Source organism: Streptomyces sp., from assembly GCF_036524955.1.
GTDB lineage: Bacteria > Actinomycetota > Actinomycetes > Streptomycetales > Streptomycetaceae > Actinacidiphila.
In genome coordinates this window covers 1-57,671 of the sequence record NZ_DATDBG010000091.1, presented here as the reverse complement: position 1 = coordinate 57,671, position 57,671 = coordinate 1, and the positions used below count along the sequence as shown (strand labels likewise).

The 57,671-nt window shown below is 70.6% G+C and carries 28 protein-coding genes (1 of these 28 running past the window's edge); 12 read left to right on the top strand and 16 right to left on the bottom strand.

Annotated elements, in window-relative coordinates; genetic code table 11:
- From VIW71_RS08530 to VIW71_RS08515, 4 genes are all read left to right on the top strand, one after another.
- Positions 1-465: the 3' portion of a carbohydrate ABC transporter permease gene (locus tag VIW71_RS08530; protein WP_331621439.1), read on the top strand. 300 nt of this gene lie to the left of the window's left edge; only the last 465 of its 765 coding nucleotides appear in the window; its start codon lies off the left edge, out of view; the stop codon is at positions 463-465.
- A gap of 62 nt (positions 466-527) precedes the next feature.
- The gene (locus tag VIW71_RS08525; RefSeq protein ID WP_331621431.1) at positions 528-2,219 is read left to right on the top strand and encodes a glycoside hydrolase family 13 protein; all 1,692 of its coding nucleotides are present in this window, start codon (positions 528-530) and stop codon (positions 2,217-2,219) included.
- 85 nt (positions 2,220-2,304) lie between these two features.
- Positions 2,305-5,454 carry a glycoside hydrolase family 32 protein gene (locus VIW71_RS08520; RefSeq protein ID WP_331621430.1) on the top strand — a complete coding sequence of 1,050 codons (3,150 nt, stop codon included), beginning with the start codon at positions 2,305-2,307 and terminating at the stop codon, positions 5,452-5,454.
- Positions 5,455-5,470: 16 nt separating this feature from the next.
- The gene (locus VIW71_RS08515; protein ID WP_331621429.1) at positions 5,471-6,388 is read left to right on the top strand and encodes a carbohydrate kinase family protein; all 918 of its coding nucleotides are present in this window, start codon (positions 5,471-5,473) and stop codon (positions 6,386-6,388) included.
- A 77-nt stretch (positions 6,389-6,465) separates the two neighbouring features.
- Here the strand turns inward: VIW71_RS08515 and VIW71_RS08510 are convergent, their stop codons facing one another.
- On the bottom strand, positions 6,466-7,494 hold the full coding sequence (locus VIW71_RS08510; protein ID WP_331621428.1) for a LacI family DNA-binding transcriptional regulator: 1,029 nt from the start codon (positions 7,492-7,494) through the stop codon (positions 6,466-6,468).
- A gap of 242 nt (positions 7,495-7,736) precedes the next feature.
- Here VIW71_RS08510 and VIW71_RS08505 point away from each other — a divergent pair, with 242 nt between their 5' ends.
- The 7 genes from VIW71_RS08505 (at position 7,737) to VIW71_RS08475 (ending at position 13,983) form a co-directional block, all read left to right on the top strand.
- Entirely contained in the window at positions 7,737-9,032 is a 1,296-nt protein-coding gene (locus VIW71_RS08505; protein ID WP_331621427.1) for an ABC transporter substrate-binding protein, read from the top strand.
- Between the two features lie 61 nt (positions 9,033-9,093).
- Positions 9,094-10,062: a carbohydrate ABC transporter permease gene (locus VIW71_RS08500; RefSeq protein WP_331621426.1), complete on the top strand. Its 969-nt coding sequence runs from the start codon at positions 9,094-9,096 to the stop codon at positions 10,060-10,062.
- A 5-nt stretch (positions 10,063-10,067) separates the two neighbouring features.
- Positions 10,068-10,979, top strand: a complete 912-nt coding sequence (locus VIW71_RS08495; RefSeq protein WP_331621425.1) for a carbohydrate ABC transporter permease — start codon at positions 10,068-10,070, stop codon at positions 10,977-10,979.
- 52 nt (positions 10,980-11,031) lie between these two features.
- On the top strand, positions 11,032-12,459 hold the full coding sequence (locus VIW71_RS08490) for a glycoside hydrolase family 32 protein (protein ID WP_331621424.1): 1,428 nt from the start codon (positions 11,032-11,034) through the stop codon (positions 12,457-12,459).
- Positions 12,456-12,851 carry a hypothetical protein gene (locus VIW71_RS08485; RefSeq protein ID WP_331621422.1) on the top strand — a complete coding sequence of 132 codons (396 nt, stop codon included), beginning with the start codon at positions 12,456-12,458 and terminating at the stop codon, positions 12,849-12,851. The genes VIW71_RS08490 and VIW71_RS08485 overlap by 4 nt, the downstream gene beginning before the upstream one ends.
- A 458-nt stretch (positions 12,852-13,309) precedes the next feature.
- Positions 13,310-13,573, top strand: coding sequence for a CopG family transcriptional regulator (locus VIW71_RS08480; RefSeq protein ID WP_331621421.1), 264 nt, complete (start codon positions 13,310-13,312; stop codon positions 13,571-13,573).
- The gene (locus VIW71_RS08475; RefSeq protein WP_331621420.1) at positions 13,570-13,983 is read left to right on the top strand and encodes a PIN domain-containing protein; all 414 of its coding nucleotides are present in this window, start codon (positions 13,570-13,572) and stop codon (positions 13,981-13,983) included. Before VIW71_RS08480 ends, VIW71_RS08475 begins: the two co-directional genes overlap by 4 nt.
- A gap of 664 nt (positions 13,984-14,647) precedes the next feature.
- Here the strand turns inward: VIW71_RS08475 and VIW71_RS08470 are convergent.
- The 11 genes from VIW71_RS08470 to eccD form a co-directional block, all read right to left on the bottom strand.
- Complete coding sequence (locus VIW71_RS08470) at positions 14,648-15,055, bottom strand: helix-turn-helix transcriptional regulator (protein WP_414720699.1); 408 nt, start codon at positions 15,053-15,055, stop codon at positions 14,648-14,650.
- A gap of 53 nt (positions 15,056-15,108) precedes the next feature.
- Positions 15,109-15,780 carry a type VII secretion system-associated protein gene (locus tag VIW71_RS08465; protein ID WP_331621419.1) on the bottom strand — a complete coding sequence of 224 codons (672 nt, stop codon included), beginning with the start codon at positions 15,778-15,780 and terminating at the stop codon, positions 15,109-15,111.
- 193 nt (positions 15,781-15,973) lie between these two features.
- Positions 15,974-38,143, bottom strand: coding sequence for a lonely Cys domain-containing protein (locus VIW71_RS08460; RefSeq protein ID WP_331621418.1), 22,170 nt, complete (start codon positions 38,141-38,143; stop codon positions 15,974-15,976).
- A 3-nt stretch (positions 38,144-38,146) separates the two neighbouring features.
- Positions 38,147-38,527 carry a hypothetical protein gene (locus VIW71_RS08455; RefSeq protein WP_331621417.1) on the bottom strand — a complete coding sequence of 127 codons (381 nt, stop codon included), beginning with the start codon at positions 38,525-38,527 and terminating at the stop codon, positions 38,147-38,149.
- Positions 38,520-38,969 (bottom strand): YbaB/EbfC family nucleoid-associated protein, encoded by a 450-nt coding sequence (locus VIW71_RS08450; protein ID WP_331621436.1) that lies wholly within the window; start codon positions 38,967-38,969, stop codon positions 38,520-38,522. The genes VIW71_RS08455 and VIW71_RS08450 overlap by 8 nt, the downstream gene beginning before the upstream one ends.
- Positions 38,970-39,141: 172 nt before the next feature.
- Positions 39,142-42,252: an AAWKG family protein gene (locus VIW71_RS08445; protein ID WP_331621416.1), complete on the bottom strand. Its 3,111-nt coding sequence runs from the start codon at positions 42,250-42,252 to the stop codon at positions 39,142-39,144.
- A gap of 71 nt (positions 42,253-42,323) precedes the next feature.
- Positions 42,324-42,764 carry a type VII secretion system-associated protein gene (locus VIW71_RS08440; RefSeq protein WP_331621415.1) on the bottom strand — a complete coding sequence of 147 codons (441 nt, stop codon included), beginning with the start codon at positions 42,762-42,764 and terminating at the stop codon, positions 42,324-42,326.
- Between the two features lie 114 nt (positions 42,765-42,878).
- On the bottom strand, positions 42,879-43,199 hold the full coding sequence (locus VIW71_RS08435) for a WXG100 family type VII secretion target (RefSeq protein ID WP_331621414.1): 321 nt from the start codon (positions 43,197-43,199) through the stop codon (positions 42,879-42,881).
- 37 nt (positions 43,200-43,236) lie between these two features.
- A complete protein-coding gene (locus VIW71_RS08430) occupies positions 43,237-43,563 on the bottom strand; it encodes a hypothetical protein (RefSeq protein ID WP_414720698.1) in 327 nt (108 codons plus the stop codon).
- Positions 43,564-43,690: 127 nt separating this feature from the next.
- Positions 43,691-45,172, bottom strand: coding sequence for a type VII secretion protein EccB (gene eccB, locus VIW71_RS08425; protein WP_331621412.1), 1,482 nt, complete (start codon positions 45,170-45,172; stop codon positions 43,691-43,693).
- A gap of 20 nt (positions 45,173-45,192) precedes the next feature.
- A complete protein-coding gene (eccD, locus tag VIW71_RS08420) occupies positions 45,193-46,593 on the bottom strand; it encodes a type VII secretion integral membrane protein EccD (RefSeq protein ID WP_331621411.1) in 1,401 nt (466 codons plus the stop codon).
- Between the two features lie 521 nt (positions 46,594-47,114).
- On the opposite strand from eccD, the gene eccCa reads away from it, so the two are divergent.
- A complete protein-coding gene (gene eccCa / locus VIW71_RS08415; RefSeq protein WP_331621410.1) occupies positions 47,115-51,092 on the top strand; it encodes a type VII secretion protein EccCa in 3,978 nt (1,325 codons plus the stop codon).
- 205 nt (positions 51,093-51,297) lie between these two features.
- Here the strand turns inward: eccCa and VIW71_RS08410 are convergent, their stop codons facing one another.
- From VIW71_RS08410 to VIW71_RS08395, 4 genes are read right to left on the bottom strand one after another with little or no spacing between them, the layout of a single operon-like run.
- Positions 51,298-52,185: a hypothetical protein gene (locus VIW71_RS08410; RefSeq protein ID WP_331621409.1), complete on the bottom strand. Its 888-nt coding sequence runs from the start codon at positions 52,183-52,185 to the stop codon at positions 51,298-51,300.
- A complete protein-coding gene (locus VIW71_RS08405; RefSeq protein WP_331621408.1) occupies positions 52,185-53,225 on the bottom strand; it encodes a thiopeptide-type bacteriocin biosynthesis protein in 1,041 nt (346 codons plus the stop codon). Before VIW71_RS08405 ends, VIW71_RS08410 begins: the two co-directional genes overlap by 1 nt.
- Before the next feature lie 19 nt (positions 53,226-53,244).
- Positions 53,245-54,444, bottom strand: coding sequence for a lanthionine synthetase C family protein (locus VIW71_RS08400; protein WP_331621407.1), 1,200 nt, complete (start codon positions 54,442-54,444; stop codon positions 53,245-53,247).
- 29 nt (positions 54,445-54,473) lie between these two features.
- The gene (locus VIW71_RS08395) at positions 54,474-57,524 is read right to left on the bottom strand and encodes a lantibiotic dehydratase (RefSeq protein WP_331621406.1); all 3,051 of its coding nucleotides are present in this window, start codon (positions 57,522-57,524) and stop codon (positions 54,474-54,476) included.
- Positions 57,525-57,671 lie beyond the last annotated feature (147 nt).

Here is a 57,671-nt window from a genome sequence, read left to right as displayed (position 1 = left end):
GTGTACCCGCTCTACTACCTGTCCAAGCAGGTCGGCCTGTACGACACCCGGCTGAGCGTGATCATCGTGTTCTCAGTGATCCAGAGCGCGTTCGGCACCTACCTGCTCACCTCGGTCCTCGGCTCCTTCCCGCGGGAGGTCCTGGAGGCAGCGAAGCTCGACGGCGCCGGCAAGTGGGACGTGCTGTGGCGGATCGTCCTGCCGGTCAGCCGGCCGACGCTCGGCGTGCTGCTGGTCTTCTTCTTCATCTGGACGTGGAACGAGTTCTTCCTGCCGATGGTGATGCTGCTGTCCAACGGCAACCAGACCGTCTCGGTGTCGCTCGGGGTCCTGCAGGGCCAGAACATGATGGACGCCACGATGACCAACGCCTCGGCTCTGCTGGGCATCCTGCCCGCGATCCTCTTCTTCCTGATCTTCCAGCGGACGCTGACCCGGGGCATCACCGTGGGCGCGGTCAAGTGACCGGCCCCCGTACCCCGGCCGTTCCGCCCGCCTGTTCCGCGACCGCGTCCCGAAAGGCCGCCATGCCCGGCACGTCCACGCCTCCCGCCGAGTGGTGGAAGAGCAGTGTCGTCTACCAGATCTACCCGCGCAGTTTCAGCGACAGCGACGGCGACGGAATCGGCGACCTGCCCGGCATCATCGGCAGGCTTGACTACCTCAAGCTGCTCGGCGTCGACGTCGTCTGGCTCTGCCCGGTCTACCCCTCACCGGGCGACGACAACGGCTACGACATCAGCGACTACTACGGCATCAACCCCGAGTTCGGCACCCTTCAGGACTGGGACCGGCTGCGCGACGGCCTGCACGAGCGCGGCATGCGGCTGGTGATGGACCTGGTCGTCAACCACACCTCGGACGAGCACCCGTGGTTCGCGGAGGCCGCCCGCGCCGCCGACTCCCCGCGCCGGGACTGGTACATCTGGCGCCCCGGCGCGCCGGACAGCCCGCCCAACAACTGGCGTTCGTCGTTCTCCGGCCCCGCCTGGGCGTACGACGAGCGGACCGGCGAGCACTACCTGCACTTGTTCAGCCGCCGCCAGCCCGACCTGAACTGGGAGAACCCCGAGGTACGGGCGGCCGTCCACGACGTCATGCGGTGGTGGCTGGACCGGGGCGCCGACGGCTTCCGGATGGACGTCATCAACTACATCTCCAAACAGCCCGATCTGCCGGACAATCCGGAGACCGGCTCCGACGGCCTGGGCGCCTTCGGCCCGTACGTCTACGACGGACCGCGCGTGCACGAGTACCTGCGGGACATGCACGAGAAGGTCCTGGCGGGGCGTGACGTGATGACCGTCGGTGAAATGCCCGGCGTCACCCTGGAGGAGGCCCGCAAGTACACCGCGCCCAGGCGCCGCGAACTGAACATGGTCTTCCAGTTCGAGCACGTCGACCTCGACGACGGCCCCGGCGGGAAATTCGATCCCGTGCCCGTACCGCTGCCCGTGCTCAAGCACTCGTTCAACCGGTGGCAGCAGGGACTCGGGGCGGACGGCTGGAACAGCCTGTACTGGAACAACCACGACCAGCCCCGGGTCGTCTCCCGCTTCGGCGACGACGGACCCCACCGGGTCGCATCGGCCAAGATGCTCGCCACCGTGCTGCACCTCATGCGCGGCACCCCGTACATCTACCAGGGCGAGGAACTGGGCATGACCAACGCCCGCTTCGCCTCCATCGACGACTGCCGCGACATCGAGTCGCTCAACTACTACCGGGCCGCCGTCGGAAGTGGCCTGGTGACCGCCGAACAGGCCCTGGCCGGAATCGCCCGGCGCGGCCGGGACAACGCCCGCACCCCGATGCAGTGGGACGCCTCCCCCCAGGCCGGCTTCACCACCGGCACCCCCTGGATCGCGGTCAACGGCAACTACAAGGAGATCAACGCCGAAGCCGCGGTGGCCGACCCCGCATCCGTCTTCCACCACTACCGGCGGCTGATCCAGCTCCGCAAGACCCACCCGGTCGTCGTGCACGGCACCTTCGCTCCGCTGCTGCCCGACCACGAGGCGCTGTACGCGTACACCCGCGTCCTCGGTGACCAGCGGCTGCTCGTCCTGGCCAACTGGACCGGCGAGCCGGTCACCGTCCCCCGCGACCAGGTGCCGTCCGTCTCCGGCGCCGAACTGCTCCTCTGCACCTACGACCCGGCGTCGCCCTTCGGTGAACTCCAGCCCTACGAGGCGCAGGTGTACCTCGGCACGATCTGACCGTCCTCGATCACCGGGCATCCCCCCACGCCCCGCCGCCCGGACAACCCCCCATCCATCACCACACGCTCACAAAGGAGTGACCGTGGTCCCGTACGACATGCCCCCCACCGTTCCCCCCACCCGAAGAAGCCTGATCAAGGCGGCCGTGGGCGTCAGCCTGGCAGCCGGCGCCTCCGCCCTCGGACTGCCCCGCCCGGCCGCCGCGCTTTCCGCGGCGGGCTCCAGCACACTGGCGCAGTCCTTCACCAACCCCTTCGTCCTGCCGCCCGACGACGGCTACTACGACGAGACCTACCGGCCGCAGTTCCACTTCAGCGCCGAGAAGAACAAGATCAACGACCCCAACGGGCTCGTCTACTACGGCGGCGAGTACCACCTCTCCTACCAGTACAACCTCTTCCAGGCCGTCCACTGGGGCCACGCGGTCAGCACCGACCTGGTGCACTGGACGCACCTGCCGCCCGCGCTCCTCCCCGACGCCATCGGCCAGATCTGGTCCGGCTCGTCGGCCGTCGACTGGAACAACACCAGCGGACTGCAGACCGGCAGCGAGAAAGTGCTGGTCTCCGTCTTCACCTACTCCGAGCACGTCGGACACGCACAGTCCCAGGGACTGGCGTACAGCAACGACCGCGGCCGGACCTGGACGATGTACGCCGGCAACCCCGTCCTCCCCAACCCCGGCAAGCCGGACTTCCGCGACCCCAAGCTGTTCTGGCACGCCCCCACCGGCCGCTGGATCATGGTGCTCACCGGCGGCGACCACCTGGACTTCTACACCTCCCCCAATCTCAAGCAGTGGACCTACGCCCGCAGCTGGGGCGCCGGGATCGGCGCGCACGGCGGCGCCTGGGAGTGCCCCGACCTGTTCGAGATAACCGTCGACGGCACCACCACCAAGAAGTGGGTGCTGTCGGTGAGCGTCACCAGCGGCGCCCCGGCGGGCGGCGGCGGCATGCAGTACTTCACCGGCCGCTTCGACGGCACCACCTTCGTGAACGACAACCCGCCCGGCACCGTGCTGTGGCAGGACTACGGCAAGGACTACTACGCGGGCGTCACCTGGAACGACATCCCGGCCACCGACGGACGGCGGCTGATGATCGCCTGGGCGGACAACTGGCAGTACCGCGACGACTCGCCGACCGCACCCTTCAACGGTCAGCTCTCCCTGATCCGGGAGCTGCGGCTGAAGAAGTACCCGGAGGGGCTGCGGCTGGTCCAGAACCCCGTCGCCCAGTACACCGCTCTGCGCGGCACCGCGCAGAGCTGGCAGAACCAGACGATCTCACCGACCACGGCCAACCTGCTGTCCGGCGTCCAGGGCGACCGCCTGGAGATCGTCGCCGAATTCGCCGTGAACACCGCCACCGCCACCGACTTCGGCATCAAGGTCCGCACCGGCGCGACCCAGTCCACCTCCGTCGGGTACGACCGGACAGCCGCCCGCATGTACGTCGACCGGACACAGTCCGGCCTCGTACCGAACCCGACCGGGAACCAGCCCAACGCCAACTGGCCGAACCGCGCCAGCGCCCCCCTCACAGCGGTGAACGGCACCGTGAAGCTGCGCATGTTCGTCGACCGGTCGCTGGTGGAGCTGTTCGGCAACGACCGCGAGCAGATCACCGAGCGCATACTGCCCGACCGCGGCAGCCTGGGCCTGCAGACCTACGCGGTCGGCGGCCAGGTCAAGCTCACCTCGCTGACGGCCTACCAGCTCGGCTCCACCTGGCCGGCCACGAGTCCCGTCACCTCCACGGGTGTGTCCGCCTGGACGACGGTACGCGGCGCATGGGCCGACACCATTGCCGGCATACAGGGATCGGCCGACGACGACGGCTTCCTGCTCTCCGACCGCACCGGCAGCGACCTCAGCCTCTCCGCCGACATCACCGTCATGGGCGTACTCCCCGGCAACCCCGTGCCCATCCAACAGGAAGCGGTCGGCGCTCTGATGATCCGCGCCGACGCGACGGCCACCCGGGGCTACGTCGCCAACATCGACGCGGCGAACGACTCGGTGCGCCTGTTCAGGTTCAACGGCGACGGCACGGCCACCACCCTTGGCCAGTACGCCACGCCCATCGCCACCAACACCGCGTACAACCTGCGGATCACGGCCAGCGGCAGCAGCATCCAGGTGTACCTCGGCGGTGTACGCGTCATCGATGCCGTCGACACCGTCTTCCGCGGTGGGTACTGCGGCCTGAACGTCTGGAACGCGGCCACTCTCTTCAAGAACATCGCCTGTGCCGTCACCGCCGACTTCGCCACCAACCTCAGCGGCTGGCAACCCACCGGCGGCACCTGGACCTACACCGCGCAGGGCATCTCCGGCAGCGCCCCCGGCGACGCCTTCCTGATGTCGGCGGAGACGGCACGGGACTTCGTCTACCAGGCCGACTTCACCATCTCCGCGGCCGGCGGCGCCCGGGCCGGCACCCTGGTGTTCCGCGCCAACGCCGACGCCTCGCAGGGCTACGGCGTCAACGTCGACGCCGGCGCCGACTGCGTCACCTTCTTCAAGTGGGGGAACGGCGGCGGCGTCATCTCCCGCTACACCGCCGTCATCGACACGGGAACGACCTACCGGCTGCGGGTGGAGGCCACCGGGCCGGACTTCCGCGTCCTGCTCAACGACAACGTGGTGATCACCGCGTCGGACCCCACCTATGGGCAGGGGCGGCTCGCCCTGAACGTCTACAACTCCACGACGGTGATCCAGAACGCCGCCCTGTGGCGTGCTCCCGTGGGCCAGCAGCCCCTGACCGGCGCGTGGACGGAACTCACGGACGGCTGGCAGGGCGAGGCGTCCGGCGACGGCTTCCTGATGTCCGCCGAATCCGCCGCGGACCTCACCTACGAGGCGGACGTACGGATCAACGGAACGGTCGGCGGCAAGGGCGCCGCCGCCCTGGTGTTCCGCGCCAACAGCAACGCGACGCAGGGCTACGTCGCCAACATGGACGCTCTCAACGACGTCGTCACCCTCTTCACCTTCAACGGCGACGGCTCCACGACCGTACTGAAACGCCACTTTTACTCGATCGACCTCGATCGCACCTACCGCCTGGGGATACGCGCCCGCGGCACCGGCATCCTCGTCCTGCTCGACGGCGAGGTGGTGATCGACGTGCGGGACACCCGGTACAGCACAGGTCTGCTCGGACTGAACGTCTGGAACAGCCGCGCCACGCTCCGGGACATCACCTTCGCACCGCTGACCTGAAAGGAAAGGCCCCCGCATGATCACCGTCATCGGCGAGGCACTCGTCGACCTCGTCCCCGCTCCCGGCGGAAACCTCACCCCCTGCCCCGGCGGCGGCCCCTACAACGCGGCGCGCACCATGGCCCGGCTCGGCCGGCCGGTCCGCTTCGCCGGACGGCTGTCCACCGACGGCTTCGGGGCACTGCTGCGGGCCCGGCTCGGCGAGGACGGGGTGGAGGTGCCGGCGGCGCTGGCCACGCCGGCACCCACCACACTGGCCCTGGCTGGCATCGCCGATGACGGATCGGCCTCGTACACCTTCTATACAGACGGCACGTCGGCGCCCGCGCTCGACGCCGCGCGACTGCGCCAGGCCCTCGGCGCGGTGGACGGAGCGCTCCACGTCGGCTCGCTCGGCCTGGTACTTGAGCCGATGGCGACCGCGGTGGAGGAGGCCGTACTGGGGGCGGCGGCCACGACTCTGGTGTTCCTGGACCCCAATTGCCGCCCGGCCCTGATCGACGACCCGGCCGCGTACCGGGACCGGATCACGCGGGTCCGCCGCCGCGCGGACGTCGTCAAGGCCAGCGACGAGGACCTGCGGTGGCTGCGCCCCGGCCGGGATCCGCTCGCCACGGCCCGGGACCTGCTGGCCGAGGGACCCGCCGCCGTGCTGCTCACCCGCGGTGCCGCGGGCGTGACGGTGGTCAGCGGCTCCGGCGTCCAGGAGGTCCCCGCCCCGAAGGCCGAGGTGGTCGACACGGTGGGGGCGGGCGACGCCTTCGGGGGCGCCTTCCTCGCCTGGTGGACCCACCACGGGCTGGGGCGCGCCGACCTGCACCGACCGGACCTGCTGCGGGCTGCGGCCACGTTCGCCTGCACGGTCGCGGCCCGCACCTGCGAAGTGGCGGGCGCGCAACCACCCCGGCTGGCCCAACTGGCGCAGGGCTTCTGAGGGGGCGGCGATGAGCGTCCCATGCCCGGGTGCGGGCGTCCGCTCGGGTGCCTCCACGGACCTGTGTACGTGCGGCGTCAGGCGGTGGCGATCCGCCGGTCCGGGGCGATCGCGGTGCTGCCGCGCACCACCAGCTCGGGTTCGAACAAGATCTCCTCGCCCCGGTCCTTGGCGCCGGTGAGCTGACTGCCCAGCAGCCCCACGGCAGCAGAGCCGAGGGACTCCACCGGCTGCCGGATCGTGGTGATCGGCGGGCTGACCGCGGACATGAAGGTCGAGTCGTCGTACCCGATGACGGACACGTCGCGGGGCACGTCCAGACCGAGCCGGTGGGCGGCGCGCACGACGCCGAGCGCCATGACGTCGCTGGCGCAGATGACGGCCGTGGCGCCCCGCTCCAGCAGCCGGCCACCGGCGGCGAAGCCCCCCTCGATGCTGTACATCGACCGCTCCACCAGAAGCGCGTTCCCGGTGACGCCGTGGCGCTCGCGCATCAGGCGTTCGAAGGCGGCGAACTTGCGGTGGCCCGGGACGTGCTCGTCGTCGGAGATGGCCAGCCCGATGCGCTGGTGCCCCAGTGTGCTGAGGTGGCCCACGGCCAGTTCGACAGCGGCCAGGTCGTCGGTGGAGACCGTGGTCAGTGACAGCTCGTCCACGGTCCCGTTCACCGCCACCATCGGCAGGCCGTGGTCCCGGATGCGCCGGTAGTGGTCGAGGTCCTGCTTTTCGACCGCGTGCAGACCGCTGACGAAGACGAAGCCCGACGCGTTGATCGCCAGCAGCATGTCGACGGTGGCCGCCTCGGACATCCCGCCGGACTGGGTGACGCAGATGACCGGCGTGAGCTCGCGCTGGGTCAGTGCCCCGCCGATGACCTCGGTGAAGGCCGGGAAGACCGGATTGCGCAGATCCGGGACGACCACGCCGACCAGGCGCAGGCGGTGCCCGCGCAGCATGGTGGGCCGCTCGTAGCCGAGCGCGTTCACCGCAGCCAGAACAGCGGCTCTCGTCGACTCCGCCACTCCCGGCTTGTCGTTGAGTACCCGGCTCACCGTCGCGCGGCTGACCCCGGCGTGTTCTGCGACCTGATCCAGACGACTACGCATGTCGCAACGATATCGCAACGCGCGTCAACCCACCGCAACGCTTGACCGCGCTCACTCGGCCGACGAGGCATCTGAAGTTCATTGCGAACCCCCTGAAACCGTTGCAGATAGCGGGGGATGCCACGTTGGTATCGACCAGCTGGGATGAGAATTTGCGTCACTGATCTGTTCTCTGTGTCGCAATCACATGTTACGTTCGTGCGAACCACGACGGTGACTCACGTCACGTTTGGAGATGCACCATGATCAAGAGACGTTGCGCGATCGGCGTCCTGGCCGGCACGTTGGCATCGCTGGCCTTGGCTCCGCTCGCCGCGTGCTCGGCCAAGCCGGCCGCGGGCCATGGCCCGGTTGAGATTCCGTTCTGGTCCAACCAGGCGGGCGCCGGTCCCGCCGAGACCAAGAACATGAAGACCATGATCGCGGACTTCAACGCGAGCCAGACCTCGTACAGGGTGACCTGGCGGACGTATCCGTTCGACTCGTACAACACCACCGTGCAGAGCGCAGCCGCCGCCAAGAAGCTGCCGTGCCTGCTGGCGGTGGATCAGCCGGTCGTGCCGAACTGGGCCTGGGCGGGCTACCTCGCGCCGCTCGACCTGCCCAAGGAGCTCACCGGCCAGCTCATCCCGGGTGCCCGCGGTGAGTACGACGGCAAGGTCTACTCGGTCGGTTACTGGGACGCCGTGCTGTCGGTGATGGCCCGCAGGTCGGTACTGAAGACGTACGGCATCCGCGTCCCCACCCTCGCCAAGCCCTGGACCGGGCAGGAGTTCGACGCGGCGCTGGCCAAGATCAAGACAGGCGGGACGTACAAGGCCCCGCTGATCCTCGGCGACCCCAGCGGCAACGGCGCCTCGTACCCGTTCCCGCCGATCCTTTCGAGCTTCGGCGGCGACCTGATCGACCGCGGTGACTACCAGAGCGCCAAAGGCGTGCTCGACGGCCCGGCGGCGCAGGAGTTCGGCACGTGGATACAGGGCCTGGCGAAGCGGGGGCTGATCAGCACCTCCACCGCCCAGGGCAGCCCGTTCCTGGACGGCACCGTCGCCATGGCCTGGAACGGCAACTGGGACGCGACCGCAGCACTGGCCAAGTACGGCGACGACATGCTCTTCCTGCCCCCGCCGGACTTCGGCCACGGCATCAGGACCGCCGCCGGAAGCATCGGCTTCGGCGTGACCACCGGCTGCACCGCCGAGCAGAAGCGCGGTGCGCAGCAGTACCTGAAGCTGACGCTCGACCCGAAGTACATCGCGAGGTTCAGCACCACGCAGGGCGTCGTCCCCTCGACGGCCGCAGCGGCGTCAATCGCCAAGGACTACGCCCCCGGCGGCCGGCTGTCGGTCCTGACCGAGCTGACGCAGAAGCACGCGCAGGTCCGGCCCGCCACCCCGGCATTCCCCGTGATCGACACCGTCTTCAACAAGGCGGTCGGCGACATCATCGCCGGTGCCGACGTGAAATCCACGCTGAGCCGAGCGGCCTCGGACATCGACCGGAACATCTCCTCCAACCACGGCTACCGGTCCCGATAGCCCCAGGCCGCGTGCTTCCGCCGGCGCTCACCGAGCGCCCGGCCGGCACCTCGGGAGAACCATGACCATGACGCGCACCCCACCCGTCCCGTCCCGTTCGGGTACCGCCCCGTCCCAGGCCGCGCCCTCTCCGGACCGCCGTCTGCGCAACCGCATGCGCCGCCGGGAGCAGCGGGCCGGCTGGCTGATGGCGGCACCCGCCCTCATCCTGCTCGGACTCTTCCTCCTCCTGCCCACCGTGCTCGGATTCCTGCTCAGCTTCACCGACGCCCGGCTGGTGTCCCCGAACGCACCCCGCTTCATCGGCCTGGACAACTTCAGCCGGGCCTTGTTCGACGACAGCGTCCTGCACCGCTCCACCGTGAACACCCTCTACTTCGCGGCCGTCGTGGTGCCGCTGCACTCCGCACTCGCCCTGGTACTGGCCTTGCTGGTCAACACGCGGATGCGCGGCACCACCCTGCTGCGGACCGTCTACTTCCTGCCGGTGGTCACCTCGATCGTGGCGATCTCGGTGGTGTGGCGCTTCATGTACGCCGAAGACGGCCTGGTCAACTCGATGCTGTCGACCTTCTCCGGCAGCATCCTGCAGGGCTCGGACTGGCTCGCCCACTCCGGTACCGCCATGCCGGCCGTCATGCTGATGTCGATCTGGCAGGCCGTCGGCTTCCACATGATCATCTGGCTGGCCGGACTCCAGGCCATCCCGGAGTATTTGTACGAGGCCGCCACCCTGGACGGAGCCGGCACCTGGCAGAAGTTCCGGCACGTCACCTGGCCCGGACTGCGCCCGACGCTGATCCTCGTGGTCGTCACCGAGACGATCGGCGCGCTCGGCGTCTTCATCCAGATCAACGTGATGACGCACGGCGGACCCGTGGACTCCACGTCCACGATCATCTTCCAGACCTTCCAGCAGGGCGTCAAACAGCAGGACATCGGCTACGCGTCGGCGATCTCCCTGCTCTTCTTCGTCCTCGTCCTGGCCATCTCGCTGGGCCAGGGCGCCTGGTCCAGGCGAAAGGCGTGAACACCGTGGCCACCGCACACACTCCTGACCGCAGGAACCGCCACAACCGCAGCCGGCTGCTGCTCTACGTCCCGATGGCGCTACTCGCCCTGTTCTTCGCGCTGCCCATCGAGTTCCTGGTGGTCTCCAGCTTCAAGTCCGACGGGCAGATCTTCCACGACCTCAAGGGCGGGCTGACCGCGTTCCTGCCCACCGGCCGCCTGTCGCTGGACAACTACCGGGGCGTCCTGGACCGCGTCCCCGTCGGCCGGTTCTTCCTCAACACCGCGTTCATCGCGCTCTGCACGGTCGTGATCGGCCTGGTCGTCAACAGCATGTGCGGCTTCGCGCTGGCCCGGATGCGCTGGCGCGGGCGCGGCGCGGTGCTCGCCCTGATCGTCGCCACGCTCATCGTGCCCTTCGACACCATCGCCGTGCCGCTGCTCTTCGAGGTGACCAAGCTGCCCGCGGTGCAGTTCAACGGCTGGCAGTACTACCCGACCCTCACCACCGGCTGGCTGGACACGTACTACGTGCAGATCCTTCCGTTCGTCGCCAACTCGTTCTCCGTCTTCCTGTTCCGCCAGTACTTCACCTCCATCCCGGAGGAGCTGGACGAGGCCGCACGCGTCGACGGCGCGGGCTGGTTCACCATCTACCGGCGGATCATCGTGCCGCTCTCGGGACCGGTCTTCGCCACCGCCGCGATCCTGACGTTCCTGCCGGCCTGGAACCAGTACCTCTGGCCGCTGATGGCCACCCAGGACGAGTCGCTGCGCCCGATGAACGTCGGCATGGACTACTTCTTCCAGCTCAAGGTCGCCTGGGGCCAGGTCATGGCCTACGCCTCGGTGATCATCCTGCCGGTCGTGGTCGTCTTCATCGCGTTCCAGCGGGCCTTCGTCAGCAGCATCGCCGCCACTGGCCTGAAGAGCTGACGTCTCCCGTCCCATGCGCCTCCGGCCCTTCCCGTCCCCGCAAGGAGATTCCATGCCCTCGCGCGCCCCCGAGCCCGCGCCGCCGCTGTTCCACATCGCCGCAACCCCGGCGGAGTGGCTCAACGACCCCAACGGCCCCGTTCACTTCGGCGGTTCGTACCACCTGTTCTGCCAGCCCGACTGGAAGCACGCCGTCAGTGACGACCTGGTGCGGTGGACCCGCCTGCCGGACGCCTTCGCCCCCACGCCCGGCGGCCCGGACCGCGGCGGCTGCTGGTCCGGCGGCTCGGTGGTCGACGGCGAGCGGGTGTACGCCCTGTATACCGGCGTCGACGAAGGGGCCGCCCACCAGGTGGTCTGCGCCGCATACAGCGACGGCGACCTCACGAAGTGGACGAAGGTCCCGCAGCCCCTGATCACCACAGCCCCCGACGGCCTCGACCTGGTCGGCTTCCGCGACCCCTGGGTAATGCGGCACGGCGACGAATGGCTGATGGTCATCGGCGCGGGCGAGAAGGAGACCGCCCACGCCCTGCTCTACCGCTCCGCCGACCTGCTCCAATGGGACTACGCCGGACCGCTGTTCAGCCGGGCTGCCGGGGATACCGACCCGGTATGGACCGGTGAGATGTGGGAGTGCCCGCAGTTCTTCCCGATCGGAGGCGTCTGGGCGCTGGGCGTGTCGGTCTGGTACGAGGACGTGCCGTACCACTCCGCGTACCTCCTGGGTGACTTCGACGGACGCCGGCTCACCATCACCTCGGCGGGCAGACTCGACCACGGCCCCGACTTCTACGCGCCCACCAGCATGACCGCACCCGACGGTCGGCAGATCATGTGGGGCTGGGCCTGGGAGAACTTCGAGGCGGGCGCGAGCCACTACAACATCGGCGGCTACCTCACGGTGGCACGCGAGGTCTACCTCTCCGACGGCGAGCTGCTGGCCCGGCCTGTCGCCGAACTCGCCTCGCTGCGGGGAGACGCCCTGGTGAGCGTGAAGGACGTGCCGCTGTCGGAAGTCCCGGCGTGTCTGGCCGCCAACGCCGGCCCTGCCTTCGACGCCGAGTTCGTCCTCGGCGTGCCCGATGGCGCCACGGCGTACCTCGACCTGCTCGCGGCTGCCGACGGCAGTGAGTTCACCCGCGTCCTGGTCGACCGCGCGCAGGGCACGGGCGGCCTCGACACCACGCGTACCACGCTTCACACCTCCCCGGCCCGGGGTCTGCACACCGCGCCGATCCCCTTCGGGGACCGCGTGCACGTACGTGTGCTCCTCGACGCCACGGTGCTCGAAGTCTTCATCGACGGCCGCCCGTTCACCGCTCGGGTCTATCCGTCCGATCCGGCGAGCCGGGCCATCCTGGCCGGCGCCGTCGGCGCGGGCGCCCGGATCGCCCAAGCCGAGGGCTGGCGCGTCACCACCTCGGCCGTCACGGACCTGCGGGGTGCGCCCGCCGTCCAAGGCGCCGAATCGCGTTGACCTACGTGGCTTCCGTCAGCGCAGTCCGCTGTCACATCGGCCTCGATGATCCGGAAGGTGCGGCCGCGCAGGCGGGTCAAATAGGACCCGTCCGGCAGCACAGTGATCACCGCCGGGCGTCGACGGTAGGTGAGACGGGCCAGGACTTCGGCCCCGGTGCCGGCCACGTCATTCAAGAACTCGTCGCCCGAGAAGTTCCGGTCGGCGAGAAGCAGCATGCTCTGGTCCAGCAGCGGCAGCAGCTGCCTTGCGTAGTCAGGCTCGCCGGTGCTCGTCGGTCCGAAGACCGCCCCGAGCAGACCGCGGGTGCCGGTTTCGCACAGAGCCATCAGCCGGACGTGCGGGAATCCCTCGATCCCTCGGTGGCGGCGGGTCTTTCCCAGGTGGCATGAAGGCGCCCGAGGCCACCGTGATGGTGCGCGTCAGGGTTGCGGTGGCAGACTGTCCGGGCAACGGGATCTCCGCTCAGCTTGAAGACCTTGGTCGGCTTCACTGCTGTAGCAGAGGTCCCGTGCGTCACGCAGCCCGATAGCTGATCAACTTGACTCGACCGAGGGATCGTTAACTACGCGGCATTGCTTGAACAGGCCGATCGTTGACTCCGCCAGCCGCCCTCGCAGTTCTCCCGCCACGCCTCGGCTGCCGACGCCACCTGTCTGGGATACCGAACGGCTCATCACGTCCACCACCTCTCTGACCAGGTGAACGCATCCAGACCAGGTCACAATGGCGCCCTCGGAGGTCCCGTTGTGCACGTCAGGCAACGCATAAACGCGCAAGAAACCGAGTCATACGGCGAATCTCTCCGCTGAGCCACCCGACCTGGAAGACAAGAGGTAGGATAAGTAGCATGACTGAGCCTACCGGCAAGTATTCGATCACTATGCCGCGCGACATCGCGGAAGCGGCCAAGGCCCGCAGCGGCCCCTCCGGGCTGTCCGCCTATGTAGCCGCCGCCGTGGCCCGCCAGATCGAACGCGACAACCTCAACGAAATCATCCAGGTTGCCGAGGCCGAGCACGGCTCCGTCACCGACGAGGAGATCCAGGCTCTACGCGATCAGCTCCACCAGGCCCGCCAGCAGCAGACGCAAGGCGGGGCAAACGCCGCATGACCCGCTCCCCCGCCATCCCCGGCGGCACCGTGATCCTCGACAGCGAGGGCCTGGCCAAGGCCGTGCTGCGCGACCGCACCGTCACCGGCTGGCTCGCCCTCGCCCGCGCCGACGACCTGCGGGTGATCACCTCTGCGGCAACTCTTGTCGAGGTGGTCCACCCTCGGATCAACCGACCGGCTCTGGAGTGGACACTGTCCCGCCTTGTCGTCGAACCGGTCACCGAGCCCATCGCCCGCCACGCTGCCGCTCTCCTCGCCGACGCCGGCCTGCACGGCCACAAGTACGCCATCGACGCCATGCTCAGCGCAACCGCCCTCGCCGCCCACGCCCCCGTCACCGTGCTCACATCCGACCCGGAGGATCTCACCACACTGTGCGGTGGACGTGTGACCGTCATCAAGGTTTGACCCCAACGCTTTCGCGGTGCGAGTCAGGGCCGGCGGTTGGCGCCCATCCGGGTCGCACCGCCGGGGTCTGTGCGCCCCATAAGCTGAACCTGCGAGTCGAATCGCACCACGACGTATCCCTGCCTACCTTTGGGACACCTCCGCCAACCGCCGTCCGCTCCGGACATCGCGCGGGACCTCCGTCATGCAGCCAGGGGCTCCGGAGCCGTGTGCGCAGGTTCGAATCCTGCCGGGGGCATTCCGGAAAAGCCCGCTGACCTGCGGAAACGCAAGTCTGACGGGCTTTCATTTTTACATGGACGCACGGCCACTCAGGCCGTTGCACTTTTCGCACGCATTGAGCAGCCCAGGGCTCTGACCAGGGGATTCTCGGATGAGAACGGTTCGCCGGCAGCTCCTGCGAAGCGGTTTTCCGGGAGCCTGTGGCGTATTCGTGACGCGGACGGACAGCCGCCCCGTCGCGGCGAAGCGATCGCCCGGGTGTTCGTCAACGGCGGGCTACCGGCACGGCCTGGTAGTTCGCGCAGGAAGGCACGCCCACTTGACCAAGGCAGTGGAGCCTTGGTCGTTACGGAGCGTGCCATCACCGAATCTTGGCACGGCGAGGACACTGGCATCCCGCCGAGTCTTACGGTAGCCGCCGTATCCAAGGACCCGTCCGCGTTCAGCGGAAAGCTCGATCGGGCCAGCGGCCTGGGCGTGTGCGCAACGGCTCAGGCGCGTCCTGGCGATGGGCGGTGAAGGTGACGCGGGTGTCGCCGCCGTCCAGGGCGATGTTGAGGGTGGCGTCGAGGGCTTTGGCGAGTTTGGCCAGCAGCGGAAGGGTGGGGACGGTGCCCGAGCCCTCGATGCGGGAGACCTTGGCCTGGGTCAGGCCGGCCCGCTCGGCGAGTTCGGCCTGCGTGAGGCCGAGCTCCGTACGACGGTAGACGGCCTTGGCCAGGGCCATGGACATGCAGATCTCGCGACGCGCCTCGGCGACCTCGGCGAGCTCGGTGAAACCCTCGGCGAGCCTGCGCTCGCGCAGGGCCTTGGATGCGCCTTCCCCGACATCACCGCGGCCGCCTCCGATCTCCCCCGGGACGTTCTCGCGGACAGCGAGCTGGTGGTGGAGGGCTTCCTCGCTCACCGGCTCCGCGCGGGTACCACCGCGTCCTCGTCGCCGAGCGCTTCACGCAGGTCCGAGACGGCTACGGCCATGGAGACCGGCGCGGTGGGGCTGAGATAGAGCAACTGGTCCGTGTCCTCCGGCAGCCGGGACAGGAGGTCGGCAGCGGACATCGTCTCGTGGTCCGGCGGTTCTACGTCGTCCAGGTCCGGCGACCCGGTGAAGACCGCGACCGCCGGGGTGTCGTCGGGTGCGGTGGTGACCGCCGGTTCGCCATCGGGCCCGAGGAGCACCACGAGCTCGGCGAGGGCCAGCAGACGGGGAACCTCCTCAACCGGTCCGTAGCCGGTGGCGGCACGCTGGACGGCGGTGTCCACGGCGTCGGCGGGTTCGGGCCAGCCGAGCGCCTCCGGCGAGGGCCGGTACGCCTCGTTCTCCTCCCACTCCACGATCTCGCCGGCGTCGTCCGAGCGCCACCGGCCGAGCAAGGCCCAGGACGGCGGCGGGTTCGCGCCCCGCCAGCTCGGATCGGCCAGGTAGAACCAGTGGTCCGGGGCGGTGCGGGCGGCGGTGAGGATCGGCTCGGGCGGTACGGGAATCTCGTCGCTGCGGCGGAACCCGGTGAGTTCCCCGGCCTCAAGGCCGTCCACGCTCTGCGTGGTTCCGGGCAGCTCGCTCGGTACGGTCATTGCGAAGTCCTCATCTGTCGCGATCTGTCGGGCGCGCTGCGTCGGAGGCCGGATGTCAGGGAGAGCCGCGGCTCGCCCTGTGCTCTCTCTACGGATGGCACGCCGATCCGGTTCACTTTCCGCGTCGGGCGCGGACCGCGGGCCGGGGCAGCCTGTGCGCGCACGTCACCGGCCACGATCTCGTCGGCGCGGCTCACCGGTCCGCTGCCGGTGCACCCCGCCCAGCGGGGTTCCGGAACGTCCACTTCCTGGAGAACACTCCCGTCGACTGCAGGTAGAACGCCTCCAGCGCGGTCAGACTCCCGGCACGGCCGGCCGTCATCGCGTCGACCACCAGATTCAGCAGAGCCCGGTACTGCTCGGCGCCGAGGTCGTCGTCCTGGCCCGGATGCCGCACCCGTACCACCAGAGCGTCCAGTTCCTGGCGCGACAACGGCCCCGGCCCGGTACGGCCGGCCGCCGGATACACCCCCTCCAGCGCTTCGACCGCCCGCACATACCGAGCGACGTTCGGGTCGTCCGTCACCCCGGGCCCGAGCAGCTCCTCAAGAAGCGCCAACCTGGGCTGGTCGCCCGAGGCGGTCCCGGGGGTGAGCGCGGCGAAGACCAGCCCGCCGACGGATGGCCCGTCCGCGCGCGGCGCTTCCTCGCGCGGCACGGTGGCAGGCGGCACGGTCGAGGCGGCAGGCCGCCGCACCGGCGCGTGTCGCACGGGCACCCGCCCCGACTCACGTGCCAGGTCACGGTCGGGCGCGCGGTCCGTCGTACCGGTTTCCGGAGCCGGAGCCGGAGCGGGGCCCGCGTCCGGCGGGCCGGTCGGGGTCGCTTCGGCGGAGGCACCCATCAGTGCCTCCGCCACCCAGTCAGGGACCGAGGCGGAGGACGGGCCGGGAGCGGAGGCGCTGTCCGCGGGCTCGACCCGGGCGGCGCCGCGGTCACCGCCCGGGACGGGACCGAACAGCTCGGGCAGGGTGTGCTCCAGGTCGTCGGCGAGGTGGTACGACCCGGTCGCGGGGTCCTGCTGGAGGGGGAGCATGCCGTAGAGGCCGTTGGCGGCGTGGAGGCGTACGGTGCCGCGTCTGCCGGTGAGGACCAGGTCGACGTCGAACTCGTAGTGGCGGTAGCGGCGGGTGGCCTCCTTGTTGCGTTCGTCGGTCTCGCCCATCTCGGCGTTGAGCTCCTCGACGTCCTCCACCCCGTACTCGCCGGGCAGAAGCGCGAGATACGACTGGTCCGCCCCGTGTTCGCTCTCGCCGCCCCCTTCCGGGCCGAACGCGAGGGAGTAGCCGCGGGACGACGTGGTCTTGTTCTCGCTCTCCTCGTCCTGCTGGGTGTAGTGCCGTCCCCGGAACGGCGCGCCGTCCAGCGGCCCGATCGGGCGGGCAGCGGTGATCTCGACTTTCACCGTGGTCCTCGCGCGGCCGACCGGAACCTGGTAGGTGCCCTTCAGGAGTTTCGCGATGTTGGGACGGAGCATGCCCCGCCCGCTGTAGTGCGCGTACCGCAGACCGGGCACGGTGGTGAAGTCCAGGCCGGGCACCCGCCAGGCCTCGGGACCGCCCAGATCGGCCGGCGGGGTGAAGGGCGCCGCGGCCGGCGCCGCCCAGCGGTTGACTGCGCCGGAGGCCGGGACGGCCCACGGATGGAGGTTCTCCGCGAGTGCGGCGAGGCCCCTGGCCTGCTCCGCGGTCGGTGGCGGCGGCAGCTCCCGCTGCCAGACCGCGTCAGTGCCGAGGACAGGCGCAGGGTCGGCGACCGGAATCGTCTCCGTGGCCAGGTGGCTGGGCACCAGCAGCCGCACCTGGCCTCCGACCGGCGCCGTGTCGTCGTTCCCCTCGCCCTCGGTGTGCTGCCAGATCATGGGCCGGTGCGCGTACCACCAGTCGGCCGCGTCGCGGCCGTGCCCGGTGAGTTCTCCCAGCCCCAGGACGAGCTGACGCACACCGCGGACCGGGACGTACAGCATTTCGGGCAGCTGGGTGCTCAGACCGATGTCGATCCGGAAGGCCAGCGGGTACAGGAACTCCTCCGAACCCTCGCGGGGATTGGCCCGGTAGATCTCCAGGAGCTTGTCGCTCGTCTCCCGGCCTTCGCCGCTGCTGCCGCCGTAGCCCGCGCCGGCCTCCAGCCCGCCATGTCCGAGGCCGGCTCCCACGCGGCCACGCACGATGAACCCGCCCTCGTACTCGACGGAACTCTCCTCGCCGTGCGACTCCTCCCGCACCCCCTGCCCGCGAAGGGTCAGCTTCACGTCGGGTCGCGGCAGGTGCGTGTCCGCGGCGCCGATTCGGGCGGTCACCCGTACCCACAGGTACCGCGTCCCGCCGAACGCCTGCGGCACGGGCAGCCACCGCATGACCCCGCTCCCGGTGAGCACCGGGAACTGGTTGCGCAGCGCTTCGGAGGAGAACGACCTGTCCAGCTCGCGCTGCACGAGGTTCGGCCGCGCGTTGCCCGTGTCGCTCTCGGGCCGCAGCACCCCGCGTTCCCGCAGTCGCTGGGTGATACGGCTCAGCACACCGTCGCCGTGCAGCAGCTCCGGATACCCGACGGTGGGAAGCAACACCGGCAGGACATGACGCTGCGGCACACGGGGCCGTACAAGCTGCCCGCCCGGGGCGGTCAACCCCAGGTCGGGCAGCCGGCGTTCGGGCACCAGCAGATCCATCGCGTCGGTCACCCGCAGAAAGGCGGTCACCTCGGTGAGGTCGTCGCCCTTCCAGCGGACCAGCGTCAGCTCGAAGACCGGATCGGTCCGGTACGTGTGCGTGGTGCCGCCGTAGGTGGCGCGGCTGATGTCGATGCTGCCCTCTTCCAGCTCCTCTCCGTGCTTGCTCCCCCACTTCGCGCCGCCCTTGAGGGTGACCTGCACCCGGCCGCCCGGCCGGTCGTGCTGCTCGGTCTCACCGTGCTGTTCGTGGGCGCCGTCCGCACTGTGGACGGCCTCCTCGGTGTGAGCGGCGTCCTCACCGTGCGGGGCGTCCTCGCCGTGCGCCTGGCCGTCGGAGCCGGCGGCGTCCGTTCCGAAGCGGAACATCGGGCCGAACCCGCCTTCGGGCCCGGCCTCCCACCGCGTCTCGGTGCCGTGCGCGGCATGCGCCGAACCCTGCGCGTAGTGCTCCAACTCGGTGCCGTCGCCGTTGCCGATGTGGCGTGGGGCGTAGGCGCGCAACCGCAGCCGGATCGCCTGCCTGCGGCCGTCCGGACCGGTCGGCAGGGCGACATCGTGCCCCAGGCGTGTGGTCATCCGCCCCGGATGCGCCGCGAGCGAGCCCGGTGTCGCCATGGCCTTGATCTCGTCGGGCCAGTTCAGCAGGTCCTCCACCCAGCTCGGCGGGAGCCCGTTCGCCGCCGCGTACATCGTGGCGGCGAGGCGGGGCAGCTCCGGCATGACGAGGAACGACGCGAACACACCGGAGGTCCCGCCATTCTCGAAATCGACGTGCGGGCCCTGCGGCCACGCCGTGAGGCGGCTCACCGTCCCCGCGGCGGCCAGCTCCGCCGGCGTCGGCGGCACGGCGGGGACGTGTTCGTGCGGAACCGCGACCCGCGCGACCACCTCTCCCCTCCGGTCGATCCACCACCGCTCGTCAAGGCCGCCCTTCGAAGCGCGCACGCGCAGTTCGTAGACGACGTCGTAGACGTGCTCGTCCACGTCGCCGGTGGTCTCCGTGCGCCGGTAGGACTTCGCGCCCGAGGTGAACCCGTTCTCCACGCCGCTGCGGAAGCCGCCGTGCGCGCGGAAGGCGCCGAGATCGAACCGCAGCCAGTCCCGGATACCGAGCCGCGCCGCAGCGCCGGCAGCCACCTTCACCCCCCACTCGGTACCCCGGTGCCCCGACACGGCAGCGGCCTCCAGTGCGCGCGCGTTGACCGTCAGACGGTAGCTGTCACCGCCCAGCCGCTCCCGCAGGAACCCCTGTACCGCCACCTGGTAGGAGCGTCCGCCCAGCCGGATCGTGTGATCGAACCCGGCCATGAGCAGCGGCAGATCGCCCTCCAGCGCCGGACGGCCGAACCACGCCGCCAGGTCCCGGTCCGCCTGCGCCCAGTCCGTCGTCGCGCCGCCGGTCGCCGCCCTGTGCTGCCGGTCCAGCGCCCACCGCAGCTGCTCGTGGACCAGCTCCGCCCCCGGCAGCAGCAGCCCCATACCGAACCCCTGTCCCCGCCGGGTCGCCAGCGGCAGCGGCTCCCGCGGATGAGGAGCGGGCAGCGGGAGGTCCAGACGGCGCGGACGGCGGTACGCCGAGGCGGGCAACGGCAGTTCCGCGGCGCGCAGCAGAGCCCGTACGTGCGGACCGGCGGCGACCGGACCCGGCGTCGCCGCGCCCTCGGCCAACAGCGCCGGAGTCCGCACCGAACCGAGCAGCCGCCGCTCGAACTCGGCCGCCTCCCGGCGGGGCACCCCGATCTCCGAGTCGACCACCAGCGAGACCACCGGGATGTCGTGCGTGGTCGACCGTACCTCCGCGGTCACCCGCAGCCCGGCGCGGTACCTGGCCTGGTCACCACGGAAGTTGAGCACCGTGTGGCCCAGCACCTGCTCGCTCAGCCCGTGACCGGCCGAACGGCCGAACTCGGCGCTGAAGGTGAACACCGGCAGGACACCGGTCACCCGCGGTCCCTGCCGGGAGTCCTCGCCCGCCCCTGCCGCGTCCGCGGCGCTGACGCCCGCGGCGTTGAAACCGAACCCGACGGCGGCGTCGCTCGCCCCCGCCCTGGCCCACTGGAACGTGGTGCCCACGCCCATGTCGTCACGGATCCCCGCGCCCGGCGCGTCGGCCAGATACTGCGCGCTGTCGACCGCCGACGAGAGTGCGACATGACCCTCGAACCACTTCATCGGGCCCACCCGGAGCCGCAGTTTCCTCGTCACCACACCGTCGCTGAACCACGAACGGCTGCGGTTGCGCGCCGACTGCTCGTTCAGCAGTTCCAGCACACCGTCCATCGCGTCCCGCACCGCGTCAGCGGGCAGCCCCGAGTCCCGCAGCTGCGCCTGAAGCCCGGCGACCACCGGGATCAGATCCACCGCGTTGAGCACCTCCCGGGCCCGCGACGGCCGCAGCCCGGTCCGCGTCGCCCCGGTGGGCGCGTCCGGCGCACCGACCTGCGGCTCGTCCGGCTTCGCGAACATGGCCGGCAGATCCACGTCCAGCCGGTCGGGCACGGTCGCCCGGTGCAGCCGCTCCCGGCCGTCCACGAACACCCGCACGTGCACGCCCGCCACGAAACGCGTCGTGCTCGCCACGAACAGCTTCCGTCCGGCCACCACGTTCCGGCCCCATCCGCCGCCACGGGTACCTGACACCCCCGCGGCCAGCACGGGGACGCCCGGAATCAGCGCGGACAAGGCGGCCGAGCCCATCCGGAGAATCGTCAGCAGGGCGGCGTCCAGCCCCAGGGACACCTCGCGTTCGGCCGTGCCGCCGGTGGACAGACCGGCGAACCCGACCGCGTACTCGCGGACCCCGTCCGGCGGCTGATCGGTCACCCGCACCTGGCGCAGCACCGGCCGCAGCCACACCAGGCTCCCGTCCACCACCACGGGCAGGCCGCGGCGCAGCCACTTCTCCCACTGACGTGCGTCCGACGTCCCGAGCAGGTCCCGCACGGCGTCCCGGATCCCGCGTCCCAGCGCCGCGCTGTCACCGTCCCGCGCCACACCGGCGGCCACCTGGTGCGCCCACAGCTCCGCGCGTTCCTCCGGCCACGGTGCGACCCGCGGCACCGAGGCGTCACCCAGCGCGTCACGGCTCAGGTACCACGGGGGCGCCGGCTCCGGTGCAGGTGCCGGTACGGTCTCGGTCGCCTGCTCCTCAGGACCGGTCTCCGGCTCGTGACCGGTGTCCACCGAATAGAAGCTCGCCGCGTCGTCGTCCGACTCCGCACCGCTCCCCACCGTCCGAAGACCGACCGCGTCGTCAGGCCCGGCACCGGCCGCCGACATTCTCACCGCGCCGTCCGAAGGCCGCGGAGTGTGGACCGTCCATCCGCCTCCGGCTTCCGCGGCGACCGGCGTGCAGACCGGACCGTTCAGATGGACGGCCACCTGCGCCCCGAAGGACGGAGCGCCCGCGGGCCCGGGCTCTCCCGTCCCCGGGGCATCCACCACCACCGGGTCCCCGGGCAGCCACGTCGTGTTGCGGCGGATCCACCGTGCCGTGGCCGCCGCGTCCCGGGCCTGACCGTCGACGGTCAGGAGGGACGACTGCGGGTCGTACTCCCCGATGATCCGCGGCAGGTCATCCGCTTCCGGCAACACGCGGACCCGCTCGTCGGGCACACCGCCGACGGTGGTCCCGGCGCCGGCCGCGACGTCGTGAGGTTTCGCCGACTGCCGACGCGCGACGTCGTCGGCGGCGGGCAGCGCGTCACCCGGAAGAACCCCGTCCGGAGCCCGTTCCCCCGTCGTCACCTGGTGCGTCGCACGGGACCCGGGGGCGGTCCGCCGCGGAACGGGCCGCTCCATACCGTCCAGCACCGCGCTGACATGGGCCCTGAGCCGGTCGACCGCGGCCATCCGGCTGCTCTGGCCGCCCTTCACCGTCTTCCAGTCCTCGATCGCGCTCAGGATGGCCCCGAGCTGCCGTCGGTTGAGGCGGTGCTGCCCCGGGCGGTTCCGGCCGTCTTCCCGCCACGTCCGCACCGCGGCGTCCACCACCCGCAGTGCGGCCGAACGCCGGGCCATGGACAAGGCCGACACGGACAGCCAGTTCTCGACGATCGCCGTGTCGCGCGCGGCCCGGTCCCGGTCCTCGACGGCGGCCCGGTCCTCGACGGCGGCCGTCGACACCGGGCCACCGCTGCTCCCGGCCGTCCGGAACGCGATCGCCGCCTCCTCTGCGGACGCCTGCGCCGAGGCCGACCGGGCGAGATCCGCCGGCGAGGCGTAGGCCGGTGCCACCGCCAGGGGCTGCCGTGAGAGCTCACGCAGCAGTGGCACCCGGTCGATCGGCCGGAAGCCGGGGTCCAGTTCGATCGACATGAACTGCACGCCTTGGTAGAGCGGCCGTCGGCTCAAGCGGCCCCGCTGGGCGTCGATCCAGTAGATCTTGCCGTGGTGGTTGACCGCGTTGACGGCGTGCACGCTGGCGTTCTGCAGCTGCTCGTCCCCGGGCAGCATGAACACCACGATCGCGGACGACCCGTGGCCGTGGCTCTTGAGCCGCTGGGCCACCGAGCTCCACGCCTGATCGGACAGCGACCGTACGTCGTCGGCTCGGTGGTGGACCCGCCAGCCGGCGTTCAGCCACTCGGCCGTCCGGGACGGCCCGTTCTCCTCCACCCTCGCGGGCATGGTCGGGGTCCGCACGGTGGGTGCGGCCACCGTGGGCCGCCCGTGCCAGGACAGCAGCACGCTCCGCGCCACGTCCACGCAGTTGGCCAGGCGTGCGGTGTCCTGCCGCCACCGGCCGTTGACCCGCTGCACCCAGTCCGCGGCACCCATGTCGGTGGCCACCGAGTTACGTATGTTCGCCCGGTTGAACGCCTGCACGGGCCACGCGAGCCGATACGTACGACCGCGCGGATCGGGAAAGCGCTGGAAGGAACCGTCCTCCGCACGCGGAAACCGGCGCTCCAACCGCTGCTGCTCCTCGGCGCTGGGCCGCCGCAGTTCACCGGGCGCGTCACCGTACGGCCGGATGCTGTCCAGGGCAGCCAGGCCCGCGAGCCCGCCCGAGCCGCTGCCACCCGCCGCCGTACGGCCGAGGGAGGTCGTCGCCTGCGGTGGTACGGAGGAAAGCGGTGGTACGGAGGAAAGGGCTACGCCGTCCCGCTCCGCGTCCGCGCCGACGGGCCCCGGCACCTCGTGCGCTTCTTCGATCTCCCGGATCTCCCGCTCACCGCCGCCGGACTCAGCGACATCCGGGGCACCGTCCGTATCGGTTGCGACGCTCCCGCCCGGCACCCGGCTCGACGGTCGGCCCGGATCCCCCTCCGGACCTCCCGGGCCGAGCAGCAGTGCCCTGACGGGCGCCGGAGGTTGTGGGGCGGCGGCAAGCTGTCCCATCTGGGACAGCCGGGGTGAACTCATCCACCACACGTCCGCGGGCGGATGGTTCGGCCCGCTGATCACGACAATGCTGTGCGAATTGCCGAGGCCGTCCGGCGTCAGGTCGAGGCCACCGGCATGGGACCATACGCGCCTGCCCTGGCGGGTGGAGAGCGCATCTTTCAGTGCCCCGGACGCGGCGTGCGGCACGGCCAGAACCACGGGCACGCGCGGCGCGTGCGTCATCAGCGCCTGGTCGCGGTCCAGCAGGCGCAGGACCTCGTCGTTGGTGACCGGCGTCGCCGAGCCGTCGGGCCAGACGATGTTCAGCACGCCGTTGACGGCAGAGGCGTGCAGCACCCAGCGCGCGGCCGGGGCCTGCCGCGCCCACTGTGGCACGACGCGTCCCTGGAACGCCGCACCGCCACCGGGCACGGGGACCGCCTCGATCACCTGCCCTGTGTCCACGCCGGAGATCTGCCGACCGCTCCAGGTCCGGCCCTGCGGCACTCCTCCGGGGCCGACGATCAGGGTCCGCGGATCCAGCGCTCCCCTCAGCTCGAGGTCGAAGGCGGCCAGCGCGGAGACGTCGGACACATCACAGCCCGCAGCAGCAGCCGCAGCCACCGTCCTCAGCAACCGGATCTTGGTCTCTGCGTCCACCGGGGTGGAACCGTCCAGGTGGAGAACCTCGGCCGCCAGCGCCGAGACGCTGGGGGAGGCGGACAGCACCTCTTGCGCCCGGACCATGGCCCAGTACCGCCGGGCACGCTCCGCCGACCCCGCCGGAGCCGGGTCGCTTGCCAGTACCCGGGCGACCGCGACCATGTGGGGCAGTGGCGTGAACGCGCTCAGGGCAGGTCCCGCCGCGAGAGCGTCCCGGGCCCGTGCCAGCAGTGTCCGATATGCCGTGGTGTCGGGCGCCGGACCCGGGCCGCCGACCCGCCGGCCCTGGCTCGGGCCCTGGGCGGCATGCCTGAGCAGACCGAGAGTGAACGGCGTCATCGGGGCAAGGAGCGGATCGTTCGCGCGCATGATCTCCAGCGCGCCGATCCCCCGCAGCAGTTCCTGGTACGTACCGCCCGGAACATCCCGGTCGGCCTCCACGTCCGTACCGAACGTCAGACGCAGCGCACGCACCAGCCGCAACGTCCGCCCCCGGACCTCCTCCGACGCCGGGCCGACCCCGGCATGCAGACCCGCGATGACCGCCAGACCGTCCAGCTCCATCGCCGTCGGCTCCGGCACGAACAGCACCACCACACCCGGCCGCCCGTCAGGTGTGCCGTACACGCCGCGCCGGTATGCGCCGGGACGAGATCCGTCCTGCCAGAACGCGTGCATCCGGGTGTACGCGAGAACCCGCTTCCTGGTCTCGTTGGCCACGTGCTGGCCCACGGCCACCGTGACCAGCGGATCGCTCACGAACGGATCGGGGGCGCCTTCATGGTGTTGGGCCAGGGGAGAGTCCGCTGCCGCGGCACTCCAGCAGCTCGCCATGTCGATGACGGCGTCGTCCGGGAGCGCGGCCACACTCGGACGGCGCTTGAGGTAACGCCCGAACTCCGAACCGGACACCGCCTTGGCCGGACCGCCACCGCGCAATGGCATGACGGACGCACCCGGGAGGCCGTGCAACACGGCGTGGTACCGCACCGCGGACAAGATGTCGGGGTCCAGATCCCGCTCCCGGTGGGGGTGTGCGAGCCCAGACGCATCTGAGCTCGGCACGAAGTGCCAGATCGTCGTCATCCGAGGCAGTCGTGCGCCGACCTGTTCGGTCAGCCTGCCACCGTCACTGTCGGCCATGATGGACCGGCCGGTCGTCCCGCCGTCGTTGACGATGGTGCGGGTGTGCACGTCGCTGTCGTGGAACACCGTCCCGTCCAGCGCCGTCACGAGCCCGTTCCCGGCCGGGGCCAGACCCGGAACGCTCGGGATCCACCGGCCCACCGGCACTGCGGGGTCACGGTCGATCAGCCCGATCGCGTCCTCGTCCCGCGTGGGGCTGTACCGCAGCCGGGCCTCACCGCTGGCCGACCACACCGTACGGCCCAACCGGTCCGCCAACGCACGCGGCAGATCCAGACCCTGCCCACCCGCACCCGGCACCACCAGCACCACCGGAACATCCGGGTCCAGCGCCGCCAACCCCGGATCCTGCGCCAGCAACTCCACGAACTCCGCCACCGACAACCGAACCCGCGCACCACCCGGCCCCGGCACCCACACATGGTCGAAGCCACCCTCGGCCACCACCACGAACGGAGCCGGACCACCGGGAACGTGCCAGCCCGCCGCGTCCTGCGCCATCCGCGTCAACCGGCCGCGGCCGTCCGGCCCGTACACCCGCACGCTGTCCGTGACCACACTCCGGACCGGCACCGTCGACCAGTTACGCCCACCGGACCGCCCGCCCGAGCCGGGAATCCGCCCGCCGTCGGCGAACGCGACTCCGCCGAGACGGAACGCCGCCACCTCCGCAAGGCCGTTGGCCAGCTCACTGTGCATCGCCCGCCACGTGACGTCGAACAGCTCCGCCCGCTGCTCGACGGACACGTCGGCACCCGCGTCCAGGTGCAGCACCCGACGAGCCAGCACATCCACATCCAGCGGACCGCCCCGCAGTACCGGATCATCCAGCCACAGCGCCTCCAGCCGCTCCGCCACCTCACGCAGCTCCGCCAACCGCGCCCCGTCGCCCAGCACACCAGGACCGAACAGCCCCACCAGCAGCGGATCGTGCCGCCCGTCCGACCCGGGACCGCTGTCGACGCTCATCGCGTCCGCCCCGGCATCACCGGCCGAGTCCAGCAGGACATCGTGACGGTCCGGCCCCGCCTCCACGAACTGGTCCCGGTCCGCCGACGGACCGGGTTCGCCGTCCGGGGCCGAGTCGGTGATCGCGGCATCGCCGTCGTGTTCGGACCGTACGGGGGCGTCGGACCGTACGGGAGGTGAAGCGGGCCCCACGGGCCCGCCCACGGGCACCCCGCGAGGGACGGTCCGATGCCACGGGTCGGCGGGTACCCCCGGTTCGCCGGGATCGTTCAGCAGAAGGAGGCGTTTCAGACCGCGTCCGTCGGGCTCGGACAGGTCCATGCCCAGGCGCGGGCCGAACACCCACCGACCGGTCCGGTCCGCGATCGCCGAGACGAAATCCGGGTGGTCGGTGGCCGCCCTGGGGATGGCCAGTGCCAGATGGTTGAACTCACCGCTGGCGAAGTCCATGAGCAGGAGCTCGCCGATCTCGTCGAACGGAACACCGATGTACGAACCGTCTTCCAGGTCGACCAGGACCTCGTCCCCGGAAACCTCGGCTGCCAGCACATACACCCTGTTCGCCAGCCACGACGGGGCGTGGACGTGAGGCTGGGACCCGCCCTCCTGGTTGCGGTCGACGGTCTCGTACGCGTGCACGTCCAGAGCGGCGGTCCGCCCCCGGGCCAGGTTGCGGCCCACCTTCGTCCCGTGCTCGTCGCGCATCGCCTTGTCGCGGCGCAGTGCGCCTCGGAACTGCAGATCGAAGGCGGCCCAGGCAGCGGGCCGGGAATCGCTGTACCCCGCGGCGATCGCCTGCGCCACCCGTTTCCGGGTGGTGAGCAGGTGATCAGGGGACACCTCACTGGAGGGGTCCAGGTGCAAGACCTTGCGGACCAGCGCGTCCTTGTCCGGCACGGCCTCGATCGCATGGTGGGCGCGGACCAGCGACCAGAAGGCATGGGCGTGGTCGCCCACGGTTGCCGGCTCCTTGGAGGCCGGCCGCTCCAGGACCGTGTCCACCATGGCATCGTCCGGCCACCCCAGGGCGGTCGCCTGGACCGATGGCATGGGGACACAGTCGGTCAGGGGGACACCGGGCGTGGTCCCGTCCCACACCAGGGCCTGCTCCAGCAGCGCACGGTACTGGTCGGCGGCCGACGGCGGGTTGTGCTCCCCGGCGGCCACGTCGGGGAACTGTCGGGCGGCGTGGTCGAAGAACGCCATCGTGAACGGCCCCGTACCGTTGAACACCGGATCGGCCCTCCGCAGCCGCTCCAACGCACCGACCCCCGCCACCAGCGCCGCGTCCTCCTCCGCCGAAGGACCGGACACCCGCCGCAACGCCCGCACCAGACGCACCACGCCCGCGTCCGGCTCCCCCGGCAGACCCATCGTGTCCGCCAGGTCCACCAGCGCCTGCCCCGACGGCTCCGGCCGGAACACCCGCCACACGCCGGGCTCGCCCTCGGCTGTGGTGGTGACGAATTCCTCGATCGCCCTGCCCTGGACGCGGAGGCCCACCTGGCCGGTGGCCGCCAGGACGGTGCGCCCGCTCGCGTTCGCGGTCATCTGCGCCGGCTCCGGCGTGTCCAGCGGATCGGTCGTCTCCTCGATCAGGCCCCCCAGCTCGCACCGGTGCATGATGACGACCGCACGGTCCCCGCCCGGCGAGTCCAGCCGGGACAGACTCGGACGCCGTTTCAGGTACGCGCCCGCCGCCTCGCCCCTCCCGTACATCGTCTCGACCCTGTCACCGCGCCTCGCCCGCCACGAGACCAGACCGGAGCGGTTGCCGTGTCCGGCGAACACATACGCGCGTGTGCCGGCGGGGAGATCCGCCCAGAGCGCCCGCTCGGTCCCCACCTGGGCGAGCGTGGCGCGGTCGAGCTGCTGGTACTGGGTCAGGGACAGCAGATACGAATACAGGGTCTCTCTTCCGCCGGCCCAGTCGCCGTCGGAGTGGCTGGTGCGCCCTGTCGGCCGACCTCGGGGATCGACGATCGTGTGCGTGACCAGGTCCCGGTCGTCCACCCAGACCTCGTTGCCCGCCGCGTCGAGCAGGTACTGCCCGGTCGGCCCGGCACCCGTGTCGGACGGAGCCACCAGCCCCGGCGGGCTCACCACCCACCGGCCTCTGGGCAGCTCGCCCGGCCTCTCGTCGTACCGCGCCAGGTGCGGATCGGTCGCCCCCATGTTCACCTGGACCGGCCCGGTGGTGGCCCACACCGGCACGTCCAGCGCCGTCGCCACCTGCCGCGGCACCAGCATGACCCCGCGCCCGACGTCGGCCGCCAGCACCACGTCCGCGGCCGGCGGGCGCAACGGGTCGTACCGCAGCAGCTCCGCGAACACCTCGCCGCTGACCTCGTGGTCACCGACCAGGACCCGGTCCGTGCCCGCGGTGCGCCCGTAGGCACGGACCACGTACACGTCGGACGGCCACGGCGCCGCGCTCTTGGTACCGGGCACCATCTCCATGCCGTCGTCCGCCCCGGTCCTCAACACCGAGACAGTGTCCACGTCCAGACCGTCCAGCCACTCGTCGGTCCACTGCCGGTGCACCCGCCCGGCGCTGTCCCGGAACGTCCATCCCGCGGCGAAGACGCCCGTCGACTCCAGGTGGAGCGCCTCCAGCGCGACCAGGCTCCCCGCACGCCCGGCTGCCAGGCCGTCGGCCACCAGGGTCAGCAGCGCACGGTACTGCTCGGCTCCGACGGCCGCGCCCTGGGGCAGACGCAGCAGTCGCACCGCCAGGGAGTCCACCTCCGAACGTGACAACGGCTGCCGCGTCGCTCCGCCGCTCGCCGCGTCCACCGCCTCCAACGCGCCGACCGCTCGCAGATGTGTGTCGGAATCCGCGTCCCGCGTCGTCTCGGGCCCGAGCAGTTCCTCCAGCAGCGCCCTGCGCCGGTCGTCGGCACGCCTGAGGGCGTCGGCGAGCGCTTCCCCCGCGGACACCTGCGCGGCCGGTCCCGTGGAGGCCTGCGCGTTCACCGCGGTGACGACCGACGCGACGATCCGCGGCGGCGCCGGAGCCGGCCGTCTGAACGGCCTCCCGGAGTCGTATGCCGGCTCCTCGGGGTTCTCCGGGCCGACACCGGCACCAGCACCGGCCGACCGCTCCGGCAACGGATCGGGGCGCCCGTCCGCGGCGGGGTCGCCGTCCACCATCATCGCGTCCGGCCCGAAGTCACCGTCCACACTCATCGCGCCCCGTACGGGGTCGCCGTCCACCCTCACCGCGTCCGGCCCGTCCCCACCGGCCATGCCGCCCGGCGGCAGGCTGGACGGCTGCCCCGGGTCGTCGTCGCCGAGCGTCAGTTCCCGTTCGGCGGCCGGCGGTTGGGGAGCGGTGTCGAGCGGTCCGGGCTGTTGCGCCCACGGAGCGGAGTTCTTCGACCACTGGTCCGCTTCGGGCCGGCCCATCCCGCTGTACACGACGATGTTGTGCGCGCCGTGCCGCCCGCCGAGCTGCGACATGTCGAGGGGAGCCGGGTGGGACCACACGTGCCTGCCCAGGCCACCGGAGATCGCACCTGGCAGGGGCCCGGCGGCGGCACGCGGCACGACCAGAGCGATGGGCACGTGCGGTCGTTGCCTGCTGAGGTTCGGGTCGTGTGCCAGCAGGTGGATGATCTCGTCGTCGGGAACCGCGGTCTGCGAACCGTCGGGCCAGACGATGGTCACCCTGCCGCCTGCGGTAGCGGCCTCCAGCACCCACGCGGCAGGCTTGCCAGGGCCCGCCCACGGTGGCTCGACGTACCGCTGGAACGCCGCCCGGCCACCGGGACCGGGGACCATCTCGGCCACCCACGCCGCGTCCACTCCGGCGACGACCCGCCGACCGGTCCAGGTCCGGCCCTGTACCCGCCCCCGGGAGTCCACCATGAGCGTCCGCGGGTGCAGCGCCCCCCGCATTTCGAGGTCGACGGCGGCCAGCGCGGCAGGGTCGGACAGATCACGGCCCAGGGCAGCCGCCCTGGCCACCCGCAGGAACAACGCCTTGCGCAGCTTCCCGCCCACCCGGGTGGAGCCGTCGAGGTGGAGCACCCTGACCGCCAGCGCCGCGAGGTCAGCGGTGGCCAACGCCTCGAAAGCCCGGACCATGGCCCAGTACAGCCGGACATGCTCCTCCGGGCCCACCGGGGCGGCGGGGGCGAGCCCGAGCACCTCACGCGCCAGAGCCGGGACGTCGGCGGTTGTTCTCAGCTCGTCGGCGGCTCTGCCCAACGCGGGCAGCGGCGTGAACACGCTCAAGGCGGTCCGCGGGTCCGCCGCGACAGCGTCCCGGGCCCGCGCAAGCAGCGCCCGGTAGGCCGCGGCGTCCGGCACCGTACCGGGGCCGCCGGTCTGGCCCCGGGCGGCGTGCTGGAGCAGGCCCAGAGTGAACGGCGTGAGCCGGTGAAGAGCGGGGTCGTTGGCCCGCATCAGCTCCAGCGCGCCGATCCCCCGCAGCAGGTCCTGATACGTGCCGCCCGGCACGTCCCGGTCGGCCTCGACATCCGTACCGAACGTCGGACGCAGCGCACGCACCAACCGCAACGTACTCCCGAGGACCTCCTCGGAGGCCGGACCCGGCCCGCCGTGCAGACCCGCGACCCGCGCCAGCCCGTCCAGCTCCGCCGCCGTCGGCTCCGGCACGAACAGCACCACCGCACCCGGCCGGCCGTCAGGCGCGGCCAGGACCCCCCGCCGATCTCCGCCGGTAAGGGGTGATCCGAGCTGGACCACATGTGGCCGGGTGTACGCGAGAACCCGCTTCCTGGTCTCGTTGGCCACATGCTGCCCCACGGCCACCGTGCCCAGCGGATCACTCACAAAAGGATCGAAGGAACCAGGGGAGGAGGTCCCGGGGGCGTCCGCCGCCGTCGCACTCCAACAACTCACCATGTCGATGACGGCGTCGTCGGGAAGCGCGGCCACGCTCGGGCGGCGCCTGAGATAGCCACCGATCTCCGGGCCGGATACCCGCCTGGTCCCACCACTCCTCAGCGGCACCGAGGAAGCGCCCGGGCGGCCGTGCATCATGACGTGGTACCGCACCGCGGACAGGACGCCGGGGTCCAGGTCCCACACCCCGCCCACCGGACTCCTGCGCGAACCGTCGACGTCCGGCAGGAAGGAGAAGATCCGCGTCATCCAGGGCAGTTGACGGGTGTTCTCCTCGTGACTCCTGCCGTCGTTGTCGTCGGCTATCAGGGTGCGGCCGGTCGTCCGGCCGTCGTTGACGATGGTGCGGGTGTGCACGTCGCTGTCGTGGAACACCGTCCCGTCCAGCGCCGTCACGAGCCCGTTCCCGGCCGGGGCCAGACCCGGAACACTCGGGATCCACCGGCCCACCGGCACTGCGGGGTCACGGTCGATCAGCCCGATCGCGTCCTCGTCCCGCGCGGGGCTGTACCGCAGCCGGGCCTCACCGCTGGCCGACCACACCGTACGGCCCAACCGGTCCGCCAACGCACGCGGCAGATCCAGACCCTGCCCACCCGCACCCGGCACCACCAGCACCACCGGAGCGCCCGGGTCCACTCCCGCGAGTTCCGGGTCCTGCGCCAGCAACTCCACGAACTCCGCCACCGACAACCGAACCCGCGCACCACCCGGCCCCGGCACCCACACATGGTCGAAGCCACCCTCGGCCACCACCACGAACGGAGCCGGACCACCAGGGACATGCCAGGGCGCCCAACCACTCGCCCGGTAAGTCAACCCACCACGGCTGTCCGGGGCGTACACCCCCACACTGTCCGTGACCACACTCCGGACCGGCACCGTCGACCAGTTACGCCCACCGGACCGCCCATGCGGGCCGGAAATACGCCCACTACCGGCGAACGCGGCTCCACCGAGACGGAACGCCGCCACCTCCGCGAGGCCGTCGGCCCGTCCCCGGCGCATCGCGCGCAACGTGACGTCGAACAGCTCCGCCCGCTGCTCGACGGACCCGTCGGCACCCGCGTCCAGGTGCAGCACCCGACGAGCCAGCACATCCGCGTCCAGCGGACCGCCCCGCAGCGCCGGATCATCCAGCCAGAGCGCTGACAGCCGCTCCGCCACCTCACGCAGCCCCGCCAACCGCGCCCCGTCACCCAGCACACCCGGACCGAACAGCCCCACCAGCAGCGGATCATGACGCCCGTCCGCCCCGGGGTCGGCAACCGTGCCGCCCGGTGCCCGGCTGGGCGGGAACTCGGGGGTCCCGTCGGTGAGGTGGGTCCCGTCCGCGAGGTACGCCGCCGCCTCGGTCTGCGTCCGTGCGGGCGGTGCGGGCGGTGCGCCCAACGGGTGGTCGCGTACGACCGGCCCGGAGCTGGTGGCCGTCTCGATCTGGGCCAGGTAATCCAGCGGCAGCGACGTCCCGAGCGGAGCCGATACGTCCGCCATCACCCCGGAGTCGAACGCCTTCCGCGGGTGGTTGCGGAACAGCGCCGTCGGGTCGTACCCCCGGTCGGTCACCCCGGTGTAGTGCAGGATCTCGTGCAGCAGCATGCCGTTGTTCACGGCATCCTCCTGCCCGTCGTCCTCGGCCCGGAGGTGGAAGTGCCTCTGGTCCGATTCCCCCGGCTGCGGCGTCATCGTCAGCTCGACCGCTTCCAGGTGTTCCGGGGCCACCACCAGTTCGGCACCGACATGCACCTGGTCACCGGAGACAGGCAGCACGAAGCCCGTGTTGACGTGCTCGTCCAGCAACCTGGTCATCCGCTGCCGGAGGCCGACCAGCGCACCGGCGTCCATCCCCGCACCGAGCCTCACCGGCAGGACCACGGTCAGGTCCCGCACCCAACGGCCGTCCTCCGCCTGCACCCGCCGGACCTGGGCCCGGACATACGTCGCCTCCCCCGCCAGCAGGTGCGGAAGGTCGCCACCCCGGTCCGGAGCGGAACTCGGGTCGAAGATCTCCGTCCGCAGCCGGGCCGGAACCGCCCCGGCACGACGGTGCTCCCACATGTCCTTCGGAACGGGGTCCGCCGACGGCGCCACGAACTCCGGCGTGCGCTCCCCCCCGACCACCGGCGGTTCCTGCACGGACACGGCAGCGGACGATTCACCGGCATCCGGCGCGGTCGTGGGCGCGGGGCGCAGCGTGGCCGGGGTCAGGTACTCGCCCAGCCAGTGCGCCTGCTCCTCGTCGGCCGTCGCGGTGTCGATGTGCAACAGCTCCCGGGCCGCGGGAGGAAGTTCCACCCGCACTTCGCCCTCCGGCTCCTCGCGCCGGTCCGTCACCGCCACAACCCTCGACGCGAGCTCCGGCCGGTCCGCGAGGAACCGCAGCACCGCCTCCCAGAGCAGGTCCCGTTGCGGATGCCTGCTCACCACCGGCTCGACCTGGGTGAGATGCAGATCGCCCTGACGGTTGTAGAGGTCGCGCACCAGCGTCTGCACGACCAGCTGCGCCGTCCGCAGCGTCTCGGCGCGTCCCGGCACGGCGGTCTCCTCCGCCGGGCGGTCCGGCGGGTCGATCCAGCTCAGCGCGCTGTCGACCTGGATCCCTCCGAAACGGGGCAGGTCCTCGGAGGCGATGCCCAGATTCCACGCCAGCGTGTTGATCACGCCGGGCCCCGTACGCATCATCACGGAGTTCCGGCGGATACGGCCCTCGCCCGTGGTGAAGGCCTCGGGAGGGACATCCGAGAGGTCGGACATCAGCTCGTCCTGGGGAACGGTGTAGAGCTGCTTGATCTGTTCCAGGTAGAGGCCGGCGAAGGGATGTCCCTTGGGCATGACCAGCGCGGAGTTCCCGAGCGTGTTCCCGTCGTGGTCGATGGCGTACCCGTGCGGGGAGGTGACGGCCGCCGCCGCGTGGCTCGGGTCGTGCAGCAGGTTGTCGCCGTCGACGTAGATGCCGCCGAACCGGTCAAGGATCTCCAGCCGGAGGATGTCACTGGCCGCCGCGTAGCCCGGCCCCACCTGTTTGGCGGTCTCGGCCCGGTAGAAGTCGTGCAGGCTCATGGGCGACTCGGCGTTGAACACCTCGTCGACGTTGAGGACGGCCACCTTGTGGTTCCGCGCCCAGGCGAGCATGTCCCGCACCTCGACCAGTTCCGGGCTGTCCGAAGCCGCGGGCGCCGCCTTCGCCTGTTCGAACAGGGCCCGCGGAACGTCGGTCCACACGGCCGCCCGTGCCATCCCGTCGTACCGCTCGGACATCCACGCCACGTTGTCGCGGAACGCGGCCGTCTTCCCGGTGTCCCGCAGCGGGCCGCCGAGCCAGATCGAGTGGATGACGTTCGGCATGTCCGCCCTGGCGGGCAGCGGCGGCAGCGGCACCGTCGCCCCCGGCGCCCAAGCCGTCCGTTCATCCCCCGACCGCTCGGTGACCAGCGACCAGCCCTCGGTCGGCGGCAGCGCCGCGGGTGGCATCTCGTCGGGCGACGGGGTCGGCCGGACCATGTCGAGCCGATCGAAGAAGGTCACGATCTGCTCACCGGACAACGACGAGTAGTCGTGCCCCGCCAGGAACCGCGGCGGCGGCGCCGGTCGGCGCGTGCCGAACAGGTCCGGCCCCAACAGTTCGGTGCCGGGCACCGGCGCCGGGCCGGTCCCCGGTGCCGCGACCGCGGAGTCGCGCAGGTCCTCCAGCAGTTCGTCCGCGCTCGTGTACGGGCCGGTGGGCCGCCCGGCGCCCGGCGCCCGGCTGGGCGGGAACAGCGGGGCCTCGTCCGCCGGGTCCAGGGCGCCGTGCGTCGGCTCCGATGGCCCGTCCGCCTCCTGCACCGTTCGCACGGCGGGGGCCGTGAGCGGGTCCGGTGGTGCCGCGGCCTGTTCCGTGTCCGAGCGCGAGAAAGCCGCTTCGGTGGGCGGGCCCGGGTCCGTCGCGGGAGCAGGCGGCAGCGGGCCGCCCGACTCCAGCAGCAGGGGAGGCGATGCGTCCGGGGCAGCCGGGTCGGCGGAGGTGTCGGCCGGGTCGCCCGACTGGGTGACGACGCGGTCGGGCCGGTCCACGTGCTGGGCGTGGCCGGACCGGGGCGGTCCCGTCCGGGCGGTCGGCTGGTCCGGGGTGTCCGGCGAGGAAACCGGCGGCTGCTTCGGCTCGGAGACGGTCCGTACGTCCGACACACCGGTCGTGGTCACCGGCACGGACGGATCGGTGACCCGCCGGTCCGGATCGTCCCACAGACCGAGAACGTCACTGATCTGCCGCGCGAACTCCTGGGGCGTGGCGTCGGTTCGCCACACGAACGGCGACATCTGCCGGCCGGAGTCGGGGCCGACCAGTTCCACCCGCAGGTGCGGCTCGCTGCCGGGGGGCGCCGGCTGCACGGTCACATGCAGCCGGTCACCGGAGTCGGGCAGGACGTGTCCCGGGCCGTTGACCTCCTGCCGCACACCCGTCTCGATGCGCTCCCAGATCGCGTCCAGGTCCGTTTCCGGCACCGTGTGGGCGTTGGTGAACTCCAGGTCCACGGTCACGTCGGCGAACGACGTCCCCTCGAACTCGAACTCCCGTAGGTCGAACGGGATCTCGGTCGGCGGCGGCGTCCTGGTCGCGTCGGCCGTGGACGGCGCCGGGGCGGGGGCCGCCTCCACCCGGATCGGGGTCGCGCGGTCCCGCACACTGTTCCAGTCGGTGTCCGTCGTCGTGGGCGGGCTCGTCGTCAGAACAGTGGGGTCGCCCGTGCCCAGGTCGGGCAGCCGGGTCTCGCGGTGTCCGGTTTCGCGTTGATCAGTTCCACGGTGTTCGGATTCGCGGGGTCCGATCTCGCGCTGTCCGGATTCGCGGGGTCCGATCTCGGACGGCCCGGTCTGCGTGGTGGCGGACGGACCGGACGCCAGGTCGGAGACCGGCGGCGACAGCGGTGGGGTGACGTCTGGCAGGGACAGCGGGCCGGGGTTCGGCAGGGACAGCGGACCGGAGGTGGGCAGCAGCGGATCGGTCAGCGAGCCGTCGTCGGTTCCGCCGTAGGAACTCAGGTCCTGGAGTTCGGTGAGCGGCGTGTCCGTACCCGTGTCCAGCAAGGAGGTGTCGTCGCCGGCGTATGGGTCGTAGCCGTCCGGGCCCAGCGGCCCGCGGGGCGCGCGAGGGGTGTTCGGGAGGTCCAGCGGGGACTGGTTGCCCAGCGGGGGGACCGGAACGTTGCCGAGACCGTATTCGGAGCCCGATTCGTAGCCGGAGTCGTGACCGGGGTCGCCGGCGTCGTAGCCGGAGTTGTCCTCCGGCCCGGTCTCGGCGAACAGGGTGGTGCCGTCGTCCTGCCGCCCGTACGGGTCGGTCGTGACAAGGCCGCTGTTCCCGTCGCCCGTGACGTTCGTCCCCGTGCCGAATCCGGTGCCGGTGCCGAACCCTGTGCCGACGGTGTCCAGGCCGGGGCCGACGTCCACGCCGGGGCCGACGTCGAAACCGGGATCCGAAGTGAGGTCGGGATCGGAAGTGAGGTCGAGGCCCGGGTCGAGGCCGGGGCCGGGACCGGCGGTGAGGCGCAGATCGGGAGTGGGGACGGGCGTGGGGTCGGTGAAATCGAGGCCCTGATCGCCGCTGACGAACGTGGACGGCGGACGGTCCGAGCCGGTCGGTGTGGTCCCGGGTCCGTAATGGGGGGTGGGCAGGGGGCCGGAATCCAGGTTGGAGTAGTCGGGGTTCTGGCCCCAGTCGATGTCCGGGCCGTTGCCCGGGCCGTGCGTTCCGCCGAGGCCGAACTGGCTCCCGGGCGGCGGCATTTCGTTGTGGAAGTCGAGGTTGTGCCCCCACTTGCCGAAGTCCTGGGCCCCCTTGAAGAACGGCGAGGTGAAGAGGTTGCTCACGACCCCGCCGAGCACCGTGTCCCAGTTCCACTCCCAGTTACCGTCCAGCAGGCCGGTGGTGACGAACTCGCCCAGCCCCTCTCCGAAGCCCTCGATACCCGAGTTCCACAGCTCGTGGAAGAAATTCTTGAGGAACTTGTTGTCGATGCTGTCCTTGAAGAAGTGCTTGAAGAAATCGTCGAAGCCCCCGAGCCCGGAGATGAAAAAGCCGGTGAAGAAGCCGTACAGCGAGCTCTCCCCCACGTCCTTCCAGTTGATCCCGCCAGGTCGGCGGTCGCCCTCGTTGACCCCGATCATGGTGAGCTGGGCCGCGAAGTTGATCAGCCCTTCCTGGAGCGCCGCGGTGATGCCGGGCAGCAGGTGGGTGCGGCTCAGCAGCCGGTCCAGGATCACCAGCAGGGCGAAGGCGGTCCTGGCCTTGGCTGCCGCCGCCGCGCCGAGGCCCAGACCACCGAAGATCCATTCCGTGGCCGCGATGAAGGCCAGTTCCAGCAGCAGCACGGCGATCTCGTAGATCATTTCGATCTTGGCCTGCATGATCTGCATGAACTGTTCGATCTGCCCCTGGACCATCGCCAAGAGCTGGTCGGCGAATTGCCGCAGGTAGTCCATCCCGCCGACGACACCGGTCAGCGTCGACATGGCGAAGACGTACAGCTCGATCACTTCCGGCGGCAGGGCACCGCGCACCTCGGCCAGCGAGTCGTCGATCCACTCGCGCAGTCTGAGAACGCCTTCACCGAACTCTTCGAACAACAACCGGCTTTCGTACGCCATGTTGTACAGAGCGCTCGGCGGCTTGTCGCCAAGCAGCAGGAAGAAGAGATTCGCCTCTTCCTCGGTGAATTCGATCTCGTCGCGCACGGGTCAGCGCCTGTCGCCGTCGGATCCGGGGCCGTTGGAGCCGCCCAGCTCGTCGAAGTGCGAGTCCAGCTCGTCGATGTTGTCCAGCGCGAACTCCTGGGGCCGGGTCAGCTTCTTGAGCGTGGCGACCTGCGCCGCGACCACTGCCTCAACGGCCTTCGCAAGGTACGTGCCGGTATCCGTCACATCCCGCTTGTTCTTCTTCCAGATGGGCCGGAGCTGCTCGGCGTACTCGTCGCCCTCTCCGGGGTAGGCGTCGTACCGCGGTGCGGCTGTTTCGAACTGCCGCACGAGACGCAGCGCTTCGTCGCTGATGCTCTGCAGGTGGTGCACCACGCCCACCAGCCGGGTGGGGTCGCCTTCGAACGTGCCGCCGCTAACCATGCTCCGGGTCCTCGTGTATCTCGTCGCGCAGCCGGTCGCTCGCCGCTCCCCGGCCGTTTCCATAGGCCGCTGCGGACAGCAGCGGGCCGAAGATCTTCTCCCAGTCCATGTGCGTCTGCCGCGACGGCGCATCGGCTGTGTCGCGGGTGGCCAGCGGCTCGAACGCGGCCATGACCCGGTACGCCATCTGCGCCCGGCCCTGGTTGGCGGCGTCGAGCACGGTGGCGGCCAACTGCGCGGCGCCCATCGTGCGGTACTTGCCGTCCAGGAACTTCAGCTGGGTCAGCTCCCCCTGCGGACCCACGGTGACCTCCACCGAGCGGTCACGCGAGGCCACGGTCACGGAGGCGGCCTTCAACTCCTGCTCCGCGCGTGCGACCGCCTCCCGGGTCGCCTCCAGATCAGATCTGGCCTTGGCCAGCCGTTCCGCCATGCCTTCCATCGACACGTGGCTGCTCCTTCCTGCTCGTTCCCTCGTCCCGACGCGCGCTGCTTCCTGCTCGTCCTGATACGGACCGCGCGTTCCTGTTCCGCGGCTGTGCGTTCCTCTTCCGCGCCCGCGGCGCGTTCCCGGTCTGCGGTCGCGCGTTCCTCCGCTGCGCACGGCTGCGAACTCACCGGCCGATCACCGCCGGGGCGCCGCCCTCATCCGTTCCCCAGACGTCCTCGTCCTCGGCCAGCCAGGAGGAGCGCTCGCGGTCGTTGCTCTCGGTCTGGGCCTGGTTGCCGCCGCCCATACCACCCATCGGCGGCATGAAGGGGGTGCCGGAGGAGGTGCCGACCCGCTGCGCAGCCCCGACCTCCTCGTAGCCGCCGGTGCCGCGCCGGTCGCCACGGCGCGCGAGGAGCTGGGGCCGGCCGTCGATCACGGTGCGGACCCGCTCGGCGGAGGAGGCGCTGCCGGCCGAGACCTGGCCTCCCATCGTCATCCCGGGCGGCATCATCGGGTACGAGGGAGCGCCGCCGTCGCCGGCCTGCCCCCTCCCGCTGCCGTACGCGCTCAGCAACTCCGTGGGGTCGTACGGCCGGTTGTCGTACAACTCCTCTTCGTACCCCGGGTAGGAGGAGCGGTAGTCGTAGTCGCTGCCGACGCTCTGGGGACCGGGCAGAGCGCTGCCCGGGCTGAGCGGAGTGGTCTCGGTCCTGCCGTCCGGGTACGTCGTCGTGGCCTGGTGGCGGTCCGGATCGATGACCGTGGAGCGGCCGTCGGGGAAGTCCGTGGTGACCGTGCCGTCCGGGTTGAGGGTCGTCCAGCTGCCGTCCGGGTTGTGCACCGATTCGCCCGGCGAAAGGCTCTCGAAGTCGACGCTTCCGTCCGGGAGAACGGTGACGCCGGTGTGCTCGCCCGGGTCGACGGTCGTGAAACCGCCGTCCGAGAAGTGCTGGGTGACCGAGCCGTCCGGATTCAGGATCGTTCGGCTGTCGTGGAAGTCCGGCAGCGACGGCGTCTCGCGCTGAAGCTGGTCGAACCGCTCCTGGAGTTCCCGCTGCCGCTGCGCCTGGTCCTGCTGAAGCTGCTGCTGACGCTGGTCCTGGTCGTGCTGAAGCTGCTGCTGACGCTGGTCCTGCTGCTCTTGCAGGTGCTGCTGGCGCTGCTCCTGTTCGCGCTGCCGCTGCTCCTGCTGCTTCTGCAATTCCTGCTGGCGCTGGTCCTGCTGCGCCTGCAACTCCCGCTGACGCCGGACCTGCTCCTGCTGCCGCTGCTCCTGCTTGGCTTCCTGTTCCTGCTGCCGCTGGTCCTGTTGGGCCACCAGTTCCTGCTGGCGCCGGTCCTGTTCCTGCTGCCGCTGCTCCTGCTGGGCTTGCAGCTCCCGCTGGCGCTGGTCCTGCTCGCGCTGCACCTGTTCCTGCTTGCGCTCCTGCTCCTCCTGCCGCTCCTCCTGTTTGGCCTCCTGCTCGGCCTGCTGTTCCTTGTACTCGGTCTCCGTCTTGATCCGCAGCTGCTCCTGCTTACGTTCCTGTTCGGCCTGCTTGGCCTGCTGCTCCTTCTCCTTCGCCTCCTGCCTGGCGTCCAGCTCCCGCTGCCGCTCCTCCTGCTTACGCTCCTGCTCAGCCTGCTTGGCCTCCTGCTCCTGCTCCCGCTCCTCCTGCTTGGCGTCCAGCTCGGCCTGCCTGCGCCGCTGCTCCTCCTTCTCCTTCTCCCGGTCGGCCCTCGCCTGCGCCAACGCGATGGCCTGAGCCTGTTGCTGCTCCCTCTCCTTCGCCTCCTGCTTGGCCTCCTGCTCCCTCTCCCGCTCCTCCTGCTTACGGTCCAGCTCCTGCTGCCGCTCCTCCTGCTTACGCTCCTGCTCAGCCTGCTTGCGCTCCTGCTCCCTCTCCCGCTCCTCCTGCTTACGGTCCAGCTCCTTCTCCTTCTCCTCCTGCTTACGCTCCCGCTCCTCCTGCTTGCGCTCCTGCTCCTCCCGGTACTCGTCCTCTTTCTTCTCCCTGCGCTTGTTCTCCTCCTCCTGTTCTTTCTGTTTTTTCTCCAGATCCCCCTTTTCCTTTTCAGCCTTGTCCTTCTGAAGCTCTTCCGACAGACTGGGGCCACCCCTGGCAGAAACCGGATCCAAAGAAATATCGAAAGCCTTCTTGATCCGCATCAGAGATTCCCTGGAAGGGTTCCCGAGTTTCTCTGTCACAGATTCCTGCCAAGCCCCGATCGCCTCCTCTCCGATCTTTTTCCAGGTGGCCATGGACTCAAGATGCCCGTAATCACCGTACCCGGCATCGAAGTCACCCCTGTCCACCTCGATGTAGTCCTCGTATTTGACGCCATTGTTGTAGTTGTACGAGGTGTCAACCCTGGAGCCGAACCCGGTGGCCGTGATGTTGTGGTCCCAGATGTGCTTCGTGACCTTCAGCAGGATGTCGTGCAGCCACCGCAGCGGGTTGCCCTGCCACAGTTCCCAGTAGGCCCATCGCTGCTGCAGGTTGTTCAGTTCGTTGACGAAGGTCTCCCGCGCGGCCCTGAGCCTTTCCGCGTGGAGCGAGCCGGCCGTACCGATTCTCGGCATGTCCTCGCTGTACTCCTGGTACAGCTTGTTGATCTTGTGGACGAGGTCGGCGAAGACACCCGCGGCCTGCCCCCGCCATTCCGAGTGCTCCCCGCCGAGCCGCTCCTGCCACCGCTGCAGCACCTTGTTCTGGTTGTCGAAGAAGATCGCAGCTCGGGTGAACGCGTCGGCCGCGCGGTCGAAGGAGTTGTAGTCGACCGCGTGTTCCATCGGAACATGGAGACCGGACCACTCGAAGCCGGCGGTGGTGTGTCCCCAGATCAGGGCCTCCAGGGCCCGTCCGCTTCCGTAGCTGTACTGGGAGAGCGCCAGATCGCTGTACGAACCGAAGGCGGTTCCGGTGACGACGCCGCCGGTGGGAGGCGACGAGGTGGCGTTGCTGCCCAGGAGCCTGATGGACGCCTGCCGCAGCTTCAGCTCCGTGCCCGGTCCCGGGTGCCGGTCCTGCGATCCGCTCTTCGGCGCGTAGAAGGGAATGACGATGTTCTTCGTCTCGATGGACGTGCCGGAGTTCTCCACCCGCCAGTAGAGGTTGTCCACGATGGTGTAGAGGTCGTCCTCGGGCGCACTGTCCATGTCCGAGATCTCCACCTCCATCAGTGGGATCTTCTCGTCCCCGCCCACGAGCGAGTCGAACAGGTTCGCCCGGTCCGGTATCGGATATCCGGTGAAAAGTTTGACGACCTGGGCCCAGTAGTCGTCGGTGGAATGGGCGGGGTAGACAGGCATGCGCTCAGCTCCGTACGGGATGGGGACAAGCCGACAGGAAAGGCAGGCGCCCTTCCCGGCGCCCGGGACCGCTAGCTCTTGTCCCTTTCGTTGGAACCGCTGTCGGCGAGGATGTCGTCCACGTCCGTGAAGAAGTCCATGAACTTGTCCCCGTCAACCTTTTCCAGGTTGTCGCCCTGGGCCTTGAACAGTTTCTCCACCGTCTCCTCCAGGGCCTGCTCGATCTCCGTGAAGAGCTCGCGGTGCAGTTCCAGGGTCTCGACAACCGACTCCCCCGAGGTCGCCACCTTCTTGTTCAGCGGCGCCCCGGGCCCGTTCTCAGCGCCCATGAGACCGATGGCCAGCGGAGTGACCAGCCCGAACCAGTCGGGATTGTCGTACTGGTCCTTGCCGATGATCTGCGCCAGCGAGGGGGCGAAAGTGTCGGGCTTGGTCATCTTCACGATCTCTGCGAGGAACGGTTTGACCTCGTTCTCGACGAACTGCCGGATTCCTTCTTTGTCGAGCTTCATCTCTTGCGGCTTGTCCGCCACAACACGTCCTCTCTTTCCCCTCGGGCGGCCCACCGCGGTTCCGGCCGCGGCTGCGCGGCGCCGGCGGCCGGAACAATGCCGGCGGCGGTCCGGTCAGCGGCCGATCCGCACCGACGACCACATCTGACTCAGTGAGTTCTCGCTGTACCGGTAGCTTTCCGACACGTCGGTGAGCAGCGCCGAGCTCTTGGTGAGCATCTGCTCCATGACCTGAACGGCGTGGTTCCACGCTTTCTGCTTGACGTCGTACTGCTCGCGGTCGTCACCGATCCACATGTTCTTGAGCTCGCTGAGCTCCATGTCCAGGTTGGACAGGGTCGTGGCGATCGCCTTCGTCTGCTGGACCAGGTCGTCGGCCGTGTTGTTCGCCTGTGAGTAGTCGACGTAGATGTAGCCGTCGCTGAAGTCGCTCATGGGTTTTCCTTCGTCCTGCTGCCGTCGAGAATCCGGATCAGGCGGTGAGCGTGTCGAATACGCTCTCGGACTGGTTGTACTGCTGCTGGATCGCCGTGTTGGCGGATCCCTGCTGGCGGCCCTGCTCGGCCAGCGTCTCGTTGAGCGCCTCGACCATGTCCTCGACGTTCTTGAGGATGACGTCCGCCTGCTCTTCCCACTTGATGACGAGCTCCTGGTAGGCGGCGCCGTCACTGCCCTTGTAGTAGCTGGACAGGCCGTGGCGGGTGGACTCCACGTCCTGGCGGGACTTGAGGATGCCGTTGAAGGCCATCTGAAGAGCCTGGATGCCGTTGCGGGTGGCGTTTTCCTCTGATTGCCGCATTCCGCTGGGAGGCATGGTGCGCCCTACTTTCTCCTGGGGTCGCGGGGCGCGGCGCTCATGGCGCCGGCCCGGCCGCGCGTCGTTGGCTGCGGTCAGAGGCTAGGAGCGCGAATTTGTCGATGCCTTGTCATCGCCTTGTCGCGGCCGGGCTCCCGGGCACCGGAGCACAGCGCAAGGCCGTGGTCACGGCCTTGCCGTACGCCGCTGTGGCCGGGCTCAGGTCCGGTCCGGTCGGCAGCATGGACAACAAAGGGGAGGGCAGTGCCTGGGGGATCACCGACTCGTACCCGAGTGCCTTCGCGGCGTCCGCTCCGGGTACTCGGTACTTCACCCCGGTGTCCGTGACCAGGTAGACGGTGTCGCCCATCAGGCCCCCACCCGCGCCGAGCACCCGGACCAGGGCTCCACCGCCCGGTGGGACGGTCACCCGGTCGGCCGGGGAGCAGGCCGGGGTCAGGTTCTCGGCCGGGGGCTGCGCGACGGGGCCGAGCGAGCCCGGTACGACCAGCGACACGCTCAGCCGCGGCCCTTGCGCGTCAGGCTGAATCCGCACGCACACGGCCGTCCCGTCGTCCGGGCCCACCGGTTCGGGCGGGGACGCGGGCAGTTCCGCGGGGCCCTCCGGCCCGCCGTCGGTGGGGGCCAGACGGCCCTTGAGCACCGCCGTGCCCAGGGCGAGCGCGGTGGCCGGGCGCCCCGCGTACGCCTCCCGGCGGGTGCCCGGGTCACCCAGCGCCAGGGCCGCCGTGGTGGCGGACAGCGGGATCAGGCCGTCGCGCCGCAGCAGGTAGTACCGCGCCTGCGCGCCGGGGGCGGTGACCTGGAAGACCTGCCCGATCCTGGTGGCCCGCCCGCCCAGCGACGGGCCGTTCTCGCCCCGGCCCGGAACCTCGGGCGGAGCCAGGTCGGGCCCGGCGGGCAGGGAGTTGAGGAAGGCGGCGGAGACCGGCACGGGGGCGGTTGATCCGTACCCGAGCGCCTCGGCGGCCCCGCCCTTGCTGTCCAGCCGGAGCCTGATCCCCCGCCAGACCAGGTGCAGCGAGGAGTCGGGACCGGACACCAGCAGGCCGTCCTGCGGCCCCAGCCCCGCGCCGTCGGCCGCGGTGCCCAGCGCGAGGGTGGTGCTGACCCGCGAGCCCGGCTCGTCACGGCTGGAACACACCTGCCAGGGCCCGTCGGCCAGGTCTCCCCGCTTCGGCAGCACATCGGGCGCGCCGGGGATCCCCACCGGCGGACCGTGGGGCGTACCGCCGAGTGAGGAGGTGCCGACGGTGGTGGTCTTCAGTTCGGCACCGCCGAGCAGCCGCGCCGAGGCGTAGTTGCGCACCGGGCGGAGCCGGCCGTCCAGGTACAGGAAACGGGAGCCGGTGTCCCGGTCGACGATCAGACTCCCGGAGGACTGCCACGAGTCCTTCTTGCCCGGCGACATCAGACCGATGACGAATGCGCCGGCCGAGACGATCAGCGCGATGACCACGCCGATGGCGACACCCCGGTTGGTACGGCCCTGCGGGCTCTCCGGTGCGTCCGGATCGGCGCGCAGCATGCTGGAGGTGAGCCGTCCCATGAGGAACATGTGGGCCTGCACCTGGTCGCGTTTGGACTGCATGGTCCTGCCTTCCTGCCTGCTCAGCCCTTGATGGAGTGCAGCTCGCCGTAGACGCCCAGCACCCACAGCGCCAGCGGCAGCAGGGCGACGGCGACCGCGGTGTGCAGCAGTTCGGCGGCCCGGCCCCAGTACGGCACCAGACGTCGTCCCGGTACAGTCCAGGCGGTGATGGCGATTCCCGCCGCGGTCGCCAGCAGCGCCGCCACCAGCAGCAGGCGGGAGTCCGGGCCGAACTCCCCGACACCGAGCCAGACCAGCAGGACGGCGCCCCACCCGCCGGGGACGACCAGCCACAACCGCTGCAAGGTGTTACCCAGGCCGCGCGCGTGCAGCAAGAGCAGGACCGACAGCGTGGCGATGGTGACGACCTGGGGCAGGTCGGCCCGGTACGCGAGCCCCGTCTGGCAGACGGCCGCGATCGCCCCCGCCGCCCCGTACAGGCCGGTCATCCAGCCGTCGGCGAGAACGGCGCGCTCGGCGACCGAACGGGGGGACTGCGGCTCGATGCCCTCCTGGAGCTGCTGGGCGTTGGTGGGCAGCGGCGGCATCCGCAAACCCGACAGCCGGAACGAGAGCGAAGGAACGAAAGCACTGAACACGACCGCCACCAGGGCGACCAGGCCGGCGGTGTGCTGCGGCGGCAGATCGCCGACGAGGATCAGCGCCCCGGCCAGCGCGCCGACCGCCCCCACCGCGGCCACCGCGAGGAACAGAGAGGCGAACGCCGCGACCGCCGCGACCGCGAGCACCGCGCCTCCGGTGGCCGCCGCGCTCGCCGCCAGCAGCCGGGAGCCGAGGAGCGCGTGCTCGGGTCCGCCACCCGTCTCCCCGCCGGGCAGCAGCCATCCGGCGAGCCCCACATAGGGGCTGACCATGAAGCCCAGGGCGGCGCCCGCCCCGGCGTCGCCGACCGCGCGGCTGGCCGACCCGGCGCCCGCGAGGAGCAGCACACCGACGACCGCTGCGGCCAGCGCGCGCAGCGGCGCTGACGGGCCGGGCACCGCGAGCGTCACCAGCCCCGCGGTGAGCGCCACGACCGACAGGCCCAGCAGCACCCGCCTGCTGATCTGCGGATTCCAGCCGTAGGGACGGTCCTGCATGGTGGTCGAGATGCCGTCCACCAGATCGTCGAGGCGTACTTCGGGCAGGCTTTCCGCGCGGGGCCGAAGGAACAGGGTGGCGCCGTCGCGCAGCCCCTCGGCTTCCAGCGTGCCTTCCTCGTTCAGCGGTTCGCCGCCGAGCCGCTGCAGTACCCAGCCTCCGTGTTCGAGACCGGATTCCGCCAGGCCCTCCCCGCCGTAGGCCAGCAGGGCGGGCAGCAGGTCGGCCACCGGGATGTCGGCGGGTACCGCCAGGTCGATGGACGTGTCGGGCGTGCGTACCGTGAGGCGGCACAGCCCTGCCAGGGTGCTGTCTGTCATCGGAAATGTCTCACGCTTCTCCGGGACGCCGGTGCGTCACCGGTGTTCGGGCACGACGGCGGATGCCGTCCGTGGGATGCCGGCCCTCTCGTGGGGCGGGCTCGACCGCGGAGCGCAGGAGGCGGTGGGACGCGGGAAGCGGTGGGAACGCAGCAGGCGGATCGGTCGCGCGGCCCCTGGGTACCCATGACGGGTCCGCAGGACCAGGGTGGCGAACCGTTGACAGGGATCGTAAGGTCAAAGCCTGGCTTCTGGCGACCCGTTGCCCGGGCGATCCGCTCCCGCCCCGGTCCCGGCCCTGCCGCCGCCCTCCCACGCCCGCTGCTCCGGGCGGTCGCTGTACGCCGCGGTATCGCCGTTCTGACCCGCCGCGCGCCTGTCCCCGGACCCGGACAACGCCGTGCCTGTCCCCTACCCCGGACAACCCCGTGACCGGCCGCGCGCCGGAGTCCCCGAACCCGTGAACACCCCGCCCGCCGCCGGGCGGCCGTCCGCCGCGTCATCGTTGAGGAGAGCGTTCGTTGAGTGTCGTGATGTTCCGCAGGCCCGCCCGGCGCCGTGGACCCGAGCTGCCCGAGGGGGAACTCAGTCTCCAGGAGCCGCCCACGCTGTCCGAGACGGTGCCGGACAGCTCCGCCGTCTGGAACTACCTGCCCATGGCCATGATGTCGGTGTCCATGATGCTGATGTTCATGCGGCCCGGCAGCGGTGGCAGCAGCGGTTTCATGTATCTGGCCCTGGGGATGATGGCGGTCGCGTCGGGCGCCATGATCCTCGGCCAGTTCGTACGCAAGAACAGCGAGCGCAAGCAGCGGCTCAAGGGCGAACGCCGGGACTACCTGCGGTATCTCACCCAGACCCGGCGCAAGGTCCGCGCCGTCGTGGGGCAGCAGCAGAAGGCACTGGCCTGGCAGCATCCGGAACCGGCCGCCCTGTGGTCCCTGGTGGGCACCACCCGGCTGTGGGAACGCCGCGCCTCGGACCCGGACTTCGGCGAGGTACGGCTCGCGGTCGGGGAGCAGAAACTGGGGCTGCGGCTGACCCCGCTGTCGACGCAGCCGGTCGAGGACCTGGAGCCGCTCAGCGCTCACGCGCTGCGCAGCTTCATCCGCGCCTACGCCACCGTTCCCGACCAGCCGATCGCGATTTCCCTGCGGTCCTGGTCACGGGTGCTGTTCCAGGGGGACCAGGAGCGGGTACGTGCCGCCGCCCGCGCGCTGATCGCGCAACTGGCGGTGTTCCACTCACCCGAGGACCTGTGGATCACGCTGTGTGTGGCCGACGACCAGCGGGAGCGCTGGGAGTGGGTGAAGTGGCTGCCGCACTGTCTGCATCCGCAGGACAGTGACGGCGCCGGTCCGGTCCGGATGGTCACGTCGGCCTTCAACGAGCTGGAGGACCTGCTCGGCGCCGAGTTCTGGGAGCGGCTCCCGTTCGACCCGGACGCACCGGTGACCAGGGAAGAGCCGTTCACCGTGATCGTGGTGGACGGCACGATTGTGCCCGGCGGCCACCGCCTGGACGGACCCGGCGTCCGCAACACCGTCGTACTCGACCTCACCGGCGCCCTGACCTGGCGTCCCGGACGGACCACTCTGCGGCTGCGCCTCGACGGGGACGGCATCGAGCTGGTGCGCACCGACCGCGACCGCAAGGAGCAGACCACCCCACTCGGCCGCCCGGACTCCTTCGGCCCGGTGGCCGCCACCGCGCTGGCCAAGCAGATCGCTCCGTTCCGGATGGGCGTGGGCGGCGATGCGTCGGAACCGCTCGCCGCCACCCTGGAGCTGACCTCGCTGCTGGGCATCCCCGACCTCCACCGCCACGACCCGGCCACCCTGTGGCAGCGGCGCGGCGGCACCGAGCGGCTGCGGGTGCCGATCGCGGTGAGCGCCGACGGCGCCCCCGTGGAGCTGGACATCAAGGAGTCCGCGCAAGGCGGCTCCGGGCCGCACGGGATGCTCATCGGTGCCACCGGTTCCGGCAAGAGCGAACTGCTGCGCACCCTGGTGCTGGCGCTGGCGCTCACCAACTCCTCCGAGACGCTCAACTTCGTGCTGGTGGACTTCAAGGGCGGCGCCACCTTCCTCGGCCTCGACGAACTGCCGCACACCTCGGCGGTCATCACCAATCTCGCCGACGAGGTGGCGCTGGTCTCGCGGATGCAGGACGCGCTGCACGGCGAGCTGATCCGCCGCCAGGAGCTGCTGCGCGCCGCGGGCAACTACACCTCGGCGCTGGAGTACGAGAAAGCGCGCGCCGCCGGCGCCCCCCTCGCGGCGCTGCCGAGCTTGTTCGTGGTGGTCGACGAGTTCAGCGAACTGCTCGCGGCGCACCGGGAGTTCATGGAGCTGTTCGTGATGATCGGGCGGCTCGGGCGGTCGCTGGGCGTGCATCTGCTGCTCGCCTCGCAGCGCCTGGACGAGGGCCGGATGCACCAGCTGGAGAGCCACCTGTCGTACCGCATCGGCCTGCGGACGTTCTCCGCGATGGAGAGCCGCGGCGTGCTCGGCGTGCCGGACGCCTACGAGCTGCCGCCGCAGCCGGGCAGCGGGTTCCTCAAGACCGGCGTGGAGGCCCTGACCCGGTTCCGCGCCGCCTACTCCTCGGGCACCTACCGGGAGCGGAGCGGGTCGGTGAACCAGGAGCGGGCCGCCAGCCAGGTGATGCCGTGGACGGCAAGCTGGGTGGTGCCCCGCCGGCTGCCCGAGACGCCCGAGCCGACCGAGCCGACCGAGCAGGCCGAGGGGGCCCAGCAGGACGACGGCGGCCCGACGCTGCTGTCGGTGGCCGTGGAGCGGCTGCGCGGCTCCGGGCCGCCGGCCCACCAGGTGTGGCTGCCGCCGCTGGACCTGCCTCCCGCGCTGGACCGGATCCTGGAGCCGCTGGCCGCGGACCCGGTGCTCGGGCTCACCACCACACAGTGGGCCGGGCGCGGCAGACTGACCGTGCCCGCGGGCATCATCGACCGGCCCTTCGAGCAGATCCGCGACGTGCTGACGGTGGACCTGTCCGGCGCCGGCGGGCATGTGGCCATCGCGGGCGGCCCGCAGAGCGGCAAGAGCACACTGGTCCGTACCCTGATCGCCTCGCTGGCCCTGACGCACACGCCGCGCGAAGTGCAGTTCTACTGCCTGGACTTCGGCGGCGGCACCCTGGCGGGCCTGTCCGGGCTGCCGCACGTGGGCGCGGTGGCGGCCCGCCTCGACACCGAGCGGGTGGGCCGGGTCATCTCCGAGGTCAACGCGCTGCTGGCGCAGCGTGAACGGTTCTTCCTGGAACACGGCATCGACGCGATGCCCACCTACCGGCGCCGCCGGGCCGCCGGGGAGTTCCCCGACGAACCGTACGGCGACGTCTTCCTCGTCGTCGACGGCTGGTCGACGGTCCGGCAGGACTACGACCGGCACGTCAGCACCTTCAACGCGCTGGCCGCCCGCGGCCTGAACTACGGCATCCACCTCATCGTCACCACGGCCCGCTGGGTGGAGCTGTCGGCGGCGGTGCGCGACCAGTCCGGCACCCACCTGGAGCTGCGCATGGGTGACGCCATGGACTCCCAGGTGGACATCCGCCGCGCGGCCACCGTGCCGCGTATCCCCGGGCGCGGCCTGACCTCGGACAAGCTGCACTACATGACGGCGCTGCCCCGTATCGACGGTGCGGGCGGTGCCGACGACCTGGCCGACGGTATCGCCGCCCTGGTCGCCGCGGTCCGGGAGAGCTGGCCGGGGCCTCCGGCGCCGCCGGTCCGGATGCTGCCCACCACCCTCGCCGCGGCCGAACTGCCCGATCCCGAGGGCGACTTCCGGGTGCCGATCGGCGTCGAGGAGGAGCGCCTGGCCACGGTGTGGCACGACTTCGCCGAGCACCCCCACCTGATCGTGGTCGGGGACACCGAAAGCGGCAAGACCAATCTGCTGCGCCTGGTGGCCCGCGCCGTCACCGCGCGGTACACGCCCGCGGAGGCCCGGGTGATGGTCGTCGACTACCGCCGCACGCTGGTGGAGGCGGTGCCCGAGGAGTACCGGCTCGGGCACGCGATCTCCGTCGATGCACTCAGGGACCTGATCGACGGCGCCGGGCGGGCGGTCAGGACCCGGATTCCGGGACCGGACGTGGCCCCCTCGCGGATGAGGCAGGCCGACTGGTGGACCGGCCCCCGGCTGTTCATCCTGGTCGACGACTACGACCTGGTCGGCAGCAACCCGGTGAACCAGCCGTTCGGGCCGCTGCTCGACCATCTCGCCCTGGGCTGGGAACTCGGCGTGCACCTGATCGTCGCCCGCTCGGCCGCGGGCGCCGGGCGCGGGCTGAACGACTCGCTGCTGCGGCGGATGCAGGAGGTCAACACCCCGGCGCTGCTGCTGTCCTGCCCGCCGGCCGAGGGCTATCTCTTCGGCAACATCAAAGGCCGCAGCCTGGTCCCCGGCCGGGCGACGCACATCGCCCGCCGCAAGAACCGCCAGATCCAGACGGCGTTGCTGGACGAAGTCTGAGGAGGACGGCACCACGGCCGGGTGGGGACCCCGTCCGTGGGGCTCGGCCCCGGCACCCGGCGGAGTGCAGGCCGAGCCGGAGGCGGCCACCCGCGCACGGCGTGGTCGCCGCCGCGGAAGACGGCCCCTGCCAAGCTTGACTCCGTCGGGGGTCTTGTAGCTGCCGGTGTGAGCCGCTGACCTTTATGGGGACGGCACGGTGTTGTCACTCGCTTCCATGACTACTTCTTTCGCTGGATTCGCCTGGCCGGGGAACGGCTCGTCCCAGGAGAACTTCGGCACGCTGCCGAAGGGGCTCGGCCAATTCGAGGTTGTCCCCGCGGATCGTGCTGTGAAGGAGCTGGGTGATGACGGCGAGTTCGGCGTGCCAGCCTGCGGGAGTATCGAGGACATCCAGCTCACGGCGGATCTGGGCGGCGATCGATGGGAACTTCAGGCTGTAGCTGTGGAGCACGGCGGCGTCGTAGCCCGTGGGGGCCTGTCCCCAGCCTTCCCAGTCGAAGACTCGGAGTTCGGGTGCGCTGAGGTTCGCCCAGTGGAAGTCGCCGTGCGCCGTGGACCATGAGGGCGCTGCGGTGTCGATCGGTGTACCGAGATATTCAGGCATGGCGCGTTCGAGGAACGGCTGGTGCACGGACATGCGGCTGGTGGGGACTTGGGCGACGTCGTCAAGCGCGGCGCGGACCGATGCCCACCAGTCAGAGGACAGGTCCGGTGCGGTGATCAGAGCAGGGGAAGTCGAGATGGGCAGAGCCGCTTCTCGGTCGTACAGTTCCGCGCGATACTCCCACTGCTCATCGCTCCAGTCATGGACGAGGCGCAGCCGCGGGCGCGGGATCGAACGTGGGAGGGCGTGCTCGGCGGCGATCGAACCGTCCCAGAAGGTGGCGTTGACCTGGCCGGTTGGGGCGCTGCCGATCCGGAGCCATGCCGGACCGCCCCGGGCGGTGACAGGCTGACTCAGGGTTCTACCGCGCCAACCCCACACTTCGATGGATCCTGGTTCTGGGTGGCTTTCCAGGGCGGTGCAAGCCCGGCTGTGGGCGTTGCGCATACGCGCGATCACCTGGGGGTCGTCGGGTTCGGTGGACATCAACTCCTCCCGGCTGAGGAGGTAGTACCGGGCACGGTGTCCGGCGGGTTCATCAGGGTCTCGCGTGCCGCCCGCGCGAGGATGGCCTGTGTCTGCCCGTCGAGACCCAATCGGTTCCAGGCGAAGATCACGTGGTGCGCCAGGATGTCCCGCACGCCGCGGACGAGGATGCCGTCTCGTGCCGCGTCGCCGAGGCGCCGGCCTGCGTCTTCGAAGGCGGCGGCCCAGGGCGCGATGAAGGCCAGGGGGTTGTCTCCGTTGAACAGGGCGCTGGTGGGGCTGGTGTCGAGGTTCATGAGGAGTTGCAGCGCCACGCTCATCGTGGACACTCGGTCGGCGGGCGTACCGGGCGGCAGAGGCCGCAGCTTTTCCACTCGGTGCCAGATGTCCCCCTGCTCGTGCGGTTCCTGGCCGGCACCGAACAACAGAGTGCTGCACAGCAGGATGGAGAGCTCACGACAGCCCAAGGTGTGCTCGTCCTGCGTGGTGAGGGTGTGGCGGCATACGTAGTCGAGGACGCCACGGCTGTCGGCGTGGAACAGGTCGTGGGCGATGTCCATGCCCTTGGGGCCGCCGAACGCCAGGGCTTCGGGCTCGTAGACGGTCTCCCACCACCGGTCGATCGCGCCACCGGCTCGAAGGGTGTCCAGGGTGGTGGTCATGGCGTGTGCGACGTCCGTACGGGTGGCCGCGGAGCCGGGGCGGCAGCGCAGTCGCCAGCAGGGATGCTTGCGTATGAACCACCACCCGGCGAGTGCTCCGGTGTTCTCGGTCTGCTGGAGTTGAGGAACGAGCGAGTCGGTGGCGGTGCGTTCGGCGGAGTTCCAGTCGGTGAACTGGACTGAGACGGAGTACCAGCCACGAGCAGCCTCAGCTTGGTCTTCGAGGGCGGCGCGCCCAGCAGCTTGATAGACCTCGATGGCGTCGGCGAGTTCGCCTGCCTTGATGCCCGCGCGGGCAGCAGCTTCTTCGAGGGCGATGCCGGAGAGAGTCTCCAATACGCTGTTGGCTACCTGTTGCGGTGTCGCAGGTGCGTCCACCAGGCTCCTTCCCGGAACTTCAATTGATCAGCAGGCATGCGTCCCACCCCGAGATCGGCGGCGTGGGGTGCGCGGCGGTGTGCAGGGCGAGAGCGAGGCCCGCTTCCCCTTCCAGCAGCCCGCCGCCTTCCCGCCGCCCCGCGCGGCTGTGCTGGAGAAGGAGGTCGGCCAAGGGCGGCAGGAGCAGGCCGATTTCCGGTGTGAGCGCGTCTTGGGCGGCCCTCCAGGTGGTCTGGTACAGACCGGCCCAGCCGTGGCACAGGCTGGTGTCGGTGATCTGACGGAGTTGGGCACGGTCGGACACGCAGTAGGCAAGGGCGCGTTCGGCCATCTGCTGGCGCGCCTTATCCGCGAGCGCAATGCCGACGAGTTGCTGGGCGCGGGCGATGCCAGGGGTGCCGTAGCACCAGCTTGGTCGCGAGGCGCTCGATTGACCCGGTCGGCCGGTGCCAAGCTGGTCCCGGGTGATCCACTGCGGCCACCACGGTCCTGCGTCGGACTCCTGTCTCCAGGTGTCCAGCCAGGTGCAGATGGTGTGGACGGCTTCGCTCTGCCCGTCCACGGCGACCCCCCGGCGCAGGGCCTGAGCAAGGAGTGCGAGCGGGCCGGTGATGCCGTGCGCGATACCGAAGTTGGAGTGTCCGCCGGGGAATTCGGTGGATTGCTTGACGTGCGGATCGTGGTGGACCCACCAGCCTGGGACGCGTTCTCTGTCGACTCGCAGCGGCTCGGTGAGACGCACGAGGTAGGAGAGGGTCCGCTCCAGCGCATGGTCCCCTGGGGCGTGCTGGAGGAGGTGGGCGCCGATCCCGCTCAGGCCGTGGAGGAGGTCGTACTCGGCGAATGCCGGCGGTTCACCGCGGTCGATCCGGGCATGCGCCAGGCCAATACGGCGGTGGGCGAGTGCGGTGACGTACGTGTCCAACCGATCCCGGGCCGACGCGTACCGCTCCGCTCCATCGGCTTCGGCGGCGTGGAGGACAAAGGCCAGAGCGGGCACGCCGAACAGGAGGCAGGCGTCGTCTGCACCGCTGATCCCGTCCAAGGCCGCGGCCTGCACCCAACTGCGCGCCGTCCGCCAGTCGGCCTTGCCGGTGTGAGCGCGCTCGATGTGCAGCAGCGCGATGCCGGCCGGTCCCTTGGACAGGGACTGGGCAGGCACGTGGTGATCGTGAACGAGCGATTCGGGGACGCTGAGCTGCCGGGCGATCTCCTCCACAGCGGTGGCCGCTGTATGGGGTGGCGCGCTCACCGCGCTTCCCTTTGCGCCAAGGCGGTCTGGCGCAGCGCTGCGGCCCGGGCCAGGCGGTGGGTGACGCGTTCGCGGTCCGGGTCGACGCCCATGGTGCGGACGTGGTGCATGTGGAGCAGGGACCGCAGCACGCTGTCGGGGTCGCGTTGCCGGGCGAGCTGGGCGCGGTAGACCGCGAGTGCGGTCCTGCGGCGGTCCCAGGCCCGTGTTACAGCCTCGCCTCCGGGCATGGTGAGCAGCATCTCTCCCTGGTGCCGGGGGTCGGCCAGGCGCAGCGTGGTATCCCGCAGCTTCTGACCCAACGGCCCTCGCTCGTAGGGGAGATGACTGATCAGCCACTGATGACCCTCGGCAGGTGTTGCGGCGTAGGAGGTAGCCAGATCGACCAGGCCGGCGGCCGTCACTGCCTCAGGCGGCAGTCCGCAATGAGCGGCGAACGTGAACTCGGCAATGGCCGCGATGGAGTCCGCTCCGAACACCGTCTCGGCTGCGGCCATCGCCTCTGTGTGGCCGTAGCGTCCGGCTTCGGGATGGTAGGTGCCGAGTTGGATCTCCCGTAGGAGCCCGCGGTCACGCAGACCAGCGGCCCAGTGTCCGACCCTGGTAGCGGCTTCTCCGTGGTGGGCGGATGTCGGTAGGCGCAGGTACAGGGCGAGGTACTGCTCGGTGTCGGGGCGGCTGGTGTCGCGGTGCCGTCGAAACCACCACAACGGAAGGTCGGCCCAGTTGTCGAAGAGGTCTGGCAGGTGTTCGGTCAGAATCTCGTCCTGGCGGTCCGGGTGCCCGTAGATCTGCGCATACAGCCAAGGGGAGCGACCGGGCAGATGCCCGGCGGCCCGTTCGACAGTCCGCAAAGGCATCGTGGCATGGGCCTGCTGTTCTGCGAGCCGGGGCCGGGCAAGACGCATCTGGACAAGGAGTTCATGCGCGCGTCCGAACCAGGCGAGGCTGTCCGGGGCGGGAGCCTCCTGCAATTCGACTTGGTGGGCGCGGTCGAGACGGGCGCGCAGCAGTGCCCGGTGGAAGGGCCGGTCAAGGTCGAGGGGCAAGCGGAGATCGGTTTCGCACAGTACGACGGCTGTCGGTGCGCGCAATTGACTGCGCCATGTCTCAAACGCGGCATTCCATTCGGCCGACGGCGCAGTATGCCACGGGAGGTCAGAAGCGCTCAGGAGCCAGCGCGCCGGGGAGAGCACGGTTCGGCCGTACCGAAGGCGCGGTAAGTAGGGCAATCGCACGGCGGCCCCCCAGTCGAACGCCTTGTAGACGGCACAGCGTCCGGTGGTGACCTCGGCGAGGAAACGAGCGAGCGGCGGAGTGAGGGCCCCTGCCTCCAGCGCGTGCAGGACGCGCGGTTCGACGCGCCTGCCGGTCGAGAGTTGCACCAGGTAGAGCTGGCGTGCGTCGGCGGTGACCGCGATGTCATGGAGGTCGATGAGACCACGGTTGGCATCGTGGTGCTCGGACAGGGAGATCGTCTGCGGAAGCAGAGAAGGCGTACGTGCGACGTTCTCGCTCCGCCGACGGCGCGGGGGGAACGACAACTGCACGGCGACGGCATCGGGGGCGTCCGTGCTCAGGCAGGCGTAGGCGTCCGACAACGCCTTGCGGTCCGCCTCGGTCAGCAGGTCGGCGAACCGTCCGGCCATGCTGCTGCCGGGACGCGGGGCTGCGGTGACGACGAGCTGGAACGCGCCGTCCTGTATGGCGCTCGCGGAGGGGGCATGGATCTGAAATGCCAGTTCGACGCGCGGCTGCGGGAGCACCTCGGCGGGGTCGCCGACCGTCAGCGTGCGGATCACTGGCTCCGTCAGGACGATCTCCTCACCGCCGTTGATCACGTTCCGCTGGACGAGGGCAAGCAGTGTCTCGTCGCGTTCGGTCAACGTGCGCGCAATGTTCGCCACCGGCGAGCCCAGGTAGCCGGCGGGAAACCCGAGCCCGACGTCGGCGACCAGCTCGCGGACGGGGACGACGGCCCCCACGCCGTAACGCTGGCGGAACCGGACGTGGAAGTCTTTCCACCGGGGGTAACCGAACGGGTAGGGCGTCAGGCGCAGCAAGGCAGAGGCGGCAGCCTCCGCCTCCCGGATGACCGCCTTGGGAAAGGCTATCTCGCAGTCCAGAGCTGTGTCGACCATCAGCGGCTGGGGGGCGATATCGCTCATCGCCTTCATACGGTTGGCCACCGTCGCCCTAATCACCTGCGCCGAGGCAGGCGGGACGGTGTGGTTGTGACGTGACAAATCATCGTGAATGGCTCGCAGTTCCTGCACCAGGTCCGCGAGGTCGGGTAATTCTTCGGCATGGGCTGCGGCAAGCTGAGCACGAATGTGTCCCAGGGCATCGGGAACGGTCATCGGCGCTCGCAAGCTGGTGATCAGGAAATACTGAGAGACGAGTTCGGCCAGCAGGGAACTGACCCGATCCGGTGGTGCGGTCGGGTAGTCAGCAGCCAGCAGCTTGACGAGTTCGCCAAAGCGAATGGGCTCGCGCGCCGCCTCCATCGCAGTGCGTACCGGCTGGGTATGGCGTACGGATATCTCCATCGGGGCGAGCACGCCAGGGCGGTCACCGGGCGGCTGACCAGCGACAACAAGCCTGCTGCCACGTACGAAGGCGGCTCCGTTTGCAACCACCGGCAGGCGTTCCAGCAATCCGGGATGTTGCTCCAGGATCTTGACGACGGCAGCCGACCACTGCGCGTCCGCTCTGGCTACCGCACGGTGGCGTTCCCCCCATCGCACGGCAACCTCGCCACGGACTTGGGCCGTCGTGACGCCCGCGAACAAACCAAACGGCGTGGCTCTCCCGTGCCAGCGCAGCAGGTAGGAGGCAAGCGAGTGGACGAGTCGGCGTACGCGGCGCTCGTCCGGGGAGGAATCGATCTTCAACGCCTCGTGGATCTGTTGGGTCAGGACTGGGCTGGCAGTCTCCACGGCACGCCGGACCTCCTCTCGCTGCCACTGCTGCTTCAGCCAGGCCAGCCCCTTGCCCACCACTACTGCCGGAGCGCCGGTCAGGTCCGGCTCCTCGGTCAAAGGCATCCCGTCTGGGTATGTAGTGGCGCGTACCAGGGGCACGCCGGCCAGCCGATACAGGAGCCGTTCGTCTCCCGCTGTCATCTGCTCCCTTGTCTCTTCGGCGCCCGAGGAAGGTGGTACCGGTGGCGCCGGGCATCCCGCCCGGCGCCA

Excerpts from the sequence above, each read along its gene's own strand:
- VIW71_RS08430 (WP_414720698.1), bottom strand. The coding sequence starts at position 43,563 with ATGCGGCAATCAGAGGAAAACGCCACCCGCAACGGCATCCAGGCTCTT.
- VIW71_RS08505 (WP_331621427.1), top strand. The coding sequence starts at position 7,737 with ATGATCAAGAGACGTTGCGCGATCGGCGTCCTGGCCGGCACGTTGGCA.
- VIW71_RS08525 (WP_331621431.1), top strand. The coding sequence starts at position 528 with ATGCCCGGCACGTCCACGCCTCCCGCCGAGTGGTGGAAGAGCAGTGTC.
- VIW71_RS08455 (WP_331621417.1), bottom strand. The coding sequence starts at position 38,527 with ATGGTTAGCGGCGGCACGTTCGAAGGCGACCCCACCCGGCTGGTGGGC.
- VIW71_RS08440 (WP_331621415.1), bottom strand. The coding sequence starts at position 42,764 with ATGAAGCTCGACAAAGAAGGAATCCGGCAGTTCGTCGAGAACGAGGTC.
- VIW71_RS08410 (WP_331621409.1), bottom strand. The coding sequence starts at position 52,185 with ATGTCCACCGAACCCGACGACCCCCAGGTGATCGCGCGTATGCGCAAC.
- VIW71_RS08500 (WP_331621426.1), top strand. The coding sequence starts at position 9,094 with ATGACCATGACGCGCACCCCACCCGTCCCGTCCCGTTCGGGTACCGCC.
- VIW71_RS08515 (WP_331621429.1), top strand. The coding sequence starts at position 5,471 with ATGATCACCGTCATCGGCGAGGCACTCGTCGACCTCGTCCCCGCTCCC.
- VIW71_RS08465 (WP_331621419.1), bottom strand. The coding sequence starts at position 15,780 with ATGACCGTACCGAGCGAGCTGCCCGGAACCACGCAGAGCGTGGACGGC.
- VIW71_RS08490 (WP_331621424.1), top strand. The coding sequence starts at position 11,032 with ATGCCCTCGCGCGCCCCCGAGCCCGCGCCGCCGCTGTTCCACATCGCC.
- VIW71_RS08435 (WP_331621414.1), bottom strand. The coding sequence starts at position 43,199 with ATGAGCGACTTCAGCGACGGCTACATCTACGTCGACTACTCACAGGCG.
- VIW71_RS08480 (WP_331621421.1), top strand. The coding sequence starts at position 13,310 with ATGACTGAGCCTACCGGCAAGTATTCGATCACTATGCCGCGCGACATC.
- eccB (WP_331621412.1), bottom strand. The coding sequence starts at position 45,172 with ATGCAGTCCAAACGCGACCAGGTGCAGGCCCACATGTTCCTCATGGGA.
- VIW71_RS08450 (WP_331621436.1), bottom strand. The coding sequence starts at position 38,969 with ATGGAAGGCATGGCGGAACGGCTGGCCAAGGCCAGATCTGATCTGGAG.
- VIW71_RS08445 (WP_331621416.1), bottom strand. The coding sequence starts at position 42,252 with ATGCCTGTCTACCCCGCCCATTCCACCGACGACTACTGGGCCCAGGTC.
- VIW71_RS08475 (WP_331621420.1), top strand. The coding sequence starts at position 13,570 with ATGACCCGCTCCCCCGCCATCCCCGGCGGCACCGTGATCCTCGACAGC.
- VIW71_RS08510 (WP_331621428.1), bottom strand. The coding sequence starts at position 7,494 with ATGCGTAGTCGTCTGGATCAGGTCGCAGAACACGCCGGGGTCAGCCGC.
- VIW71_RS08395 (WP_331621406.1), bottom strand. The coding sequence starts at position 57,524 with ATGCCTTTGACCGAGGAGCCGGACCTGACCGGCGCTCCGGCAGTAGTG.
- eccD (WP_331621411.1), bottom strand. The coding sequence starts at position 46,593 with ATGACAGACAGCACCCTGGCAGGGCTGTGCCGCCTCACGGTACGCACG.